This is a genomic window from Bradyrhizobium sp. SZCCHNS2022, assembly GCF_032377575.1.
Lineage (GTDB): Bacteria > Pseudomonadota > Alphaproteobacteria > Rhizobiales > Xanthobacteraceae > Bradyrhizobium > Bradyrhizobium aeschynomenes.
Map to the genome: position 1 here is coordinate 3,165,001 of NZ_JAUHHZ010000001.1, position 56,350 is coordinate 3,221,350.

General features: G+C 65.7%; 50 protein-coding genes, 2 tRNA genes and 1 rRNA gene (1 of these 53 cut by a window edge). 12 read left to right on the top strand and 41 right to left on the bottom strand.

Annotated features, from left to right (window positions below):
* Positions 1 to 209 precede the first annotated feature (209 nt).
* The 15 genes from QXZ94_RS14065 to QXZ94_RS14140 all read right to left on the bottom strand — a co-directional run bounded on the left by QXZ94_RS14065 (position 210) and on the right by QXZ94_RS14140 (position 15,212).
* Positions 210 to 285: transfer RNA gene (locus QXZ94_RS14065), tRNA-Ala, on the bottom strand.
* A gap of 181 nt (positions 286 to 466) precedes the next feature.
* Positions 467 to 543: transfer RNA gene (locus QXZ94_RS14070), tRNA-Ile, on the bottom strand.
* A 244-nt stretch (positions 544 to 787) separates the two neighbouring features.
* Positions 788 to 2,276, bottom strand: a 16S ribosomal RNA gene (locus tag QXZ94_RS14075).
* 597 nt (positions 2,277 to 2,873) lie between these two features.
* Positions 2,874 to 4,613 carry a nitrilase-related carbon-nitrogen hydrolase gene (locus QXZ94_RS14080; protein WP_315720904.1) on the bottom strand — a complete coding sequence of 580 codons (1,740 nt, stop codon included), beginning with the start codon at positions 4,611 to 4,613 and terminating at the stop codon, positions 2,874 to 2,876.
* A gap of 11 nt (positions 4,614 to 4,624) precedes the next feature.
* On the bottom strand, positions 4,625 to 5,614 hold the full coding sequence (locus tag QXZ94_RS14085) for an acetamidase/formamidase family protein (RefSeq protein WP_315720905.1): 990 nt from the start codon (positions 5,612 to 5,614) through the stop codon (positions 4,625 to 4,627).
* Positions 5,615 to 5,646: 32 nt separating this feature from the next.
* A complete protein-coding gene (locus QXZ94_RS14090) occupies positions 5,647 to 6,363 on the bottom strand; it encodes an ABC transporter ATP-binding protein (RefSeq protein WP_315720906.1) in 717 nt (238 codons plus the stop codon).
* Positions 6,356 to 7,072 (bottom strand): ABC transporter ATP-binding protein, encoded by a 717-nt coding sequence (locus QXZ94_RS14095; protein WP_315720907.1) that lies wholly within the window; start codon positions 7,070 to 7,072, stop codon positions 6,356 to 6,358. The genes QXZ94_RS14090 and QXZ94_RS14095 overlap by 8 nt, the downstream gene beginning before the upstream one ends.
* On the bottom strand, positions 7,072 to 8,136 hold the full coding sequence (locus tag QXZ94_RS14100) for a branched-chain amino acid ABC transporter permease (protein ID WP_315720908.1): 1,065 nt from the start codon (positions 8,134 to 8,136) through the stop codon (positions 7,072 to 7,074). Before QXZ94_RS14100 ends, QXZ94_RS14095 begins: the two co-directional genes overlap by 1 nt.
* An 11-nt stretch (positions 8,137 to 8,147) precedes the next feature.
* Positions 8,148 to 9,020, bottom strand: a complete 873-nt coding sequence (locus QXZ94_RS14105) for an ABC transporter permease subunit (RefSeq protein ID WP_315720909.1) — start codon at positions 9,018 to 9,020, stop codon at positions 8,148 to 8,150.
* A gap of 92 nt (positions 9,021 to 9,112) precedes the next feature.
* A complete protein-coding gene (locus QXZ94_RS14110; RefSeq protein ID WP_315720910.1) occupies positions 9,113 to 10,351 on the bottom strand; it encodes an urea ABC transporter substrate-binding protein in 1,239 nt (412 codons plus the stop codon).
* Between the two features lie 9 nt (positions 10,352 to 10,360).
* Entirely contained in the window at positions 10,361 to 11,026 is a 666-nt protein-coding gene (locus tag QXZ94_RS14115; protein WP_315720911.1) for an ANTAR domain-containing response regulator, read from the bottom strand.
* Positions 11,023 to 12,183, bottom strand: a complete 1,161-nt coding sequence (locus QXZ94_RS14120; protein WP_315720912.1) for a transporter substrate-binding domain-containing protein — start codon at positions 12,181 to 12,183, stop codon at positions 11,023 to 11,025. Before QXZ94_RS14120 ends, QXZ94_RS14115 begins: the two co-directional genes overlap by 4 nt.
* A 293-nt stretch (positions 12,184 to 12,476) precedes the next feature.
* Positions 12,477 to 13,157, bottom strand: a complete 681-nt coding sequence (locus tag QXZ94_RS34415; RefSeq protein WP_409998749.1) for a hypothetical protein — start codon at positions 13,155 to 13,157, stop codon at positions 12,477 to 12,479.
* Positions 13,158 to 13,195: 38 nt separating this feature from the next.
* Positions 13,196 to 13,405 (bottom strand): PRC-barrel domain containing protein, encoded by a 210-nt coding sequence (locus QXZ94_RS14135; RefSeq protein ID WP_315720913.1) that lies wholly within the window; start codon positions 13,403 to 13,405, stop codon positions 13,196 to 13,198.
* Between the two features lie 142 nt (positions 13,406 to 13,547).
* Positions 13,548 to 15,212 (bottom strand): tannase/feruloyl esterase family alpha/beta hydrolase, encoded by a 1,665-nt coding sequence (locus QXZ94_RS14140; protein WP_315720914.1) that lies wholly within the window; start codon positions 15,210 to 15,212, stop codon positions 13,548 to 13,550.
* 171 nt (positions 15,213 to 15,383) lie between these two features.
* Here QXZ94_RS14140 and QXZ94_RS14145 point away from each other — a divergent pair, with 171 nt between their 5' ends.
* Positions 15,384 to 16,742 carry an LLM class flavin-dependent oxidoreductase gene (locus QXZ94_RS14145; RefSeq protein ID WP_315720915.1) on the top strand — a complete coding sequence of 453 codons (1,359 nt, stop codon included), beginning with the start codon at positions 15,384 to 15,386 and terminating at the stop codon, positions 16,740 to 16,742.
* Between the two features lie 16 nt (positions 16,743 to 16,758).
* Here QXZ94_RS14145 and QXZ94_RS14150 read toward each other — a convergent pair whose 3' ends face one another.
* Positions 16,759 to 17,406, bottom strand: coding sequence for an aspartate/glutamate racemase family protein (locus tag QXZ94_RS14150; RefSeq protein ID WP_315726264.1), 648 nt, complete (start codon positions 17,404 to 17,406; stop codon positions 16,759 to 16,761).
* 183 nt (positions 17,407 to 17,589) lie between these two features.
* Positions 17,590 to 18,258: an O-methyltransferase gene (locus tag QXZ94_RS14155; RefSeq protein ID WP_315720916.1), complete on the bottom strand. Its 669-nt coding sequence runs from the start codon at positions 18,256 to 18,258 to the stop codon at positions 17,590 to 17,592.
* Positions 18,259 to 18,350: 92 nt separating this feature from the next.
* On the opposite strand from QXZ94_RS14155, the gene QXZ94_RS14160 reads away from it, so the two are divergent.
* The 7 genes from QXZ94_RS14160 (at position 18,351) to QXZ94_RS14190 (ending at position 25,475) form a co-directional block, all read left to right on the top strand.
* The gene (locus QXZ94_RS14160; RefSeq protein WP_315720917.1) at positions 18,351 to 19,007 is read left to right on the top strand and encodes a TetR family transcriptional regulator; all 657 of its coding nucleotides are present in this window, start codon (positions 18,351 to 18,353) and stop codon (positions 19,005 to 19,007) included.
* 1,060 nt (positions 19,008 to 20,067) lie between these two features.
* Positions 20,068 to 21,000, top strand: coding sequence for an aliphatic sulfonate ABC transporter substrate-binding protein (locus QXZ94_RS14165; protein WP_315726266.1), 933 nt, complete (start codon positions 20,068 to 20,070; stop codon positions 20,998 to 21,000).
* 82 nt (positions 21,001 to 21,082) lie between these two features.
* Complete coding sequence (locus QXZ94_RS14170; RefSeq protein ID WP_315720918.1) at positions 21,083 to 21,700, top strand: nitroreductase family protein; 618 nt, start codon at positions 21,083 to 21,085, stop codon at positions 21,698 to 21,700.
* A 346-nt stretch (positions 21,701 to 22,046) separates the two neighbouring features.
* A complete protein-coding gene (locus QXZ94_RS14175; RefSeq protein WP_315720919.1) occupies positions 22,047 to 23,342 on the top strand; it encodes an O-acetylhomoserine aminocarboxypropyltransferase in 1,296 nt (431 codons plus the stop codon).
* A gap of 3 nt (positions 23,343 to 23,345) precedes the next feature.
* Positions 23,346 to 24,128, top strand: coding sequence for an alpha/beta hydrolase (locus tag QXZ94_RS14180; protein ID WP_315720920.1), 783 nt, complete (start codon positions 23,346 to 23,348; stop codon positions 24,126 to 24,128).
* Between the two features lie 260 nt (positions 24,129 to 24,388).
* A complete protein-coding gene (locus QXZ94_RS14185) occupies positions 24,389 to 24,793 on the top strand; it encodes a BA14K family protein (protein ID WP_315720921.1) in 405 nt (134 codons plus the stop codon).
* A 139-nt stretch (positions 24,794 to 24,932) separates the two neighbouring features.
* A complete protein-coding gene (locus QXZ94_RS14190) occupies positions 24,933 to 25,475 on the top strand; it encodes a hypothetical protein (protein ID WP_315720922.1) in 543 nt (180 codons plus the stop codon).
* A 50-nt stretch (positions 25,476 to 25,525) separates the two neighbouring features.
* Here QXZ94_RS14190 and cyoB read toward each other — a convergent pair whose 3' ends face one another.
* The 13 genes from cyoB to QXZ94_RS14255 all read right to left on the bottom strand — a co-directional run bounded on the left by cyoB (position 25,526) and on the right by QXZ94_RS14255 (position 39,656).
* The gene (gene cyoB / locus QXZ94_RS14195; RefSeq protein ID WP_315720923.1) at positions 25,526 to 27,526 is read right to left on the bottom strand and encodes a cytochrome o ubiquinol oxidase subunit I; all 2,001 of its coding nucleotides are present in this window, start codon (positions 27,524 to 27,526) and stop codon (positions 25,526 to 25,528) included.
* 12 nt (positions 27,527 to 27,538) lie between these two features.
* A complete protein-coding gene (locus QXZ94_RS14200; RefSeq protein ID WP_315720924.1) occupies positions 27,539 to 29,308 on the bottom strand; it encodes an SDR family oxidoreductase in 1,770 nt (589 codons plus the stop codon).
* 165 nt (positions 29,309 to 29,473) lie between these two features.
* Positions 29,474 to 30,382 carry a flagellin gene (locus QXZ94_RS14205; protein ID WP_315720925.1) on the bottom strand — a complete coding sequence of 303 codons (909 nt, stop codon included), beginning with the start codon at positions 30,380 to 30,382 and terminating at the stop codon, positions 29,474 to 29,476.
* A gap of 15 nt (positions 30,383 to 30,397) precedes the next feature.
* Positions 30,398 to 32,155, bottom strand: coding sequence for a flagellar hook-associated protein FlgK (flgK, locus tag QXZ94_RS14210; RefSeq protein ID WP_315720926.1), 1,758 nt, complete (start codon positions 32,153 to 32,155; stop codon positions 30,398 to 30,400).
* A gap of 24 nt (positions 32,156 to 32,179) precedes the next feature.
* Positions 32,180 to 32,632, bottom strand: a complete 453-nt coding sequence (locus QXZ94_RS14215; RefSeq protein ID WP_315720927.1) for a flagellar protein FlgN — start codon at positions 32,630 to 32,632, stop codon at positions 32,180 to 32,182.
* Positions 32,633 to 32,648: 16 nt separating this feature from the next.
* Positions 32,649 to 32,918 (bottom strand): hypothetical protein, encoded by a 270-nt coding sequence (locus QXZ94_RS14220; protein WP_315720928.1) that lies wholly within the window; start codon positions 32,916 to 32,918, stop codon positions 32,649 to 32,651.
* Between the two features lie 2 nt (positions 32,919 to 32,920).
* Positions 32,921 to 34,159, bottom strand: coding sequence for a flagellar hook protein FlgE (gene flgE / locus QXZ94_RS14225; RefSeq protein WP_315720929.1), 1,239 nt, complete (start codon positions 34,157 to 34,159; stop codon positions 32,921 to 32,923).
* 22 nt (positions 34,160 to 34,181) lie between these two features.
* Positions 34,182 to 34,844 (bottom strand): flagellar hook assembly protein FlgD, encoded by a 663-nt coding sequence (locus QXZ94_RS14230; protein WP_315720930.1) that lies wholly within the window; start codon positions 34,842 to 34,844, stop codon positions 34,182 to 34,184.
* Positions 34,845 to 35,279: 435 nt separating this feature from the next.
* Positions 35,280 to 35,552: a hypothetical protein gene (locus tag QXZ94_RS14235; protein WP_315726268.1), complete on the bottom strand. Its 273-nt coding sequence runs from the start codon at positions 35,550 to 35,552 to the stop codon at positions 35,280 to 35,282.
* Between the two features lie 234 nt (positions 35,553 to 35,786).
* On the bottom strand, positions 35,787 to 36,212 hold the full coding sequence (locus QXZ94_RS14240) for a flagellar export chaperone FliS (protein WP_315720931.1): 426 nt from the start codon (positions 36,210 to 36,212) through the stop codon (positions 35,787 to 35,789).
* Positions 36,212 to 37,927 (bottom strand): flagellar filament capping protein FliD, encoded by a 1,716-nt coding sequence (gene fliD, locus QXZ94_RS14245; RefSeq protein WP_172114874.1) that lies wholly within the window; start codon positions 37,925 to 37,927, stop codon positions 36,212 to 36,214. Before fliD ends, QXZ94_RS14240 begins: the two co-directional genes overlap by 1 nt.
* A gap of 61 nt (positions 37,928 to 37,988) precedes the next feature.
* Complete coding sequence (locus QXZ94_RS14250; RefSeq protein ID WP_172114872.1) at positions 37,989 to 38,813, bottom strand: flagellin; 825 nt, start codon at positions 38,811 to 38,813, stop codon at positions 37,989 to 37,991.
* Positions 38,814 to 38,951: 138 nt separating this feature from the next.
* The gene (locus QXZ94_RS14255; protein ID WP_315720932.1) at positions 38,952 to 39,656 is read right to left on the bottom strand and encodes an RNA polymerase sigma factor; all 705 of its coding nucleotides are present in this window, start codon (positions 39,654 to 39,656) and stop codon (positions 38,952 to 38,954) included.
* Between the two features lie 900 nt (positions 39,657 to 40,556).
* Between QXZ94_RS14255 and QXZ94_RS14260 the strand changes: the two genes are divergently transcribed.
* Positions 40,557 to 41,891 (top strand): hypothetical protein, encoded by a 1,335-nt coding sequence (locus tag QXZ94_RS14260; RefSeq protein WP_315720933.1) that lies wholly within the window; start codon positions 40,557 to 40,559, stop codon positions 41,889 to 41,891.
* Positions 41,892 to 41,913: 22 nt separating this feature from the next.
* The gene (locus tag QXZ94_RS14265) at positions 41,914 to 42,639 is read left to right on the top strand and encodes a formyltransferase family protein (protein ID WP_315726270.1); all 726 of its coding nucleotides are present in this window, start codon (positions 41,914 to 41,916) and stop codon (positions 42,637 to 42,639) included.
* Between the two features lie 6 nt (positions 42,640 to 42,645).
* Here QXZ94_RS14265 and bluB read toward each other — a convergent pair whose 3' ends face one another.
* Entirely contained in the window at positions 42,646 to 43,302 is a 657-nt protein-coding gene (gene bluB, locus QXZ94_RS14270; RefSeq protein WP_315720934.1) for a 5,6-dimethylbenzimidazole synthase, read from the bottom strand.
* A complete protein-coding gene (locus QXZ94_RS14275; protein ID WP_315720935.1) occupies positions 43,299 to 44,639 on the bottom strand; it encodes a cobyrinate a,c-diamide synthase in 1,341 nt (446 codons plus the stop codon). Before QXZ94_RS14275 ends, bluB begins: the two co-directional genes overlap by 4 nt.
* Before the next feature lie 47 nt (positions 44,640 to 44,686).
* On the opposite strand from QXZ94_RS14275, the gene QXZ94_RS14280 reads away from it, so the two are divergent.
* Positions 44,687 to 45,817: a cobalt-precorrin-5B (C(1))-methyltransferase gene (locus tag QXZ94_RS14280; RefSeq protein ID WP_409998750.1), complete on the top strand. Its 1,131-nt coding sequence runs from the start codon at positions 44,687 to 44,689 to the stop codon at positions 45,815 to 45,817.
* On the opposite strand, the gene cobM is transcribed toward QXZ94_RS14280, so the two are convergent.
* From cobM to cbiE, 3 genes are read right to left on the bottom strand one after another with little or no spacing between them, the layout of a single operon-like run.
* Complete coding sequence (cobM, locus tag QXZ94_RS14285; RefSeq protein WP_315720937.1) at positions 45,787 to 46,548, bottom strand: precorrin-4 C(11)-methyltransferase; 762 nt, start codon at positions 46,546 to 46,548, stop codon at positions 45,787 to 45,789. The two genes, QXZ94_RS14280 and cobM, sit on opposite strands and share 31 nt — an antisense overlap.
* The gene (locus QXZ94_RS14290; protein WP_315720938.1) at positions 46,545 to 46,943 is read right to left on the bottom strand and encodes a cobalamin biosynthesis protein; all 399 of its coding nucleotides are present in this window, start codon (positions 46,941 to 46,943) and stop codon (positions 46,545 to 46,547) included. Before QXZ94_RS14290 ends, cobM begins: the two co-directional genes overlap by 4 nt.
* On the bottom strand, positions 46,940 to 48,175 hold the full coding sequence (gene cbiE / locus QXZ94_RS14295) for a precorrin-6y C5,15-methyltransferase (decarboxylating) subunit CbiE (RefSeq protein ID WP_315720939.1): 1,236 nt from the start codon (positions 48,173 to 48,175) through the stop codon (positions 46,940 to 46,942). The genes QXZ94_RS14290 and cbiE overlap by 4 nt, the downstream gene beginning before the upstream one ends.
* 14 nt (positions 48,176 to 48,189) lie before the next feature.
* Between cbiE and QXZ94_RS14300 the strand changes: the two genes are divergently transcribed.
* Complete coding sequence (locus tag QXZ94_RS14300; RefSeq protein WP_315720940.1) at positions 48,190 to 48,963, top strand: cobalt-precorrin-6A reductase; 774 nt, start codon at positions 48,190 to 48,192, stop codon at positions 48,961 to 48,963.
* Here the strand turns inward: QXZ94_RS14300 and cobJ are convergent.
* The 6 genes in view from cobJ to cobW are tightly spaced (at most 9 nt apart) and all read right to left on the bottom strand, a layout consistent with a single transcriptional unit that may run on beyond the window.
* Positions 48,927 to 49,694 (bottom strand): precorrin-3B C(17)-methyltransferase, encoded by a 768-nt coding sequence (gene cobJ, locus QXZ94_RS14305; protein WP_315720941.1) that lies wholly within the window; start codon positions 49,692 to 49,694, stop codon positions 48,927 to 48,929. The genes QXZ94_RS14300 and cobJ overlap by 37 nt on opposite strands.
* Entirely contained in the window at positions 49,691 to 50,449 is a 759-nt protein-coding gene (locus QXZ94_RS14310) for a precorrin-2 C(20)-methyltransferase (protein ID WP_315720942.1), read from the bottom strand. The genes cobJ and QXZ94_RS14310 overlap by 4 nt, the downstream gene beginning before the upstream one ends.
* Positions 50,446 to 51,078 (bottom strand): precorrin-8X methylmutase, encoded by a 633-nt coding sequence (locus QXZ94_RS14315; protein WP_315720943.1) that lies wholly within the window; start codon positions 51,076 to 51,078, stop codon positions 50,446 to 50,448. Before QXZ94_RS14315 ends, QXZ94_RS14310 begins: the two co-directional genes overlap by 4 nt.
* On the bottom strand, positions 51,071 to 52,354 hold the full coding sequence (cobG, locus tag QXZ94_RS14320; protein WP_315720944.1) for a precorrin-3B synthase: 1,284 nt from the start codon (positions 52,352 to 52,354) through the stop codon (positions 51,071 to 51,073). The genes QXZ94_RS14315 and cobG overlap by 8 nt, the downstream gene beginning before the upstream one ends.
* Entirely contained in the window at positions 52,351 to 55,773 is a 3,423-nt protein-coding gene (gene cobN, locus QXZ94_RS14325; protein WP_315720945.1) for a cobaltochelatase subunit CobN, read from the bottom strand. The genes cobG and cobN overlap by 4 nt, the downstream gene beginning before the upstream one ends.
* Before the next feature lie 9 nt (positions 55,774 to 55,782).
* Positions 55,783 to 56,350: the 3' portion of a cobalamin biosynthesis protein CobW gene (gene cobW / locus QXZ94_RS14330; RefSeq protein WP_315720946.1), read on the bottom strand. Its footprint extends 470 nt past the window's final position; the window shows 568 of its 1,038 coding nt (coding positions 471-1,038); its start codon lies beyond the right edge, outside the window; the stop codon is at positions 55,783 to 55,785.

Below are 56,350 nucleotides of genomic sequence, written 5' to 3' on the forward strand. Positions count from 1 at the left end.
TGTCAGATAACCCGCAGTTGCCTGTATTCCCGGTGAGGACCAGACAATGCGAAATGTTGTCTCGCGGACGAATTGAACACGCTAGGGGCAGCAGCCCGTCTTCGCCAAGTGGCTTCGCCGGGCACCACGCTCCGCCCTTCGGCTCCTGCGTGGATGATCCAACTCGTTCAACCCTTGGCCGCGCCACGCGTAGCCCGAAGGGCGAAGCGTGGTGGAGCCTGTCGGGATCGAACCGACGACCTCATGCTTGCAAAGCACGCGCTCTCCCAGCTGAGCTAAGGCCCCCTACTCGGAAAGACGAAAGCTTGCGCTAGATCGTCGAGACGATTGGCTAGCCGCTCAAGTCCGCCTACGCCCTATCGGGCTTCGGCGCGACAGCCTTCGCGCATCTCCGACCTCATTCAGTCGAAATGCCCGGGCTCGATCGGCTGGCTTGCCGAGCCGAAGCGCCGTCAGGCGCGAAGGCTGGTGGGCCTGGGAAGACTTGAACTTCCGACCTCACGCTTATCAAGCGCGCGCTCTAACCAACTGAGCTACAAGCCCTAACGCTTGAGAGGCTCGGATCAAGTCAACCACCCGGCGCCTCACAGCGCCATGATGATGCACAGCGCCAAGCCCCAGGCAGCGTGTTCGTCCGCGAAGAAAGAGAAACGAAGACGGCGAAATCCCGCCAATGGAACTCAACCCGATCTGGCGATCGTGTTGGTCCCTGATGTTTCTAAAACAGCTCGATAGTACGCGATCCGAAGATCGTGATCCGAAGACCAGACTGAAGAGCCATCCTTAGAAAGGAGGTGATCCAGCCGCAGGTTCCCCTACGGCTACCTTGTTACGACTTCACCCCAGTCGCTGACCCTACCGTGGTCGGCTGCCTCCATTGCTGGTTAGCGCACCGCCTTCAGGTAAAGCCAACTCCCATGGTGTGACGGGCGGTGTGTACAAGGCCCGGGAACGTATTCACCGTGGCGTGCTGATCCACGATTACTAGCGATTCCAACTTCATGGGCTCGAGTTGCAGAGCCCAATCCGAACTGAGACGGCTTTTTGAGATTTGCGAAGGGTTGCCCCTTAGCTTCCCACTGTCACCGCCATTGTAGCACGTGTGTAGCCCAGCCCGTAAGGGCCATGAGGACTTGACGTCATCCCCACCTTCCTCGCGGCTTATCACCGGCAGTCTCCTTAGAGTGCTCAACTAAATGGTAGCAACTAAGGACGGGGGTTGCGCTCGTTGCGGGACTTAACCCAACATCTCACGACACGAGCTGACGACAGCCATGCAGCACCTGTGTTTCGGGCTCCGAAGAGAAGGTCACGTCTCTGCGACCGGTCCCAAACATGTCAAGGGCTGGTAAGGTTCTGCGCGTTGCGTCGAATTAAACCACATGCTCCACCGCTTGTGCGGGCCCCCGTCAATTCCTTTGAGTTTTAATCTTGCGACCGTACTCCCCAGGCGGAATGCTTAAAGCGTTAGCTGCGCCACTAGTGAGTAAACCCACTAACGGCTGGCATTCATCGTTTACGGCGTGGACTACCAGGGTATCTAATCCTGTTTGCTCCCCACGCTTTCGTGCCTCAGCGTCAGTATCGGGCCAGTGAGCCGCCTTCGCCACTGGTGTTCTTGCGAATATCTACGAATTTCACCTCTACACTCGCAGTTCCACTCACCTCTCCCGAACTCAAGATCTTCAGTATCAAAGGCAGTTCTGGAGTTGAGCTCCAGGATTTCACCCCTGACTTAAAGACCCGCCTACGCACCCTTTACGCCCAGTGATTCCGAGCAACGCTAGCCCCCTTCGTATTACCGCGGCTGCTGGCACGAAGTTAGCCGGGGCTTATTCTTGCGGTACCGTCATTATCTTCCCGCACAAAAGAGCTTTACAACCCTAGGGCCTTCATCACTCACGCGGCATGGCTGGATCAGGGTTGCCCCCATTGTCCAATATTCCCCACTGCTGCCTCCCGTAGGAGTTTGGGCCGTGTCTCAGTCCCAATGTGGCTGATCATCCTCTCAGACCAGCTACTGATCGTCGCCTTGGTGGGCCATTACCCCACCAACTAGCTAATCAGACGCGGGCCGATCTTTCGGCGATAAATCTTTCCCCGTAAGGGCTTATCCGGTATTAGCACAAGTTTCCCTGTGTTGTTCCGAACCAAAAGGTACGTTCCCACGCGTTACTCACCCGTCTGCCGCTGACGTATTGCTACGCCCGCTCGACTTGCATGTGTTAAGCCTGCCGCCAGCGTTCGCTCTGAGCCAGGATCAAACTCTCAAGTTGAACTTGAAGCTTTGAACCGGCTGATCACAACGTTTGACGAGGTCCCACCAATCGATCTCCACGCTTCACAGCGCGAAAACCATGGTGTTACCTTTGAAACATTGTCCGCCGAAGTCTTCTCGTCCGATCTCGAAATCAAGCCGAAGCTCAACCCCGAGACCCGCAAGGACTCCGCCGTCCACGTTTCTCTTTCTTCATCTTCACTTGTCAAACAGCCCGCACTTGTTAGTTCGCGAACTCAGTCGCTCCGAACTAATTAGTGCACCTTCTTCGGTCTCTTTCGCCGTCGAAGTCTCCGTTGCCGGGGCGCTTCAAATAGCTGATTTTTCGAGACCGTCAAGAGCTTTTCTGAAGAAAAACTCAAGAGCCAGTCGGAAGAAGAAACATCAAGGAAAACAACGTTGGTCCCGGAAGTTCGGGGGCCTCAGTCATCGGTGATGTCCGGCTGGCGTGGTGGTGAGATAGTGCGATGCCGCATCCCGTGCAAGAACTTTTTGCGACGGCTGTGAAGAAATGTGGACAGCGTCGTCGCACCTCGCTCTGCGCGCCGTCACATCCCGCATCCGTTCCATTTTGGAACGGATGGCGCGCGCAAGCTCAGAAATTGCTCGCCTTCGATTGCGCCAGCGCACGATAGGAGTGCGGCATGCGCATGCAGACGAGATCTTTCCGCCGGACGACGTTGGTTGGATAGACGCTGTCGAGATTGCTGGTGTCGATCTCGAGCGTCGCAATCCCCTCCCCGCGCTCGACCATCGCCTCGCGGCGCGGAAACGCAAACGTATCCGGACCGAACACGCCGCTGAGCCCGCGATACTCATTCGCGGCGTCGCACACATTCGCGAATGCGAAGTACGCGTTGTTCTCGCCACCGCGAACACGGAAGTGATGCCAATGATGCGCGTCGGCCCCGGTCGGGATCGGCGCCGGCTGCATCACCTCGGTCCCTGCATGCGCCGCACTGAAGGTCCCCTTCACCGCCGAAGGACACACGATCAGGTCGCAGCCGCGCAAGGCGAGCACCCGGCCCGCCTCCGGAAACGCCGCGTCATGACCGATCAGGATGCCGATCCGCCCCATCGGCGTGTCGACGACCGCCCATTCGTCTCCGGCCGTGGCCCAGCTGCGCTCGGCCGTGGTCAGGTGGGTCTTGCGGTAGGTGGTGATTTTACCGTCGGGTGTGACCAGGACGGCTGAATTATAGATGGCGTTCCCGTCTCGTTCTGCAAGACCGCAGACCACGGTTAGTCCCTGGCCAGCCGCGATCTCGCTGAGTGCGGCCGTGATGCGGCCTGGGATCGGCTCAGCCGTTTCGGCCGGATTGGTCAGCCCCGTTGCCGCAAGTTCCGGGAAAACAACGAGCTCGGCGCCCTCCCCCTTCGCCATAGCCGCGAGCTCGGCGATGCGGGCCAAATTGGCCGCGACATCCGACGTCGGCGTGAACTGCGCCGCGCTGATCCGGGAGCGCTTGCCCACCGGCCATGGCTGGTGACCGTAGAGCCCGAAGAAGTCCCGCGGGTTCCAGCTGTAGGTATTGGTGAGCAGCTCAGGATACAGCTCCGGCCGGCGCTGCGCGAACACCGGCTCGCCGAGCACACGACGCGCCCGTGCCCATGCGAGATCGATTTCGGCGAGAGCCACGCCGTCGCCCTTGTCGATCACAGCCGGCAGGCTGCCATCGGGCGCGATGACGCAGCTGCCGCCGGAGAACTGCACGGTGCGCTCCAGCCCCCAGCGGTTGCTCTCGATGACGTAGCAGGAATTCTCGAAGGCGCGGCTGATCCAGTACGGCGCCGGCGTGCGCTCGGCGAGCCAGTTCGAGATATGGCAGATGATGTCGGCGCCACCGAGCGCCATCAGCCGCGCCGTCTCGACGAAATGGATGTCCATGCAGATCAGCAGCGCGATGCGGCCGATCGGCGTCTCGAACACCTGGTTGTGCAGGTCACCCGCGGCCGCCCATTTCGGCTCGGAGATGTAGGGATGCGTCTTGCGGTGCCGGCCGATCACGCCGTCGGGACCGATCAGCACCGCGCTGTTGTAGTAGATGTCGTCGTCATCGACCTCGGGCATGCCGATGACGATGTAGCAATCGTGCCGTCTCGCCAGCGCCGCGAAGCGGTGCGTGGTCGAGCCCGGCACCTTCTCTACATAGGGCGTCACCTCTGCGCGGTCGTACCAGCAATAGCCTGTCGTCCCCATCTCCGGCGTCACGATCAGCTTCGCACCCGACGATGCCGCCTGCTCGCACAGGGCGAGCAGGCCTTCGATGTTGCGCTCCTTCTCAGCCAGAACCGGCTCGAACTGGACGGTGGCGACCTTGTACGTCATCGGCATCGTCGGCAACCTCAGACCAGAAAATGCTTCTTGATGGAGGCGCCGAGCGTGTATTTCGGATCGACCATGTTGCCGAGCCGGACGCGCCCGGCCTGCGTCAGCAGCATGTAGGCGTCGATCTCCTCGAAGCCGTAATCGGCCGCCATCCAGCGGCACAGCTCGCGATAGGCGATGCGCGCCGCATCCTCCATCGGCCGCGCCGAGCCGATCGTCATGATGAAGTCCTTGGTCTCCAGCCGCGGCCAGGCGATGCTCCAGTTCTTGATCAGGTCGACCTGCACCGTCGTCACGGTCGGATGCTCGATCGCGACGCCACACAATTCGCCGTCGCCCTGCGCGGCGTGGCAGTCGCCGAGATAGAGCAGCGCCCCCCGGGTATTCACCGGCAGATAGATGATCGCGCCGGTGCCGACATCCGGCAGGTCCATGTTGCCGCCGTAGTAGTCGGGCACGAGCGAGGAGATCGCCTCGATCTCCGGCGAGGTGCCGATGGTGCCGATAAACGGCTCATAGGGTAGCGTGATCTTGTCGTTCCACACCGTGCCCTTCTCCGCCGTGATCTCCAGCTTCTTGACCCGCTCCGGCAGCGCCGGATTGAGCAACGCGGTATTCCCCGTCCCGACCAGCCCGCCGAACTCCGGCATGATCACGGTGGTGCCGCGCGGCTGCGGCCCGCGCGGGACGATGCTCTCGATGTAGACCGCCAGCGTATCGCCCTTCTCGGCGCCGTTGACGTAGATCGGGCCGTTCTGCGGGTTGAGGAACGGGAAGTTCAGGATCTTCGACGGGCTGTCGGTCTCATGCTTGATCGCGCCCTCGAACGCATCATGCGTCTCGGCCGAGACGACAGCGCCGGGATCGATCGTCAGCACCGGCTCGACATAGGGACCGTAGACGTAGTGATACTTGCCCTGATCCTTCTCGGTGATGACATGGTGTGCGCCGCGCGCGCCCTTGGCGACGCCCTTGCGGGCCATGATCGATTCCGACTGCCAGGCCATGCTCGTTCTCCTTGTGCTCGTTTCGAGTTTCTTCAGACTGCGAGGTGGCGGCGCATCTCGGCGGCGTCGTCGAGCGCCTCGCGCGCGAGGCTTGCCGTGATGCGGCCCTTGTCCATGACGTAGGCGCGCTGCGCCATGGCCCGGATCATGTCGAGATTCTGCTCGACCAGAATGATGGTGACGCCGGTCCGGCGGTTGAGCTCGACCATGTTGCGGGCGATGTCCTGGACGATGTTCGGCTGGATGCCTTCCGAAGGCTCGTCGAGCAGGATCAGATTGGGATCCGCGATCAGCACGCGGCCGATCGCGAGCTGCTGCTGCTGGCCGCCGGACATCGTGCCGGCGCGCTGGCTCCAGCGCTCCCGCAAAATCGGGAACGCGCCGATCACGCGCTGCTTCCCCTCCTCCGGAATGCCGCCGCCCTTGATCGCCGCGCCGACCGCGATGTTCTCGCCGACCGTCAGCCGCGGAAACACGTCACGGCCCTGCGGCACATAGCCCATGCCGAGCCGCGCCCGCTTGTGCGCCGACAAATGCTCGACGGCCTCGCCGCGATAGACGATCGAGCCGGACATCGCCGGCACCAGCCCGATCAGGCTCTTCATCAGGGTCGACTTGCCGACGCCGTTGCGGCCGATCACCGCGACGATCTCGCCTTCGCGAACCTCGATCTCCAGGCCCTGCAGCACCGGCTTGCCACCATAGCCGGCGCGAAGCCCGACGGTGGTGAGGATGACTTCCTTACGCATGGGCCTGCCCCAGATAGATCGCCGCGACCCGCTCATCGGCGACGATCTCGTCGATCGAGCCTTGCGCGAACACCTGGCCGAGATGCAGCACGGTGACGCGCTGCGCGACCTGGCGCACGAACGCCATGTCGTGCTCGATGGCGAGCACGGTCATGCCGGCCGCGTTCAGCCGCCGCACCATCTCGCCGGTCATGTGCGTCTCCTCCGGCGACATGCCGGCGGTCGGCTCGTCGAGCAGCAGCAGCCGCGGCTTCAGCGAGATCGCCATTCCGATCTCCAGCCACTGCTTCTGGCCGTGGCTGAGATTGCCGGCGAGCTGCGCTTGCTCGGATTCGAGGTTGAGGAAGGCGAGCAGGCGATTAATCTCTTTGTCGAGCGCGGCGCCATGCAGCCGGCTCTGCAGCGCGATCTCCAGGTTCTGCCGCACCGACAGGCCCTTGAAAACGCCGGGCACCTGGAACTTGACCGAGAGACCGCGGCGGATGCGGGCGAAGGATTTCAGCGCAGTGATGTCTTCGCCGGCAAAATAGATGTGGCCGCTGCCGGGATGATGCTCGCCGAGGATCAGCCGGAACAAGGTGCTCTTGCCGGCGCCGTTCGGCCCGATCAGGCAGTGGATCTCGCCCTGCTCCAGCACGAGGTTGACGGAATTCGTGACGTGCAGACCGCCGAAATGCTTGTTGACGTCGCGCAATTGCAAGAGCGCCATCACGCGGCCTCCGACTTGCGCCGGGTCACCAGCTTCGTGATCCAGTTGATGACGCCGAGCACGAGGCCATTCGGCGCGATCAGCACGGTGAGCACCAGCAGCACGCCCATGAACACCAGCGCATATTGGCTGCCGTAGATCGTCAGCGCCTGGAATCCGGACAGCACCACCAGCGTTCCGATCACGGTCGCCGTGAGATCGCTGCGGCCACCGACGGCGACCCAGATCAGCGGCAGCGACGCCGCCGTCATGCCCATGCTGGAGGGCGTGATGTACTGCCCCCACACGGTGTAGAGCACGCCGGAGAGGCCGGCGAGCGCCGCGCCGATGACGAAGGTGATCAGCTGATACTTGCGAATGTCGTAGCCGAGCATCTCCGCCCGCTCGGGATTTTCGCGGATCGCGACGATGACGTTGCCGAACGACGAATTCATCAGGATGCGCAAGCCGAGATAGACCAGCACGAGCATGCCGAGCACGACGTAGTACAGCCCGACATCGGCGAACAGCACGATCGGGCCGCCGAACCACGGGATGGTCAACGGCGGCATCGCGCTCATGCCGTTGAAGCCGTTCAGCCGGGCGGCGCCGATGCGCCATTCGGGGCCGGCGGTCTGCGCCATGAAGCGTTCGAGCATCAAGGTCACGGCCAAGGTGACGATGCCGAGGAAGACCCCGGCGATCCGGCCGAAGAACATGAAATAGCCGAGCAGCGCGGCCACCAGCGCCGCCATGCCGATCGCCAGCAGCAACGCGATCCAGGTGAAGCCGTAGGACGCGCCGAAATTGATGGTGAGGATGCCGTAGCCATAGCCGGCGATGCCGAAGAACGCAGTCTGGCCGAACGACAGCGAGCCGCCATAGCCCCAGATCAGGCTGAGGCTGAGCGCGATGAACACCCAGACGAAGAAGTAGACGGTGTTGCCGACGGTGTAGCCGTCGCTGAACAGAGGGTACGCCAGCGCGCCGGCGAGCACGAGCGCGAACAGCGCCCAGAAGGCAGGCCCGCGGCCGAGCGTCTGCGGTCCTTCGAGACGGCGGAACAAGGACAAGAAACCGGTCATGACGGCGCTCCTCAGGTCCGCTCGCGCAGCACGAAGCCGGAGATGCCCTTCGGCAGCACCCGGACAACGATGATGACGGCGATCAGGAGGCCGATCTGGCCGAACAGCTGGCCCTGCCACGACGTCATGCCGGATTTCACGATGGCGAGAATGCCGCCGGCCGGCGCGGTGCCGAGGAACACGTCGGCGCCGCCGATCACCACCGTGACGAAGGCCTCCATGATGAAGGTCGCCCCCATGGTCGGCACCAGCGTCATGGTCGGCGCGTAGAGCCCGCCGGCGAGGCCCGCGAGCCCTGCCCCGCACGCAAAGGTCAGGCTGTAGATCAGCCTGGTGTCGACACCGAGCGCGGCCGCCATATGCGGCACCTGGATGGTGGCGCGCGCGAGCACGCCGAACCGGGTCCAGTTGAACAAGGCATAGAGCGCGCCGAGCACCGCGAGCGCGGCGACGAACAGCACGATGCGGTAGATCGAATAGGAATAGGCACCGACCTGAAAACTACCGAACGGCGTGCCGACGCCGGCCATGGTCGATCCGACCAGGATCAAGGTGCCCTGCGTCGCGATCAGGCTGAGGCCCCAGGTGGCAACGATGGTGTCGAGCGGCCGCTCATACAGATGCCGGATCACCAGGAGCTCGACGAGCACGCCGACGAAGGCCGAGGCCAAGGTGCCGCAGAGAATGCCGAGCGGCAGCGGCAGGCCGGCATGCACCGTCGCCGCGGTGACATAGGCGCCACACATGATGAATTCGCCATGGGCGAGATTGATCACACCCATCATGCCGAAGATGACCGCGAGCCCGCAGGCCGAGAGCACCAGGAAGGCGAACGCGTCGCCGAACTGGTAGAGCGCAGAGAATGCCAGGGTTGCGATGTCCATGTCTTCGATCGATGTGGGGTTCGGATGCGTGAGGGGATGAAGCAACGGGCCGCTCCGGCGTGAGGGGACGCCGGAGCGGCCGCGGCCGCCGATCAGGGCTTCGGCGGCGGATTCGACGGCGTGTACTGCGCCATCGGATCCTTCTTGGTCAGGTCGCAGCCGGCGTCGCCCAGCCAGTACGGCTTGATGTCCTCCCAGACCTTCGGGAACGAGATCGAGTGGTCAGCGCCGACCTTGGCGAGGTAGATCGTGTGCGACATGTGCTGGCTCTTGGGGTCGATGCAGACCTTGCCTTCCGGCGCGTCCATGCAGACGTCGCCCATCGCGATCACCTTGCGGATCTCGTCGCGGTTGGTCGACTTCGCCCGCTCCACCATCTGCTTGTAGAGATAGAGCGCGAGATAGGAGTTCTCGGCCTCCTGGTTCACATAGGGCTCGTTCGGGAATTTGGCCTTGAACTTGGCCAGGAATTCCTTGCTTTTCGGCGTATCGATTTCCTCGATGTAGTTGGTGGTGACGTACATGTCCTTCAGGCTCGGCGGCTTGAAGCGCTTGTGCTCGTAGCCCTGGCCGACGTTGACGGACGAGGCCATCGGCAGACTGACGTTGGCGGACGCCGCCTGCTCGTAGTACGAGGCCTGCGCGGTGCCGACCAGCAGGGTCACGACGAAGTCGGGCTTGGCCTTCTGGATGTTCTGGATGCTCTGCGAGAACTGCGACACGCCGAGCGGGATGAACTCCTCGCCAGCCATCTCGCCGCCGTTCTCCTTGACGATCTTGCGCACCCACTCGGCCGAGATCTGGCCGAAATTGTAGTCGGCGGCCAAGGTGTAGACCTTCTTGCCGTAGGTCTGCATCATGTACGGGATCAGCGTCGAGAACTGCTGCTCCGGCACCGCGCCCGTCACCACCATGTGGCCGTCACAGACGCCGCCTTCATACTGGTTGTTGTAGAAGGCGAAGCCGTTGAACTGGTCGACGATCGGGCGATAAGCCTCGCGCGAGGCCGAGGAGAAGCCGGCGAACACGACGTCGACCTTGTCCCGCTGCAGCACGCGGCGCATGAACTCCTGATAGCGCGTGTTGTCCGACTGGGTGTCGTAGGTCACGAGCTCCAGCGGGCGGCCCATGATGCCGCCGGCCTTGTTGATCTCCTCGGCCGCGAGCTGGATGGCGTGGACCTTGCCGATGGTGGCGGCGGCGAAGTCCCCGGACTGGTCTTCCAGCACGCCGAGCTTGATCGGCGCTTCGGCGGCATATGCGCCTGCCGCGAAGACAAGCGTCCCCGTGAGGGCTGCGGCACGCAGCCCCCGCATTCCAGATCTGGTCATGTGATGCTCCTACATCGCTTGCTTGTTGCCGCCTTGCAGCGTGGTGCTGCTCGGGCGTTTCGGCGTATCGGGCGGCATCGCCCGTCTCCTCAGGAACTCCTCGCAATAGAGCTCCAGACTTTGCCGCGCCCGCATGCTGTCGCGGCGAAGCGCGGAATAGGCATCGTCGTCGTTGAGACCGGTCTCCTGCATCAGGGACACGACGGCGCGGATCACGGCCCGGCGGCCGCGGCGGCGGCTCTCCAGGTCCTGCAGCTTCTCGTACATGTCGGTGCGCAGCAGGAACTGGTTGATGCCGAGGAACAGCGCGGTGTAGACGGCGCCGCCATGCACGGGCTTGCGCAGGAACGAGGTGGCGCCGAGATTGACCAGCGCCTTGAGCCGGCTCGGCGCCTCGACGCCGACGAGACCGATCACCGGCACCGGCGGCAGCTTCGAGGCCGGACTGACCTCGAGCGCAACCGCGCCTTCGAGGTCGCCGTCGATGAACAGGATGTCGCGCTCGGGCAGGAGCGCAGACGCATCGAGCTGTGCGCGGCCGTCGACGATGTCAGGGTATTCGCAGGCGACGCCGAGCTTGGCGAGCGTCGTCTCCAGGGTGGTCTCCCACCCTGCCCGCCGGGTGATCACCAGCGCGCGGCCACCTTTGAAATTCTGCAGCAATCGGAAGGTCATGACTTCACCATTCGGAGCAGTGGTGGACGCATGGAGGTCGCGAAGCGTGGCGACGACTGCACGAGATAGGGATCGGGCGCGATCGGCTGCCGCGCTTCGAGCAGCAGCTCGAACTGGCCATCGGCGGAGGAGCGTGCGATGCGCGGCGTCAGCCAGGCATGGAAGGTCTGCGGATCGATCCGCACCTCGCCCTGCGGCGCCAGCAGGCGCTGATTGGCGACGGCGCAGCGCACCAGGCGCGACTCGTCGCTGCCGGCCTGCGCCAAGGTCGCGGCGAGCAGCTTGACGGCGATGTAGGAGGCTTCGGCGTCGGCAGAGACCACCGGACCATCGGGAAACGCCGCCGTGTAGGCGTGCAGAAAGGCTGAATTCTCCGGCGAGCTCAGGGAGGAGAAGTAGACGCTCGACGACAGATGGCCGTCGACGGCTTCAGTGCCGATCTCCTTGAGCTCAGGCTCGGACAGCGTGCAGCTCGCGACCGGAATCTCCTTGGCCTGATCGATGCCCGCCGCTCGGCAGGCCGCGCGGAAAGCGCGGAAGAACGCGTAGGCGCTGGTGCCGATCAGATTGTTGAAGACGACGTCCGGACGCTGCTCCAGGATTGCGGCGATGACCTGATCGAACTCGGTATCGCCGACCGTGAGATAACGTTCCGCCAGCACCGTGCCGCCGCGCGCGGTCAGCGCCTCGCGGAAGATCCGGTTGTTCTCCCACGCCCAGATGTAGTTCGAGCCGACGCAGAAGGCGCGCGTGCCGACGCGCGAGGCAAGATACTCGACCAGCGGCAGCACGTGCTGGTTCGGCGCCGCGCCGGTGTAAACGACGTTGTCGGAACTCTCGAAGCCTTCGTAGTGCGAGGGATACCAGAGCAGCCCGTCGAACTTCTCGAAGCAGGGAATCACCTCCTTGCGGCTCGATGAGGTGTAGCAGCCGACCACCTGGCGGATACCGGAGCTCAACAGCTCCCGCGCCAGCGCGCGATATTGGGCGAGATCGCCGGACGGGTTCACCACCACCGGCTCCAGCGTGATCGGGCCGTCGGCGGCATTGACCTCGGCGAGCGCGAGCTGCGCGCCGTTGAGCATCGAGCGCGCGACGACGCTGTACGAGCCGGTCGTCGAGAACATCACCCCGATGCGAAACGTCGTCCGTGTCATCCCGCGTCCTAAAACAAAAAAGCGCCCGTCGGCTGTCAAGCCGAGGGCGCCCTCGCCACCAACCAAACACGCTTCGATCAGCGCGGTGTTGGAAATGGTTTGATCGTGCTCGCGTCCAATGGGCTGCTGTGCCCAACGCGTGGACATTACGGTCGCTTAGGACGTCTATCCTGTCAAGCGCGTTGTTGCAGCGATGGCTGCACCAATTCGTGCCCGCTTGCAGTAAAAAGATGCAGCTGCGACGATGTTGCCTGTGACATCCGGCGTCGCCCTGCGCGGCTGATCGTCGGGGGTCAGCGCGATCGCGTCGGGGTGCTGCGTGCTGGAGCGGTGAGGAAGCGGTCGAGCTCGACGATCGCCTCGGCCTCGCGGGCGCGGCGCAGCTGCCTGGCCTGCTCGATTCCGGGCGGCAGCCGTTTCGCCATATCGCGCGCCTCGCGCGCCGCCTGTTGCAACCGCTCGGCCAACGTCATCGTCTGCTTGACACGCCGGCGCCGCTTCTTCTGAACTTCTATTTCCATGCGAGATTGGATCCGGTTTCGTCGATACGCATCAACAACCTTAAATGAGGTCCTGAACCGCGCATCAACATAGGTGAATCGGCGTCGAACCACGTCGTCAGCGCTCGCAGGGCGCGAGCGAATGGCGGCGCCGGGCGAGCTGATGCTAGTCGCTGCGACGGCTCCATCACGTATCATTTGATATTCATTGCGCAGGTTTAACAGCCGCCCCATCAGGAACCAATCAACGGGCTGTCCGGTTCGATTCAAGCCATGAAAGGGGGTCCCATGAAGAACAAGCAATTTGCCGCGCTCCCCTTTCGTATCGAGGCCGCACAGCTCAGCATTCTGCTCATCACTACGCGGCGCCAAGCTGCGCCGCCTGATCGAGAGCTTCGCCAGCCGGCACGCCGAACGGCGCTGAGCGCCGCGATGATGCATGTGACCATGCGACACGCCCTCGATCCTCTGCATGTCTGAGGGATCCAAGGACGCCGGACCGGCGTCGCCGCTCAGCGCTGCGCGAACTTGATGGTCGACACCGGCCACCGCCCGTCATGGCCGCTGATCGTGATGCGCAGGCCGTGCAGCTCGTCGAGATAGACCTGCTCCACGGTTCCCGCCTTGCCGTCGCTCAACGCCACGCACTTCCCGATCAGCTCCGTCTGGGCATGCTCGAGCTCGTACAAGATGGTGAAGGCTCGCGTCTTGACGGCAACCATGAGGGAACGGTGTGAGGGCTGATGGGAGCCGCTACGCTGCGGAGGCAGGCCGGCGCTGGCCGGTAGATCGGCACGTCCTCATCCCGCGTCAACCGCCCATCAAGCGATCGTGCACGCCGCACCCACGGCGCACACGCGCCGTTCAACGACACTCGAAATTCGCCGCCTCCTCGAGGCTGCCGCTGCCCTTGTAGGTGGAGACCTTCGGGAACGCACAGAGATCGCGCGTGCGGCCCGGCCATGGTACGTCCGGCGCACGCCGCGCCGTCGCGCGGATCGCCTCCGGTGCGGCCGCCTTGCCTTCCACCCATTGATCGAGCGCGCTCAGCAGATCGAACTGGTCGGTTGCTGGTCCGCCGCCGCAATGGTTCATGCCGGGAACCAGGAACAGCCGCGCGAAGCCGTCGGCGTCGGCGTATTTCGCCTTGAGCTGGTCGACATAGTCGATCGTATCGAGCGCCGAGAAGATCGGATCGGCGACGCCGTGATAGAACAGCATCTTGCCGCCCTTGGACTTGAAGGCATCGAGATCGGTCAAGGTCGCCGCCTCATATTCCATGCCGGCGTCGAAGCCATCCGCGCCCTTCATCACCTTCGGCGTGTCGCGGTCGAGATCGAAATTGCGCACCCAGGCGACGAGATCGTCGGGCGTTTGCGGCGGGCTCATGAAGTCATAGGCCACGCCGCCCGGAATGAGCGTGAGATTGCGCGCGTTCGGCGGGCTGGCCTTGGGCGTCCCGAGCTTCCAGGCCCGCCAGCCGGGCGCGGCCAGGCCGGGATCGTAGGGCCAGCGCGCATAGATCAATCCGCCCATGGCATTGCGGCTGCCATCGAACATCAGCTTGACGGCCTTCAGCTTGGGCGGCGACAGGCATTGCGCGTTCTGCCCGTCCTTGCAGGCCAGCACCGCCGCATCGAAGCGGCAGGCCATGACGTCCTGCACCATGCCGTCCTTGGCGCCATCGGCGCCATCGCACGCCGCGGTCACACCGTCGGCGACCAGCTTCAGATCGTCATCCGTCAGCGCGCTGCCGACATCGGCCTTGCCGTCGGGGCCGGGCGGCGCAATCGCCAGCAGCGCCTGCTCCTGCGCGATCACGTCGATGCCGGCCAGCGGCACGCGGTAGGCGGGCGCGCCGGCGACGACGCCGTCGAACAGCTCGGGAAAGCGCTGTGTCACCGCCATCGCCTGCCGTCCGCCATTGGAGCAGCCGGCGAAATAGGAGCGGCGCGGCGCGTTGCCGTAGAGCTTCTCGCTCGCCGCCTTGGCTGCAGCCGCGACCGGCGGGATCGAGCTATAGCCCTTGTCGCGCCGCGCCTGCGGATCGAGGCCGAACAGATACGGCCCGAGCGGACCGGGCTCCTCGAGATGGCCGGCGTCCGTCGAGGCCGCGACATAGCCGTTGGAGAGCGCGTTCGGCGGCGTGGTGCCGGTCAACAGGCCGAGCGCCGGTCGCAGCACGCCATCGACGCCGCCACCGCCCTGGAAGACGAACTTGCCATTCCACGTCGCGGGCAATCGCAGCTCGTAGCCAACCGCATAAGGCTTGCCGTCGATGCCGGTGCGCTCGTTGATCTTGCCGCGGATCAGGCAGTGATCCGGTGCAGGGGCTGTCGCGCCGGCCGGAGCCGGCGGCGCCAGTTGCACGCCGCCGGCCGCGACGAACTCCGCCGTGACGATGCGGCCGCTGCCGGGAAAGCCCTGCGCGAGCGCGGCGCAGCTCGCCTTGAACTCGTCCGCGCGGGCGGTTGCCACGGCTGACGTGGTCAGTAGAAGCGCAGCCAGCGCCGACATCCGGATCATCATCACCTTCGTCCTCCCACCATGCAGGCACGCGCCGTCATTTGCTTTGCAGCGCTTGATCGTGTCAGACCATAGCCAAGCCTGCGCGGCCCGCAAGCGGCCGTGCGCGCAGGCATGATTGAAAACCACCGTCGAACCGTGCCATTTCTCGACCCGACAAGATCGAGGGACATCATGGCTGCGGACATCCGGTTGAATGCGTTTGCGATGAACTGCGTCGGCCACCAGTCGCCCGGCCTGTGGCGGCATCCGCGCGACCGCTCCTCCGACTATAACCGCTTGCCCTATTGGCTCGACCTCGCAAAGACCCTGGAACGCGGCCGCTTCGATGGGCTGTTCCTCGCCGACGTGCTCGGCGTCTACGACGTCTATGGCGGCAATCCGGACGCCGCGCTGCGTCACGCCATCCAGGTGCCGGTGAACGATCCGATGATGCTGATCTCGGCCATGGCCGCCGTCACCGAGCATCTCGGCTTCGGCGTCACCTGCACGCTGTCCTATGAACCGCCCTATCCGTTCGCGCGGCGCATGTCGACGCTCGATCATCTGACCGAGGGCCGCATCGGCTGGAACATCGTCACCGGCTATCTCGACAGCGCCGCGCGCGGCATGGGCAAGCAGCGACAGACCGGCCACGATGATCGCTACGACGTCGCCGACGAGTACATGGAGGTCGTCTACAAGCTCTGGGAAGGCAGCTGGGAGGACGACGCCGTGAAGCGCGATCGCGCCAGCGGCATCTTCACCGATCCGGCGAAAGTCCACCGCGTCAGCCATCAAGGCGAGAACTACCAGATCGACGCGATCCATCTCTGCGAGCCGTCGCCGCAGCGGACGCCGGTGCTGTACCAGGCCGGCACCTCGCCGCGCGGCCGCGTGTTCGCCGGCCGGCATGCCGAATGCGTGTTCATGTCCGGCCCGTCGGCCAAGATCATCGCGCCGCGCGTCGCCGCGATCCGGCAAGCCGCGGTCGAGGCCGGCCGCGCGGCCGGCGATATCGTCATCTTCAGCATCGCCACCGTCGTGCTCGGCGAGACCGATGCGGAGGCCGAGGCGAAGTTCGCCGACTATCGTCGCTACATCGACCACGAGGCCTCGCTGACGCTGATGTCGGGCTGGACCGGTGTCGACTTCTCGACCTACGAGCTCGACCAGCAGGTCCGCCACGTCCTCAACGATGCCGGCCGCAGCGCGATGGACAATGTCACGCGCGCCGATCCCGACCGCATCTGGACCGTGCGCGAGGTTGCCGAGCATGTCGGCATCGGCGGCATCGGGCCGGTGTTCGTCGGCTCGCCGGGGAAAGTGGCGGATCTCATCGAGAGCTGGGTCGAGCAGACCGGCGTCGACGGCCTCAACCTCGCCTTTGCGCTGTCGCCGGAGAGCTTTGCCGACGTCGCCGACATGCTGGTGCCGGAGCTGACGAAGCGCGGCCGCTACAAGCAGGCCTACCAGCCCGGCACCTTGCGCGAGAAGATGTTCGGCCGCGCGCGGCTCGCGGCACCGCATCCGGCGGCGGGCTACCGGCCGTAAGCGCGGCGCGCGCCACTCAGGTCGACAGCCGCTGCAGCAGCTGGGCAACCGCCGCGGCGATCGGCTTGATGATCGGCACGGAAAATTGCGGCTGCAACTGATCGGCGGCCTGGGCCAGCGGCCCGCCGCCGATGATCACGGCGCCAGCGCCGTCCGAGATGCAGGCCCGCGTCGCCTCGGCCAGCGCCGCAGCAAGCCGCGTCGGATCGGCCGCGAGCGCCGCTGGGTCGCCTTGCGTCAGGCGCGTTCCGGTGAATTGCGCCGACAGCTCGAGCCTGTCGGCAAGATCAGCGATGCTGGCGACCAGCGAAGGCGTCACCGTCGCGACGCCGAAACGCCGCCCACCCTGCGCGGCCGCCTGCATCGACGCCTCGCCGATCCCGATCACCGGCTGAGTGCACAGGCTGCGAAGCTCGGCTGCGCCGGGATCGCCGAACGCGGCGACAATGATGCCGTCGCAAGCCTCGCCATGCGCGCGTCCGATCTCGACCACCTCCGCCGCGGACGCCGCCAGCGCCGCGGGATCGACGATCATGGCGGGCGCCCACGCTGCGGTCGCGCCGACCACCTCGGCACGGCCGGCACAGCAGGCCGCCGCAATCGACACCATCATTGCGGTGGTCGCAGCCGAGCTGTTCGGATTGATCAGGAGAATGCGAGGCATGCAGGCTGGGTCGCGCATGATGACGGGACTCTCCTCCTGACCAATCGCTGCCCGTCCGTCAACTCCCGGGCTTCGAACGGGCGTGCCGATCGGCGAGACCGAGGCCCGGTCCCGTAGCCCGCATGAGCCGCCGCGGCCACATACGCCGGCGCTGAACCCGCATGTCGCTAGCGCTCATGCGGGCTACGGGCGTGCGATCCGCATCGACAGTTCGACCTCGTCGCCGAACGGCACCGAGAGATAGCCGTTCGCAGGCGAGCGGACATGAGCAAGGTACTCCGGACAATAATCGGCATTGTCGGCCACGATGAACGCGCCCGCACGCAACCTGTTTTCGAGCAGCGCGAGGATGTCGCCATACAGCGGCTTGGCGCCGTCGAGCAGCACCAGGTCGATCGTCTCCGGCAGATCGCCGCGCAGCGTCTGCAACGCGTCGCCCTGACGGATCTCGACCAGATCGGCGAGGCCGCCCTCGGAAAGATTGGCGCGGGCCCGCGCGACCTTCGACGCTTCGAACTCGGTGGTGATCAGCCGGCCGCCGCCATTGTCGCGCAGCGCCGCGGCCATGAATAGCGTCGAGATCCCGAACGAGGTGCCGAACTCGACGATCGATTTCGCGCCGCAGCTCCGCGCCAGCATGTAGAGCAGCGTGCCCGTGTCGCGCGACACCGGCAGTGGAAAATCCTTCAGCTGCGCGTAGAGCTCGACATGGCCGGATTTGCTGCGCATCAGCTGCTCGCCCCGCTCGGCCATGCCGGCAAAGATCGGGCTCGTCTCCGGGCGTAGCCGCGCGGCTTCAGCAAGCAGGCGATCCAGCAGCAGCGCCACGGGCTGGGTGGTGAGGGTGACCATGATCGTTCTCCGTTCCCCGAGATGTGTCGTTTGCGTCCAGGTCAAAATACGACTAATCATTCGCATTCGCTAATCGCATTCCGGACCGCGCCATGGCTCCCGCTCGAAAAGCCCAGATTTTCGCGAGAAAACAGCCACAACAAGCGCGCTCGACCGACCTCGTCGCGGCCATCCTGCAGGCGGCTGTTCAGGTTTTGACGACGGAAGGCGCGCAGCGTTTCACCACCGCCCGCGTCGCCGAGAAAGCGGGCGTCAGCATCGGCTCGCTGTATCAATACTTCCCGAACAAGGCCGCGATCCTGTTCCGGCTACAGAGCGACGAGTGGCAACAGACGACGGCACTGCTGCACGGCATCCTGGATGACAAGAGCCGCTCGCCGCTCACACGGCTGCGCGCGCTGGTCCACGCCTTCCTGCAATCGGAATGCGAAGAGGCCGCGGTCCGCGGCGCGCTCGACGACGCCGCCCCGCTCTATCGCGATGCTCCGGAATCGAAAGCTGCCCAAGCGAGCGGCCGCCGCGCCATGCAGGCCTTCATGCGCGAGGCGCTGCCCGACGCAAGTGACCCCGAGCGCGCGCGAGCCGCCGACCTGATCAAGACGACGCTGGGCCAGGTCGGCAAGCACTTCTCGGAGACCCCACGCAGCCGCGCCGAGATCACGGCCTATGCCGACGCAATGGCCGACATGTTCTGCGCGTATCTGGAGAGGGCTGGCGCGCGGCCGAAGAAGGCGCGGTCGAAAAGCTAGGCGGGCCGGCGTTGCGGCAACGCACTCTCCGCCCTCGTCATTCGAGAGTCGATCTGCGCCCTCCCAATGCCGCAGCGAAGCCGGTCCCAGTTCATGCGCCCTCGCCCCTTGTGGGAGAGGGCATGTGTGGCCCATCCGCGCATGCGGTTGGGTGAGGGGTATGTCTCGGCGAGCCGAACTCTTGGAGGCATACCCCTCACCCAACCGAGCTTGCCGCACGTTCCTAGATGCCCTCTCCCACAAGGGGCGAGGGCACTGCATTGCGCAGCGGTGGGGAGGCGACGGCATGACAGGCATTCCCACAGCCGCATGCGCCAACACGTGAAATTCACCCGCGATCTCAAGCTGATTTGCCCTGTCCAGTCCCGCAGCGAAAAATATTTTTGTTTCTTTTTTACCGAAGTCATGATCATATCTGCGCATCCCGCCCGATCGAGGGGCGCTTTCGCGAACGTCACGAAACGTTGGGTGGGATGCGGTGGCCGGTTCTCGTCGCAGCGTGCATGATGCGCGCGGACGAACGAGGGGAGCCGGACGGCGAAGTCGCGTGGTCCTGATACTCCGACGCTAGTATCACGCGCTGATGCGCAAGCATCATGCGCAACGGTGGCCAGAAAGCCCGGCGCACCGGGGAGATCGCGTATAAGCCGTAAGCCCATCGCGCAGGGAAGGCCGGATGTCCGGCTGATCCTGTGGTGACCGCCGCGTGCTTTCCTTTTTGCACGCGGGCCATGGGTGTCAGTCGACGCCCGGCCTTCCCTGCGCCCTCTCTCGAAAAGAGGGACGAACGGCAGACAAATCTCGGACGCTCAGGCGCCGCGAGCACATCGACGGCTGGCTCGTTGACAGCCGGCAAGGAACAAAGTTCTCGCGACCCCATCGAATGAAGAACTTCCCTCTCCATCTGAACCGATCTGCAAAATTGCGCCGGGCAGTCGATCCTGCGAATGATCCTTCTGACACATGCATTCAATCCCCCGTCAGGAGATTTCCGATGGCATCATCGATCAGCGGCCCGCGCCGCGCGCGGCCCTTCCATCTCCTCCGTCGCGGCGTCCTGATGCTGGGCATCGGCGTGCTGGGCGCACTCGCCACATCGCGCACTGAGGCGGCCGAGACCTTGCGCATCGGCTATCAAAAATCCTCCACCCTGATGGCACTGCTCAAGACGAATGGCGAGCTCGAGAAGGCGCTGTCGCCGCTCGACATCAAAGTGTCCTGGCACGAATTCTCCAGCGGACTGCCGCTGCTCGAGGCCATCAATATCGGAAGCATCGATCTGGGCGCCGATGTCGCCGACACCGTGCCGGTGTTCGCGCAGGCTGCGGGCGCGAAGCTGGCCTATGTCGCCGAGGAAGCCGCCTCGCCGTCGGCGCAGGCGATCCTCGTGGCCACGGCATCGCCGATCAAGACCCTCGCCGACCTCAAGGGCAGGAAGATTGCGGTGACCAAAGGCGCCGGCAGTCACTATCTGCTGCTGTCGGCGCTTGCCAAGACGGGACTCTCGTTCAAGGACATCACCCCCGCTTATCTGCCGCCGGCCGACGGCCGCACCGCCTTTGTCAGCAACAATGTCGATGCCTGGGTGGCGTGGGATCCGTTCCTGAGCAGCACCATCCGCCAGTCGGGCGCCCGGGTGCTTGCCGACGGCGCCGGTGGGCTCGCCAGCTACAAGCGCTATTATCTCGCATCGGCCGATTACGCCGCCAAGCATGGCGACGCGCTCAACGTCATCTATGGCAAGCTCGTCGAAACCGGCAGATGGGTGAAAGCCGATCCGGCCGCGGCGGCGAGCCAGCTCGCGGCGCTCTGGGGCATCGATGCGGCCACGGTCGAGGAGGCGAACAGCCACCGCTCCTACCGGGTCGGCGCGGTCACCGCAGCCGGCCTCGCCGAGCAGCAGAAGATCGCCGACGCTTTTCTCGCCGAACGTGTGCTGCCAGCAAAGCTGGACACATCTGCGTTGGCGATCTGGACACCGAGGGCGCCGTGAGACAGACAGGAACCGAGGATTGTGCTCCGCAGCGAAGCCGAGCACGAGGCCCGACGACGTGCCTGAACGAAGGAGCTGCCTTGTGACGACCCACCTTCCCCCGCCGACCGACCGCACCACCGAGCACCCGGCGCATCGCATCTTCGTCGACCGCTGGTCGCCGCGCGGCTTCACCGACGAGGCGCTGCCGGAGACGGAGTTGCTGACCTTTGTCGAGGCGGCGCGCTGGGCGCCCTCCTCCTACAATTCACAGCCCTGGCGTTTCCTCTACGCGTTGCGCGGCTCCGCCGAATTCGACACCTTCCTGGCCCCGCTGATCGAGTTCAACCGCGGCTGGGCGCAGCATGCGGCGGCGATCGTCTATGTGCTGTCGAAGAAGACCTTCGTTCCGGCCGGCAAGACCGAGCCGGCGCCGACGCGCACGCATTCCTTTGACGCCGGCGCCGCCTGGGCCAATTTCGCCAACCAGGCCGCGTTGTCCGGCTGGGCCACGCACGGCATGAGCGGCTTCGACGTCGCCGCCGCGCAGACGGCGCTCGGCGTACCCGAAGGCTTCGCCGTCGAGATCGCGATCGCGGTCGGCCGCAAGGGCGACGGCGGGAAGCTGCCGGCGATGCTGAAGGAGCGCGAGAAGCCGAGCCCGCGGCTGGCCATCGCCGAGATCGCCGCGTCCGGCCTGTTCCCGAAGCGTTTTGGCTGAGGATCGTCGCCCTGCGGGCGCCGTTCTTGCGGCGTTTCGAACCATGAGGCTCGGAGACCAAGGTCCGGGCCTCGCCCTTCGAGACGCCCGCCTGTGGGCGGGCTCCTCAGGGTGAGGGGTGAATGCAGTGAACGGAGAGAGGATTGGCGTGTACGTGGTCCGGTGTGCAGCGTCGCCCTCAGCGCTCAACCCTCATGGTGAGGAGCGCCGCGCCGTAAGCAGCCCGTTGCGAAACGAGGCGATCTCGGGCGCGGCGCGTCTCGAACCATGAGGCCACCGGTCGCTGACGCCCGCTGAAATCTGTGGCAGAAAGCAGAACCCGCAGTCTGACGAGAGCATAGCCCGCATGCCACCGCCGAAACCGCCCGCTTTCGAAACCCTGAGCCTGCATGCCGGCCAGCACCCGGATCCCGCGACCGGCGCCCGCGCGGTGCCGATCTACCAGACCACGTCCTACGTGTTCGACGACACCGAGCACGCCGCTGCCCTGTTCAATCTCGAGCGCGCCGGCCACATCTACACCCGCATCTCCAATCCGACCACGGCCGTGCTCGAGGAACGATTGGCGGCGCTCGAAGGCGGCGTCGGCGCTGTCTGCACCGCGAGCGGCCAGGCTGCCCTGCATCTGGCGATCGCCACGCTTCTGAATGCCGGCGACCACATCGTCGCCTCCTCCTCGCTCTATGGCGGCACCATCAACCTGCTCGCACATACGCTGCCGCGCTTCGGCATCACCACCAGCTTCGTCAAGCCCAGGGATCACGACGGCTTCCGCGCCGCCATCAAGCCGAATACCCGGCTGCTGATTGGCGAGACGCTCGGCAATCCCGGCCTGGAAGTGCTCGACATCCCCAAGGTGGCAGCGATCGCGCACGACGCCGGCGTGCCGCTTTTGATCGACAACACCTTCGCGACGCCCTATCTCAGCCAGCCGATCGCGCAAGGCGCCGACATCGTGATGCACTCGGCGACGAAGTGGCTGGGCGGCCACGGCATCGCGATCGGCGGCGCGATCATCGATGGCGGGCGCTTCGATTGGCGCGGCTCCGGTAAATTCCCGCAGCTCACCGAGCCGTATGCCGGCTATCACGGCATCGTCTTCGACGAGCAGTTCGGCCCGGCCGCCTTCATCATGCGCGCGCGCACCGAAGGCCTGCGCGATTTCGGCGCCTGCCTGTCGCCGACCAACGCATTCCATCTGCTGCAGGGCGTCGAGACCCTGCATTTGCGCATGGAGCGCCATGTCGCCAACACGCGCGCGGTGCTGGACGTGCTCACGGCCAACAAGGCCGTCGACTGGGTGTTGCATCCCTCACTCGAATCGCATCCAGACCACGCGCTGGCGGGCAAGCTCCTGCCGCGTGGCGCCGGCTCGATCGTGTCGTTCGGCATCAAGGGCGGACGCCCGGCGGGGCGCAAGTTCATCGAGAGCCTGAAGCTCATCAGCCATCTCGCCAATGTCGGCGACGCCAAGACGCTGGTGATCCACCCGGCCTCGACCACGCATCAGCAGATGGACGCAGCCCAGCTCGCAGCCGCCGGGATCGGCGAGGAGCTGATCCGGCTCTCGGTCGGCATCGAGGCGGTGTCCGACATCATCGACGATCTCGCACAGGCGCTGCGCGCCTCCCAGAAGGTGTGAGCCATGCAGCTGAGCATCAATGATCGCGAGGTCTTCGCCGCCACCGGCGGCCGCGACTTCGATCCGTCCCTTCCCGCCGTCGTTCTCGTGCATGGCGCGGGCTTCGATCATTCGGTCTGGGCGCTGCACAGCCGCTGGTTCGCGCATCACGGCTTTACGGTGCTGGCGCCCGACCTGCCGGGTCATGGCCGTTCCGCCGGACCGGCGCTGCCGACCATCGCCGACATGGCCGATTGGGTGGTTGCGCTCTTGCAGGCCGTGAACGCGAAGCCGGCGCATCTGATCGGCCATTCGATGGGCTCGCTGATCGCGCTCGACGCGGCGTCCCGTCATCCCGACCGGGTCTCGGCGCTCAGCCTGATCGGCACCGCGGCGACGATGACGGTCGGGCCGGATCTCCTCAAGGCGGCGGAAGCGAACGATCACGCCGCGATCGACATGGTCTCGATCTGGGGACTCGGTTTTGCCGCCGAGCTCGGCGGCAGTCGCGCACCGGGCCTGTGGATGCATGGCGGAGCGCAGGCGACGTTGGAGCGCTGCGCACCGGGCGTGCTGTTCAATGATCTCTCCGCCTGCAACGACTATCAGGATGCGCTGGCGTCCGCGGCCAAGATCACGGTGCCGACCCGTCTGATCCTCGGCGAGAAGGACATGATGACGCCCGTCAAGGCCGGCAAGACGCTGGCCGCCGCGATCGCGTCGGCGCGCACGATCGTGCTGCCGGGCGCGGGACATACGATGATGGCGGAATGCCCGGATGCGCTGCTCGACGCACTGATCGATTAGTTCGCTTGGCCAGGGTGCATCGAGCCCGCCCGGCATGCGCAATGAAACCACGCCGCCGTCGAACGGCGTCGCACCGCGGCGCTGATGCAGGCGAGCTGATGCTCGAGACCAACCGCAGCGGCCCTGGAGGACAGGGCCGCTGCGACAACATGGCGCCACTGCGACGTTGTGCCCTCGATCGGGCGGCACCGTGACGCGGGCCGGGCAGTTGTGGCGAAACGTTGCTCCTCCTATGTGGTCGACGGAAAGGAGCAACGCCGATGGAACTGCGAAACCGTCTACCGGCCGCCATTCTCGGAGCCGTCGTGCTGTCGCTTGCGCCCCCCGTAGCTGCGGCTCCCTTGCTGCCGACCCATCCGGCCCCGTCATCGGCATGGCATCCGAGTGAACCCCAGCGGATCGCGTACCGCCACTGGCGTGGCGGCCACGACTGGCACCCCGGCCTCGGCCGTCGTCACGGCTATCAATACGGCTACCGGCCCCATCACGAGAGCAAGGGCCCGGCCGTTCTCGGGAGCCTCGCAGCCGGCAGCGCAATCGCCGACAGTCGTGCGCAGGCGAGCGCGTCGGAGATTTCCTGCTCGCTGCGTCACCGGTCCTATGACGCGCGCTCCGGCACCTATCGCGGCAAGGATGGCCGTCGCCATCCCTGTGGCCGTCGCTGAAGTTCCGCGCGATGCCGGAGGTCTGGCATCGCGCGTTCCTACGACGAATGTGGCGCGACAATCCGTCCTCCGCGAAAACTGCAACCAAGCCTCGGTCGTTTAGTTTGAGCAAGACCCAGACACTCCGGGAGAAATCAGAATGATGACCTTCAAGGCCGCCGCGACCCTGGCCATCGCCGGCGCGATCTCTTTGTCCACGCTGCAATCGGCCTCCGCAGCGCCGCTGATGTCGCTGTCGGCGGCGGCGAAGCCGACCGAGACCTCGAACGTCGTCCAGGTCGGCTATCGTGGCTGGCATCACGGTGGCTGGGGTGGCGGTGCGGCGATCGGAGCCGGCCTCCTGGCCGGTGCCGTGATCGGGTCGGCGATTGCCGCACCAAGCTACTACGGCGGCTATGCGCCCTATGGCTATGGCGGCTATCGCTATGCGAGCTACCCGTACGGCTATGGCGGGTATTACCCGGCCCACACCTATCGTCCCTATTACGGTGGTTATGGCTACGGCTACGCGCCGCGCCCGGTCTATCGCAGCTACGGCTACTATCACCACCCCCGTCCGTGGCGGCACAGCTACGGCTACTACCGCGGTCCCGGCTTTGGACATCATGGCTGGCACGGCGGGCGCCATTTCGGCCACCGCCACGGCCATGGCGGCGTGATCGGCGTGCATCACCGCTGGTGATGCGATGGTGACGTCGGTGCGGGCGGCTCCCCGCTCGCACCGATCGCCCGTCAGGCTCCGCCCGTCGCCTGCGAGAGTCCGTGCCTCGCTTCGATGATGCTCCGATCGATCCGCGCCACCTCCGAAGCCGGGATCACGTATTCGTCGTGATCGCGCCAGGCAAACACGACGAATGTCGCGAACGCCCCCATTGCGCCGAGCGCGACCATCCACCAGATGTGCCAGATCAGCGCAAATCCCGTGATGGTGGCGAAGAACGCGCACACGAACCCCGTGGGGGAATTCCTTGGCAGCTCGATATCCTGATAGTCTTTTGTCCGGTTGTGGAGCTGCTGGTCCTTGGCGTTTTCCTTGATCCGCCAATACGCATCCTGCCCCGTCACATTCGGCAGCACGGCAAAGTTGAATACCGGCGGTGGCGACGACGTCGCCCACTCCAGAGAGCGACCGTCCCAGGGATCGCCCGTGGTGTCGCGAAGCTGCTCGCGGTCGCGGATGCTGAAGACGAGTTGGAGGATCTGCAGAATGACGCCAATCGCAAGCAGCGCCGTGCCGAACGTCGCCGCGGCCAGCCAGGGACGCCACTCGGCGACGTCATAGTGCTGCATGCGCCGGGTCATGCCGAGCAGACCGACCACGTAGAGCGGCATGAAGGTGACGTAAAATCCGACCAGGGTGAACCAGAACGCCGCTTTACCCCAGCTCTCGTACAGACGGAATCCAAAGGCCTTTGGAAACCAGTAGGTGATGCCCGCGAACACGCCGAACAGCACCCCGCCGATGATCACGTTGTGGAAGTGGGCGACCAGGAACAGGCTGTTGTGCAGCAGGAAGTCCGCCGGCGGCACCGCGACCAGAACGCCCGTCAGCCCGCCGATCATGAAGGTGATCATGAACCCGACCGACCATAGCAACGGCGTCGTGAACCGCACCCGCCCGCCATACATCGTGAACAGCCAATTGTAGATCTTCACGCCCGTCGGCACCGCGATGATCATGCTGGCGATGCCGAAGATGGCGTTCACGTCGGGGCCTGCGCCCATCGTGAAGAAATGGTGCAGCCAGACCATGAAGGAGACGACGCAGATCGCCATCGTTGCCAGCACCATCGAGCGATAGCCGAACAGCGACTTGCTCGAAAATGTCGCAACCACCTCGGAGTAGATGCCGAAAGCCGGCAGAACCAGGATGTAGACCTCGGGGTGCCCCCAGGCCCAGATCAGGTTCATGAACATCATCATGTTGCCGCCGGCCTCGTTGGTGAAGAAATGGAAACCGAAATAGCGATCGAGCATCAGCATCGTCAGCGTCGCGGTCAAAATCGGGAAGGCCGCAACGATCAGCAGATTCGACGCCAGCGTGGTCCAGCAGAACATCGGCATGCGCAGATAGCTCATCCCCCTGGTTCGCAGCTTGAGCACGGTGGTGACGAGATTGATGCCGCTGACGAGAGTTCCCACTCCGGAGATCTCGAGCGCCCAGATGTAATAGTCGACGCCGACACCCGGCGAATAAGTGAGCTCGGACAGCGGTGGAAACGGCAGCCAGCCGGTGCGGGCGAACTCGCCGACGACGAGCGAGACGTTGACCAGCAGCGCGCCGCTCGCGGTCAGCCAGAAGCCGACCGAGTTCAGCGTTGGAAACGCGACGTCGCGCACGCCGAGCTGCAAGGGCACCACAAGGTTCATCAATCCGATCACGAACGGCATCGCCACGAAGAAGATCATGATCGTGCCGTGAGCCGAGAAGATCTGGTTGTAGTGCTCCGGCGGAAGATAGCCGTTGGAATGGAACGCCACCGCCTGCTGCGTCCGCATCATGATCGCATCGGTGCCGCCACGCAGCAGCATCACGAAGGCGAGCAGGATGTACATGACGCCGATGCGCTTGTGATCGACGCTCGTGATCCACTCACGCCAGAGATATGGAAAATGTCCTTTCGCGAGCACCCAGCCGAGAACGCCGAGGATCGCGACCAGCACAAGCCCTGCGGCCACGAGTGGAATGGGCTGGCCAAGCGGAATGGCCGACCAATCGAGCTTGCCGAGCATGGCGCCTCCAGGTCAACGCGGGCTGCGACGATGAGAGGACCGCGCGGGCCGGCCTGCACGCGCGATGAGAAGCAACGCGATGCCCCCGAGTCCGATGGCCAGCCCCATCTTGCTGAGCTGCCCGGCAGGCGGAAGCTGCTTGCGCCGAAGCCAATCGCCGCTCACCGCAGTCCCCGCCGGAATCGGCGCAAGCACGGCACCAGTGGTGCGCGGCGCGCCCTTTGCGCGTGCAAGCAGGAAGCGGAACGCCGTGCTCATGAGGCGCTCCGTCGGGCGGCGTGCCAGCGCGTAGGAGATCTGGCCAAGCCGCGCCGGCCATCCGACGGCAACCTCGTCGCGCGGCGCACGAATGAGCTGCACGAACGTCTCGGCGACGTCCTCGGGACGATACAACAGCGGACCGGGATCCAGGTTGCGGCCGGACATGTTGGCGCCGTGAACGAAACCCGGCGTGTCGACCATGGCCGGGAACACGCTGCAGACATGAATGTGCTCGTGAGCAGCAAGCTCCTGCCGCAGGCTGGCCGAAAAGCCGCGCAGGCCGAACTTGCTGGCTGTATAGGCGGCCGCGAACGGAGTCGGCGCCCAGCCGCCCAACGAAATGTTGTTGATCAGGGTCCCTCGCCGCTGTCGCAGAAGGATCGGCAGCACGGCATAGGCGCCGTTCATCGTGCCGAGCAGATTGACCTCGATCGTCTTGCGGTGAAGCGCGATGTCCGCGTCCTGATAGGCGCCGAACACACCGGTGCCGGCGTTGTTGATCCAGACGTCGATGCCGCCGAATGTCTGCACCGCCTGCTCGGCCAGGCGCTGGACCGCTTCCGCGTCCGTGACGTCCGTCGCGACGGCGATGGCGCGCCCGCCGAGCGTCTCGCACTCAACGGCAACGGCCTTCAGCACCTCTTCACGCCGGGCTGCCAGCACAAGGCTGGCGCCTTCCCGGGCCAAAGCCAGCGCGGCCGCCCGGCCGATGCCGCTCGAGGCGCCGGTGATGACGATGCGGGTTCCCCGCAGGTCGCGCATCAGCCGCCGCGCCTCCGGCGACGAATCGAGAAGCCAGCCGAGCGACCGACGCAATTGCTGCGTACCGCCGCTCTCGAACCACCGGCCATGGGCAAACACCACCCGCTCGGGCGCCAGCGCGACCAATCGCGCGGCGGCGAGCCGGACGGCACGGCCTCCGAGACGAAGCAGCAGCCGCAGATGGGCCGGCGCCTTGCCGTCCGGCGCCGTGATTCCCAGCATGTGAGCCGCTGTGCGCGGCAGAATCCCCAGCCCCTCGGGCGCCAGGTTCTGAACCAGATCGGCCAGGATGAGCGTACGGCTTGGTCGATGGAACAGCTCGACCTCGGTGAACATCGGGGCGGAGATCAGAACCAGCTGAAGATCCGGGGACCACTCGTCCGGCGTGACATCGGCCAGCTCGCGGTCGATGCGCAGGCGGTTGCGCCGGATCTGGCGGCGGTCGGCAAGGCCTGGCGCTGCATACAGGCGCGCGTTCGGCAGAGCCGCCTGCCAATCCGGCAGGAACATCCAATGCGCCACGTTGGGCGCGACCAGATATTTGATCGGCCCGAGCTGCTCCAGCTCGTCGCGCAGCGCGTGAGAGAAGCGCGTCGGGGAGTGCAGCAGCAGGTCGCCGCTCGACAGGCGGATCACGGTCATGCGAACCGGCATCGGAAGGCCGGCGGCGCTGATGCGGCCGGCATCGGCGATCCAGAGGTTGTCCGCGACCGGCCGCAGGCCATGGCCGATCGTTCGTGGCTGAGTTGCTTGATCCATGAGAGGTCCGCCGACGAGTTGCCCGTCAACAAACCTCTTGGAGGCGGTATGGTTGCAATCGCCCCGCGCCAAGGCTCCCGGATCGCGCGCCCGCCTAGAATCCGGCCGGCGTCGTCCCGCTGTAACCCGTTCCGCGCCCTGCCCTGCGGCCCCCCACCTGCCGGTTCACCGGAGATAGCTTGCCAGATTGAGACTTTGGATCTTGGAGATCGCGGTATAGGACGCCGTGAGCTGCGCTTGATAGGTCGACAACTGCGCGGTCACCGCGGCGACGTCGACGCTGGTGAGATCGGTCGCCAGGCTCTCGGCGTAGCTCTTGAAGTCGGTCTGCTGCGACTTTGCGGTCTCGATGCGGGAAGCGGCGTCGGACAGCTTCGCCTGGACGGTGGCCACATCGTCCACGGCCTGATCTGCAAGCGTCAGCGCCGAGGTGATATCGCTACCGGACAGGGTCGAGCTGTTCGCGACGAATTTCAGCACCCGCATGACCTCCTCGAAGGCGGAATTGTCCGCTGTCACACCATAGGTGACCGACTGACCGTCGGAGACCCGCACGGTGGCAAGCTCGCTGTCACCCTGGTAGTAGCCGGTGTCGACGGTGGTCAGCGAGCCGGTTCCAGAAGCGAAGGTCGAGGTGTCGACGGCGGCCGTCGACGTTCGAGCCCCGCCGAACAGATATTGCCCGTCATACTGGGTGTTCAGAATACCCGCCATCTGCTCCAACAATTGTTGCGCCGAGCTGATAGCGGACGTTGTTCCCGTGCTGCTGCCGGAGCTCGCGGCGCTCAAGGCGGTACGCAACTGGCTGACGATATCGGACACCTGACCGACCGCGGAATACATGACCTGCACCTTGCTGTCGGCCAGCGTCGCGGCATCGATGTAGGATTGCGCCCGCGTGACCGACACCTGCAAATTGACCACATGCTGGGTGTCCGCGCCGTAGTCGGCCAGGTATCCCGACTTCAGCCCCGACGCTTCCTGCACCTGCAGCCTGGCCATCGTCGCCTGCGTCCGCAGTGCGCTGGCGATCATCTGGTCGGAGTTCGCGAAGGTCGCAACCCGCATCGTCATGATGAATGCTCCGAACTAGGTCGACTGCACGGCGCTGAGCAGCGACGAGAACATGCTGTTGATGACGGAGATCAGCTGCGAGGCGGCCGCGTATTTGTTCTGCAGCGAGCTCAGCCGGGCCGTCTCCTCATCGATATTGACGCCCGACTGCGACGACAGCGAGCTGGCATAGCTCGACTGGGCGGTGGATTTCGCCGTGTAGGCGCTCGCCGCCTGCGAGGCCTTGCTGGCCACGTTGGCAACGATCGATGCCGCGTAATCGGCAAAGGAGCCGGTGGTCGCGCTCAAGCCTCCGGCGGACGAGAAGCTGGTCGAGCCGGTCAGCTTGTCGTAGAGCCCATCGATGACCGTCGCCGAGCCTGCCGTGAGCACCTGGCTGCCGGCCGCCAATGTCGCCGAGCTGTCGAGCGTCCCGGTCGGCAGGCCGGCAGCACCGCTGAGAATGCTGCTGTTCACGGCGAAATCGGCAGCACCCGAGCCCGTGACGAGATCGCTCATGCCGAAATAATCGGAAAAGCCGCTGCCGCCGATCGCGCTCGTCATGTCGTTGATCGAGATGCCGTTGGCCGACGACGTCGCGCTGATCGACAGATGACCGCTTCCATCGATCGAGGCCGATACGCCGGAAATGCCGTTGAGCGCCGTGACCAGATCGCCCACGGTCGCGTAGGACGACAGATCGAGATCCTGGTAGGAGACGAGGCTGCCGCTCTGATCGGCCACGGCGATCCGGACCGTACCCGACCCCGACAGCGCCGTCGTGCTGCTGACGCTCGCCGATCCCGTCAGGCTGATTGGCGGCGGCACCGCCGATGCGCCGTTGGTGATCGAATTGAGCGCCGATTTCAACTGCGAGGCGAGCTGATCGAGCTGCGTCTGCACAGCCGGGAGGGTCTCGTCGCGCAGCGTGATCAGCGAGCCGATCTCACCCGAGGTGATCTGGGACGTGACGTCGACGCCGTCGACCAAGATGCCGCTGAAGCCGCCGGATGCATAGCTGGACGAAGCCGAGACATTGGCCGACGCGGTATAGCTCAGCGTATGGGCCGAGCTGTCGACAAGCGCGCGTCCGGACGAGGTGTAGACCTGAAGATCCCCGTTCGACGCCGTGTAGTAGCTGACGTTCATGTAGGACGACAGATCCTGCAGCGCAGTGTTGCGCTCGTCTTCGAGATCGGCGGTCGACTGGCCGGACGCAGCCATCTTGCGGATCTCGACGTTGAGATCCGCGATCTGCTGGAGATCGTCGTTGACGCTCTGGATCGACGAGGCAATGTCCTTGTCGGCATCGGCCCGCAACGCCTGCACGCCGCTGGACGTGCTGCGCAGCTGACTCGCAAAGTCGTCGAGCGCACTGACGACGGCCGATTGCAGCGAGACGCTGCTCGGTGAGCTCGCCAGCGACGACAGGGCCGATTCCAGCGACGCCAGCGAGTTTGCCAGCGACGTGCCCGTGGTCGACGTGCCGGAGGACGAGGCGCTGCCAAACAGCTGCTGCAACTGCGTCAGGTAGTTGTTCGTGGTGTCGGCCGCGCCGAGGTCCGAATTGGCGCCGATCAGGGACTTCAGCAGCAGCTTGTCGACATTGCTCGAGATGCCCGTGATCGACACCCCGGTTCCAACGCCCGCCGTGACGTTGGCGATCTGGTTCGCAGACTTCTGTGTGTAGCCCTTGGTGTCGGCGTTCGAAATGTTCGACGACGCCACGCTGATCTGCAGCTCGGTCGTCGAGATGCCACTGAACGCGACCAAACGTGCTATATCGAGCGACATCGCCCTACTCCCGCTGGATGGCCATCACGCCCTGACATTGGTCCCGCATGAGGTCGCAGGCGCAGCGCGGCGGCCGCTGGCGCCATATGGCGAGGCATTTGCGATCTGCTCGCGGATCGCCTGCATCACCGCCTCGATCCTGCGATTGCTCGCCTCGATCGCAGCCCGCAGCCGCACCAGGTTTTCGTCCATTGCGCTGCGCAGATCGAGAATGTGCTCCATGAGCTGCTCGCGCAGGACGCGATCCCGCACATCAAGGCTCGCCGTCTGCCTGGCGCAGTCGGCCACCCGTTGCTCGAACAGCCCGGCGAGCCGGTTCTTGTCGTCGAGCTGCTTGGAGCGTGAGGCCGGCAGGCCCTTGGCGAGCTCTGCATTCTCCTCCGACACCACCGCGATCAGCTCGTCGATCAGCGCGATCAAGGTCCTCACCTCACTCTCGCTTGCCGGCCGTCGGTCGGGTTGGATTGCCTGTTTCATCCTGTCGCTCCCAATCCTAGTTTTCACGCGGTGGCCGGCGGCTCGTCTGCGCGACCCGCGCATAGGTGTTCAATGCCGTCACGCGGACCGCGGCGACCCGGAACTCCTCCTCGAGCAGCGCGCATTCGCGCAGGAGCTTCCGGCGGACCGTCTCGATGTCGTCCATCAGCGCCAGCAGCCGCGCGCGATCATCCCTGCCGGCGCCTGCGGCGCGCAGCCTCAGCCGCCGCAGCTTCTTCAGCAGGATCTCGCCCTCGCCGAGCCGCTCCTTTATCAGATCGGCCATGCTCACCTCATCGACGAGATCAGGGTGTCGTACATCTTGTTGACGGCCGAGATCACCTGCGAGGCCGCAGAATACGCCTGTTGTGCCGAGATCATGTTGCTGAACTGGCCGGTCGTATCCGTCGTGCTCGACTCGAGCTCGCTGCCGTAGATGGTGCCCGCACCATTCTCGCCCGACGCCTGCAGGGTCGCGTTGCCCGACGTCGCCGTGGCGGTGTACATGCCGCTGGAGTGCGCCACGAGCCCGTTCGGATCGGAGAAGGTGGCCACCGCGAGCTTATAGATGGGAACGGTCTGGCCGTTGGAATAAGTCGCCTCGACCAGACCGTCCTTGCCGACCGCGATGCTGCTCAGCGTGCCGAAGGAGATGCCGTCCGAGTTGGCACTGAAATTCGAAACGCTCGGGGTCGTGCTTCCGGACGCCAGCTGGGTCAGACCATCGGTGCCGCCGCCGGTGGTTCCGAAGCTGAGCGTGATCGAGCTGGCAGCGGCACCGTTGTTCCAGGTGATGCCGAGATTGGTCGAGGAGACGGTGCTGAGCGATCCGTCCGAATTGAAATCGATCGTATAGGTGCCGCTGGTCACGGTGCCGTCCGAGGCGGTGGCGGGGGCGATATCGGCGGTCCACTCGTTCGCCGTCGCCGACTTGGTCCAGTTGACATTGAGCGTGTGCGCCTGCCCCAGCGAGTCGTATACCGTCATCGAGCTGCTGAAGGTGTCACCGCTCGCTGCATCCGCCGGCAGGTTGGCGGCGAGCGACGTCTTGGTGGTGGCCCCGCCATTCGTCAGCGCCACCTTGGTGTTGACCGGCTCGAGGCCGTTGCCGACCACGTTGCCGCTGGCGTCGGTGCGCCAGCCTTCCAGATAATAGCCGTTATTCTGGAGATAGCCGGCATTGTCGGTCGAGAAGGCGCCGTTGCGCGTGTAGAACGTCTCGCCGCCGGCCGAGGTCGAGTTGGTGGCAACGAAGAATCCTGCCCCCTGGATCGCGACGTCGGTCGCGTTGGTCGTGGCAGCCAGCAGCCCCTGCTGGGTGATGTTGGAGCGGCCGGAAACCGACACACCGCCAGACGAATAGGCCTTGGAGCTGCTCGACGCCGTCACCAGCTGCTCGAACAGGCCGGACGTGGTCTTGTATCCGGTCGTATCGGCGTTTGAGATGTTGTCGCTGATCATGGCGAGCGACGAGCTCTGCGCATTGAGCGCCGAGATCGCCGATGAAAGGGCTCCAGAAAGACTCATGATTCTACTCCGAATGGTGCGGTCAGGAGGTGACGCCGATGATGTTGCTGGCACTGACCGGTACGCCGCCGACGGTGAGCGACGGCGTGCTGGTCGAGGTGTCGATGCCGGTCACCGTCCCCGTGATGGTCGTGTAGTTGAGGACCGAGTTGCCGGCCGAGTCGGTGGCAGTAACGGAGATCGTGTACTGGCCGCCGTCACTGAGCTGATTGCCGCTGGAATCGGTGCCATCCCAGCTGAAGGAGTTGCTTCCCTTGTTGCCGGTCCCTGTGCCGGTCCAGACCGTGCTTCCGGAGGAGTCCTTGATCGAAACCGAGACAGTCGAGGCGGCCGAAGAGAGCGAGTAGCCAAAGGTCGCGGAGCCGTTGGAGAGGACGGCGGTGTCGCTCTTGGCTTCGACAGTGTGGCCGATGTAGTTGACCGAGTTCAGCGTCACCAGGCTCGAGAACGAGCTGGCCAGCGAATTCATGCTTGTGTTGATCGACTGCTGCTGGGTGAAGTTGGCATAGGACGTCATCTGATTGATGAAGTCGGTCACGCTGGTCGCGTTGAGCGGATCTTGGTTCTGTAGTTCGCTCACCAGCAGCTGAAGGAAATCGCTCGAACTCAGCGTCGTTCGCGAGTCGCTGGACGATGAAGTCGATGAGGTGGTCGTGGTCGACGAGCTCGTCGCGGAAACGGTCATGGCAGAACTCCGGCTCTCGCCGTGACAAACGGCGGGACACAGCGCCTCCGATGGCGGTGAAGGCGTCTGCTGATCAAACGGCCGGAGCGCCGAATTCAGGCGCACAATTAGTTGGATGAATTAGTTGATATGGCGGCAGAATTTGCCGCCGCGCCATTGGGCAGAGGCGGCAAAAATCGCCTGGTGCGGCGCATCGTGGTGATAGGCAGCGCGGCTCATCCGAGCGATCGCCTGGAAGCGACGGAATCGGGAATGTCGGACCGCCCGGCTGCTCTGGAGCGCCCAGCTGGCTGCGCGGCCACCGCATGAACGACGTCGCGTCGCCGCGATCATCGCGTCGAGCGCAACGCGCCGGATGCGGCAGACCTGAGCAAGTTCGATCAGTGAGAGGATGACGCGGGCGCGGCGATCAGGACAACGTGCCCGGCAGGCGGCTCAACCGGCCTGATGAGCGTCCGCAGAGACAGCCGTAGCCTCCTCCGGCGTTTCCCGGTTGGCCGCTGCCACGATACGGGCGGCAAGACCGGCGGGCGCGCGAACCGGGGGTGACGACAACGCCTCGCGGACAAGGCGGGCCTCGGAGATCAATTGGCCGGCTTCGGGCGAGGACGCGAGCAACTCGGCCGCCGCCTGACGCCGCTCGGCGGGCCATCGGGAGATGTCCTCTCCCAGGCGGTCGATCAGATCCTCGAATTCCCTGACGTCCATCGTCCGCTCGGTCCAGCGTTCCTCCGTCCCTCTTAAAGCATTCACCCGGCGAACGAAATTGATATTGGCCAATTGTGACGAACGACCGCAAGCAGGCCGGTCAAAACCCGTAAGTTCCGGGAGGCGTATGCATGAAAGGCTGCACCGAATACCGCAGCCTGGAGACAATGCCGGCTGTTTCCGTTCGGTTTCGCGAGATTTCTGCCGCGCAACAGTTACGTGATTCGGCAGCTGCTACCGGCGGCTGGCCGAATTACCCGACATGCGCGCCCCGCGTGCAGCGGCGTCGACGGCGTCCCACGAATCGCGAAGCTCCAGCAGACCGGCCGTGATCCGCTGGAAGTTCTCGCGCATGTGAGGGCGACCATAGGCGCGCAAGGCGGCGAGGATCAGAGCGTTGTAGGTCGCGAACAGCTGGTCGGCGACCGCCCCGCCGCGATTGGGATCGAGATGCAGACTCAACCCGCGCAGGATCGCAATCGCGCGGGTCAGGTGCCCGTGCCCCTCCTCGAAGCGGCGCGCTTCCTGCGCCTGCAGCGACTTCTGGAGACAGCTCACGGCTCCGTTAAGGAGCATGACGACGGCCCGCAGCGGAGGCACCGCCACGGCGGCGCCGCGATAAGCCTGACTTGCAAATTGGGCCATTGAACTCTGGGTCATCAGTTACTGGAACTCGCGTTGAGGAGAGCTTTGAGGTAGGTCAGCATGTTGTTGGCGCTCTCGATGGCGGCCTGGTATTTCGCATATTGCGCCGTGAGCTGGGTCTGAAACGTCGCCGCCGCACTCTTGATGTCGTTGACCTTCGCCTGCAGCGTCTCGTCGCGGGACGTCAGATTGTCGATCAGCGTCTGCAAGGATCCGGTGCTGGATGAGGCGGTCTTCGCGAGCTGGTAGATCTGGGTGGCAAGCCCCTGTGTCGACGTGACCGTGATCGATTGCGAGGTCGAGCCGGTGTAGGTGAAGGCCATGCCGGCGTAGATCGTCCCGGAGTTGCCAACGATGGTGTTGCCGCTGATCGTGAACAACGAGCTGTCGCCGCCGACCGACGCGGCCGACAGATTGCCGGACGAATCCACCGTGAGATCGAGGGTAAAGGATTGCGGCGAGGTTCCGGTATTGACCACGCTGAGCTGGCTCGACGATGTCTTCGTCTGAGCCGACAGCAGCGTCGTCACGCCGCTGAGATTGGTGCTGAGGATCGTCGACAGCGTGCCGGTGTCGAGCTCGAGCTCGTTCTTCTCGTTGAACGACAGGCCAAGGTCAGCCATCGTCAGGCCGCCGACCGAGGATCCAAGCACGGATTGCAGCGTGTTCATGATGTCGCGCATCGTGCCGTCGCCGAACAGAACCGAGCTGGACGAGGCCGTCCCATCCGAGTTGGTCGTCTGCTGCGCCAGAACGGCATCACGGAATGCGTTGTAGTCGGTGACGAAGGTCTGGAGTGCAGACGAGATCTGGCTCGTGTCCGTGCCGATGGTGATGTTCAGCGTGGCACCCGACGGGGTCGCCTGCAGAAGGTCGAAGGTGACGCCGCTCAGAACATCGGTGATGTCGTTGGTGTTCCGGGTCAGGCTGATCCCATCCAGCGTGAACTCCGCCGCCTGCGCAGTCTGGAGCACATTGGCGAAGGCACCCGAGCTGTCGGTCACTCCGAGCTGGTTGAGGATGTCGTCGCCGGACGAGCTGGAATAGGTGATGTCGGCTGCGTCCTGCGTGCCGGTCAGCACGAGCTGGTAGGAATTGCTGGAGACCTGAACGATCGATGCCTCGACATTCGTGGTGGAGGTCTGCGCATTGATGGCGTCGACCATGTCCTGCAAGGACATGCCGCTCGTGATCGTGATGTCGGCCGTGCTGCCGCCGGACAGGCCGAGCGAGAATGTGCCGGAATAGCCGAGCGCCGTGGTTTGGCTGGACTGCGCCGTTCCCGTCACCTTGTGGGCGGTGGCGATCTGGCTGATGGTCAGCGTGTGGCTGCCGGTCGCCGCGCCGTTGCTCACCGACATCGATAGAGCGGATGAGGCGCTGACGTCGCCGGTGGTGCTGATCGTGGCCGCCCGCGTCGCAAAGGCGTTGGTTGCGAGCGAGTTCACCATCGACGTCGCCAGTGACGACAGTCCCGATGAGAGCGTCTTCAGCGCCGTCTGCAGCGTCTCATAGGCGGTGATCTTGGCCTCGTTGGCCGTGATCTTGGTGGAGATCTGGGTCGCCTGGGTGAGCTTGGCATTCACCGCGGACTCGATCAGAGCGGTCCAGTCGATGGTGCTCGTGGTGCTCGTTCCCGATGTCGTGAGCGAACTGCTCGAGCTCGTCGATGATGAGGATGACGACGTCGTCGTGCTGCTCGTGCTCGAGGTGGCGCTGCTCACGGTCATTCGTCGACATCCTTTGAACGAGGCGCCGGACCGGCATGACGCCGGTCCGGCAGATCGCGGCTCAGCCCAGCAGCTTCAAGAGGTACTGCGGGATCTGGTTCGCGGCGGCTTCCGCCGACACGGCGGCCTGGGTCTTCACCTGGGCCGACGACAGCTTCGCCTGCTCGGATGCGATGTCCACGTCCTTGATCGCCGAATTGGCGGCCTGCAGGTTCTGCGTCTGCGTCGAGATGGAATCGGCGGAGAAGTTGAAGCGCGACTCCTGCGCGCCGATGTCGGCGCGGGCCTTCGATACGGTGTCGATCGCCGTGTCCAGGGCCGTCAGAGCAGCGGTCGCTCCGGTCTGCGTGCTGACGTCGAGGGCGGAGACGCCGAGCGTGCTGGCGGTGAGGTCCGACAGCTTGATGTCGATGGTGTCGGTGGCGGACGAGCCGACCAGCACCGAGACGCCGGCCGAGAAGGTGCTGGTGCCGTCGAGCAGGCTCTGGCCGCTGTAGCGCGTTCCGGTCGCGATCGAGGTGATTTCGCTGATGAGCTGCGAGAATTCCGACTGGATGTAGGTGCGGCTGGTCCCGACCGTGGTGCCCGACGCAGACTCCGAAGCCAGCGACTTCATGCGCGCCAGAATGTCGCTGATGTTGGAGGCGCCGCCATCCGCGGTCTGCAGGATCGACGTGGCCTGCGATGCGTTCGTCGCGGCCTGCTGGAGCGTGGTGATGTCCGAGGAGATGCGGGTGGAGATCGCAAGGCCCGCAGCGTCGTCGGATGCGGACGTGATGCGGGAGCCGCTCGACAGCTTCGAGAGCGAGCTCGTCTCCTGCGCGGAGTTGATGTTCAGATAACGGACGGCCGAGTTGGCGGCGACGTTGGTCGAAATTGCGGGCACGGTGAGGACTCCTGGGTGATCGGCAAGACACGCCGCATCGTGGAAGGACTGACGGTGCGGATCGGCTCCGTCTGACCGATCAAACGGAAGCGCCTGCGGGAATCAGGCGGGAATTCTCTTGCGCCGGGAATTTTATGGTTAGCAATCCGTAAAGGCGCCGCGGATGTCGCGCTCATGACGGCGCAGCATCTCGCGCAGTTGCTGCCGTCCGCGCTTCAACAGCGACTCCACTGCGGCCACCGTCGTATCCATCACCTCGGCGATCTCGCCGTTGCTCATGTTCTCATGATAGGAGAAGATCACGGCGATCCGCTGCTGCTCGGGCAGACGCTGCATTGCAGCTTCGAGAATGCTGCTCATCTCGGCACGCTCGATCACGCTTGCCGCATCGGGCTGGCCGTCCGCCACTTCGGGAACGACATCGACATTCTCGGTGCGTGGCTTGCGGCGGAGGTCGATGCAGCGGTTGCTGACGACGCGATACAGCCAGGTCGAGAATTTCGCGCGGCCATGCTGCCAGCGTCCGCGATGGGTCCACACCTTCAACATCGTGTCCTGCACGACATCCTCGGCATCGGCGGCATTGCCGACGATCCGCAAGGCAATGGCGTAGGCGCGGTCGATGTGACGCTCGACGAGAAGACGGAACGCAGCTTCGTCGCCGATCGCAAGGCGATCCAGCAACTCCTTGTCCTCGTCGAACACCGCGGCCTCGCCGGCCGGCGCGCAATCCGGCACGGTGCTGGCCGACTCGCTCCATGGCACCGCCGCACCATCCACAGGTGCCGGCTCCTTCGAAGACATGCCATCGGCCGGGGCCCAGACGTCCAGCGCGTAGCTCATATCCGACTCTCCAACCCGCAATGCCGAAAGCGCAGCTCGCAGACGGCTTCCGATCGTTGAACGCTGCGACCGGAGCAAACAGGCGGAGTATTTTCGTTATTTTTCAAACTCTTAGCTGGAATATTTTGCCGGGAGCCGGGCAAAATCTGCCGCATGAGACTGACGCGATGGAGGATCATGGACGACGTGAAGCCGCAGGTCGGCATGGCTGGGATTCATTCCGGAAGACGAATTCAGCAGAAAACGCAGCTGCGACGCTTACTAACACGATCGATGACGCATCCTGCGGGTTCACAAGGCACGTCATTGCGTGGGACTCGAAACTCCCGCAGCGCTCGTCACACCCCGGCAAATTTTTCCGAATCACATCGACGAAATTATCGCATTTTTCGACTCTGTCAGTTGTCACGATGCAGATTCTGACTCTCACGACGATTATTTGCAGCTTTGTGCGCCTGATCTCGCAGGCTCATACGTTGTAGTTGCAGGCAGCAGCGAAATTAAAAGCGCTCGACGTGATGCGTCGCGCGACGAATTTTGCGCGCGCATTGCTGAATGTTTCGGAATGGTATCGCAACGATTCAGCAAGCGATCCTGTCGCGGCGCCGTGCAAGGACGATGGCCTGCGCTGCACATTGCTTTTCAGCCTTTTAGACAGGCGGTTTGGTCGTCGAACGAGGTCATGAATCATAGGGCATGATCAATCCATGCTCGGGCTGAACGCAGCATCTTGCTGTCCGCCGCAATGTCGATCAGGTTCTCTGCAACATTCGGAAACGAAACGCGCGCGCTCCGTGTCGCACTAATAGATCACACCTTCCGCTTTCAGCGCCGACGACCTTGCGATCGGTGCGCCTGATTGGCTGCCGTGATCCGTTCTACTGTGCAGGAGGACCCGGCATGTCGCGACCAGACCCGAACCCCATTGATCATGATCCGGTGCAAGCCCTGCGGAGGCACGGCGTCAGGCTCGGCAACGAACAGGGACGCCGCCTGCAATGGCTGTCGCGAACGTTCGGCCCTCTCGTTCCCTGGAGCAACCTCCCGTCGCCGCGCGACGGACGCACCGTCGTCGTCATCGACCCGCCGACGGGGGCGGGCGCCGAGTTGCTCTGCCGCACGCTGACAATTCGTGACGCCGTCGCGATCCCGTTCGGCGAAAATGCCGCATTCGATTTCCTGAAATCGAAGTTGACGGAATTCGGTACGGTGGGGACGTCGGCGGACGGTCCGCACGAATTATGGTGGGGCGGACGCGACTGGCGGCAGCCTCAAGCTGCGCGCGCAGCGGATGTGATGCGCATCGTCTCCTGCCATCCCAAGAGCGTCGGCGACTTGCACGTCTATCATCTCCGGAGGTCGCTGGAACGTCTGGGGCTGCCGTTCGAGATCGAGCCGGTCGAGACGCGTCAGCGCGATGTCATCAGCGCGGCGGAGAAGGCGGATTTCATTCTGCGCATGAGGCGGCGGCATGGTGCTCCGCTGCTCTTCGTGGACGCAGGCGTGATGCTGCAATCCGTCCCGTCGCTGCCGCTCCACGCCGGTTGCGACTTCGCCGTTCACAAGTGGAACGGCTGGGAGATGTCGGCGCGCACGCTCTACTTCGGACGGTCGCAGGCCGCCGAACAGCTGCTGACGATCTGGCGTGAGATCGCGTCGTCCCACCCGGATGTGTGGGACGGCTATCTCATCGATCAGGCCTGGAGCCTGGCTGCGTCGCAGATGCCGCTCGATACGGTCTGGCTGCCGCGCTCGTACCACGCGCTCGCCGGCGAGGCTGGAGCGAGAGACGCGGCGATCGTTCATGATCTGAGACCGACCACCGCCGATCTCGGTCCGGATCCGGAGTTTGCCGAGATGGTTCGATCGGCGCGGCGGGCAGGCCGCGCCGGTGCTCGCGATCCCCTGCTCATCGTTCAATCGGACCAGGCCTGCGAACGAGCCATCACCGTGATCCTGCACGACGTCGAAGGCAGCAATGCGCGTGAGACGGCGGCGAGCATTCAGGCGCTGACCAGCGCATTCACCAACGACAATGGCGGCTTCTCCCGTCTCGAGCTTTCACTCTGCTCCTGGCAACGGGACGTGCGGGTCGCCAGGGAGGCCGCGTTTCTCGCCGACAACAGGGTACTCGAGGTCGTGCCCGGGCAGCAGCTACCTCCCGACATGTTCCGCTCACTCACTGCTGGAGACGCCACGCGCCAACCGATCGGCATCGATGGCCGTGGACACTGAGCTCAACAAGGAATCCCCAACCATGCTCGACACGATCATCCTCCTGACCGGCAGCCGCGATCAGCAGCTTGCCCTCACCGAGCTTCTCAAGGCGCACAATCCGGCGCTCGCGTTCCGTTGCGCCGTCACCTTGCAGGACCTGCAGGCGATCGAGCATGACGTGCTCGCCACGGCCCGCCTGCTGGCCTTCACCACCGGCGTGATCGTTCCTGTCGACATCCTTCAGGCGCTCGGCCATGGCGCCTACAATTTTCATCCGGCGCCGCCGGACTATCCGGGCTGGGCGCCCGCTCATTTTGCGATGTACGACGGCGCGACGCGTTTCGGCGCCACGGCCCATGTGATGGAGGCCCGCGTCGACTGCGGGGCGATCATCGGCGTCGAGACGTTCGACATCCCGAACGGCGTGAATGTCCGAGGGCTGGAGCAGATGACGTTCGTGCGGCTGGCCTATCTGTTCTGGCGCATGTCGCGTGATCTCGCCTGCCACTCCGGTCCGCTCCCGGTTCTTCCCATCGAGTGGAGCGGAATCCGGAGCACCCGAAAGATGTATGCCGAGATGTGCAACATGCCCGCCGACATCGGCCCGGCCGAGATGCAGCGCCGCATCCACGCGTTCCACGACGATTTCCGCGGCATTCCGCTCACGGTCACGCTGCACGGCACGCGGTTTCAGCTGACGCCCGCAGCACCGGCGGCCGCTCAGCCTGTCATCCTGGACGCGCCTGCGCTCGCGATGGCGTCTTGATCTGACCTAGCGCTTCAGCGGCTCGGTCGCCATTCGATCGAGCCGCGTTTCCCAGCCGTGACGCTCCAGCTCGGGATCGTCATGCTCCTCTTCCGGCCATCCCACGCAGAGATAGGCGATCAGCGTCCAGTCGGGCGGCAGCTCGAGTTCCCGACAGACCTCGGCAGGATCGACGATCGACACCCAGCCGACGCCGAGACCTTCGGCACGCGCCGCCAGCCAGAACGTTTGGATCGCCGCGACGACGGAGTAGCGCAGCGTTTCCGGCATCGTCGCGCGGCCGAGTCGATGACCGGTCGCGGCGCCTTCGTCGGCGCAGACGGCGAGGTGCACCGGCGCCCGCGCCAGCCCCTCGAGCTTCAGGCTCGCATAGAGCGCGCGCCGCTCGCCATCATAGCCCGCAAGCGCGGCCTGGTTGGCGCGCCGGAAATTCTCGATGATTGCGGCACGCCGGCCGGCGCTCTCGACCAGCACGAAACGCCAGGGCTGACAGAAGCCGACCGACGGCGCATGGGATGCGAGGGACAGCAGCTGTGTGATCAGCTCAGGACTTACGGCATCGCTGCGGAAGCGGCGGACGTCGCGGCGCCAACGCACGAGCTCGGCAAAGCGAGCCTTGAACGCAGCATCGAATTGCGGCGGCTCTCGCTTCGTAGCGCTCATGCGGCCTCCCCGCTCAGGACGTGCAGGAACGATCCCGTCACGGTCGTCCGCCTCGCACCACGCTCGGCGATCGCGCGGCCGGCGGCATCGCGACAGTCGATCAGGGGATCATCAGCTTCGCTCAGGATTGTCGCGTAGTGGAATTCGTGGCCGTAAACGCAGGCGCCCTTCCGGCCGAGGCTGCAGTCTGCCAACAGGGTTGCGCGGCGATAGCCGAGATGCAGGCGTCGCCTGGCGAAGGAGGTCTCGAGCGACAGCAGTCCGGCCATCGCATGCCGCGTGCCCCCAGCATCCTCCAGACCCGCTCCCAGCGTCATGTAGCCACCGCATTCGCCGTGAATGGCCACGCCACGCGCAGCCATCGCGCGCAGGCTGCCGAGGAACGACGACGCCGAAGCCAATCGTCCTGCATGGAGTTCGGGATAGCCGCCCGGCAGCCAGACTGCGTCCGCTGCCGGATCTGGCGCCTCATCGTTCAACGGCGAGAACGGCACGATCTCCGCGCCCTCAGCACGCCATTGCCGCAGCAGATGCGGATAGCTGAACGAGAACGCGGCATCGGATGCGAGGGCGATGCGCTGCCCCGGCGGCCTGATGCCGAAGCCGGACGTCGGCGCAGGACGGCCGCTCGCACGCATGGGCCGGGCGCATGCCAGCACCGCATCCAGCTCGACCGATGGGGAGATGGACGCCGCAAGACGATCGAGATGCGCCTCGATCGCCGTGATCTCCTGCGCCTGGACGAGTCCGAGATGCCGCTCCGGCAATGACAATTGCTGATCGCGCGGCAGCGCGCCCAGCACCTTGATGCCGACCGTTGCGAAAGCCGGCTCAATCAATGCGCGGTGCCGCTCGCTCGCGACCTGGTTCAGGATCACCCCGGCAACGGTGACATCGTCGCGAAAGCGCGCGCAACCCAGCGCAACGGCCGCAGCCGTCTCGGTCTGGCCACTGACATCGAGAACGAGCACCACCGGCCAGCCGAGCAAAGCCGCGAGATCCGCAGCCGAGCCGCACCCCGAACGGCCGGGCTGCGGCGCGCCATCGAACAGGCCCATGACGCCCTCGACGACGGCAAGATCGGCGTCGGCAGCGACACCGCCGACGAGCTCCATCAATTGCGGCACGGACATCGCCCAGCCGTCGAGATTGTAGCTCGTCCGTTGTGCCGCAACCGTGTGAAATGCGAGATCGATGTAGTCGGGGCCACATTTGAACGGCTGCACATGCGTGCCACGCCGGACCAGCGCCCGCAGCAGTCCGAGCGTGACGGTGGTCTTGCCGGCGCCGGAACGCGGCGCTGCAATGATGATCCCCCGAGGCACCGTCGTGGTCATGGCCCGCGCACCGCTGTGTCCCAGGAAAATGTGCTATGCGAGGAGCCATGACGGGAACCGCTGGCACTCCGCGCCGACCGCTGAAACGTGGCTGGACCACCGGCAGCTGCGCCACGGCAGCCGCACGCGCGGCCTATGAGCTGCTGATCACCGGCAGCTGTCCGGCCACGGTCGAGATCGCCCTGCCCGGCGGCCGCCGCGTCAGCTTCGCCGTCGCGATGCACGAGACCAGCACGGCGAGCGCGACCGCTGCCGTGGTGAAGGACGCCGGCGACGATCCCGATGTCACACACGGCGCGCTGATCAAGGCAACGGTGCAGCGCGGTGCCGAGAAGACCGGCGTGACGTTCCGCGCGGGCGCGGGTGTCGGCACCGTGACGCGGCCGGGATTGCCGCTGCCGCCGGGTGAGCCCGCGATCAATCCCGTGCCGCGCCAGATGATCACGGCCGCGATCGACGAAGCCGCCACAGCGCTCCGCGCGAACGGCGATGTCGTCGTGGAGATCTCCATTCCCGGCGGTGAGGAACTGGCCAGGAAGACACTGAACCCGCGGCTCGGCATCATCGGCGGCCTGTCGATTCTCGGCACCACCGGAATCGTGGTGCCTTTCAGCTGCGCCGCCTGGATCCACTCGATCTATCGCGGCATCGACGTCGCACGCGCGGCCGGCCTGCCGCACATCGCCGGCGCGACGGGAAGCACCTCGGAGAAGGCCGTGCAGCAGCTCTACGGCCTGCCGGAGGCTGGACTGATCGACATGGGAGACTTCGCAGGCGGCATGCTGAAATATCTGCGCCGGCATCCGGTGCCGCGCATCACCGTGGCCGGCGGCTTCGCCAAGATGACCAAGCTCGGCCAGGGCCTGCTCGACCTGCATTCGCGCGCCGGCGAGGTCGATCTCGGCTGGCTCGCGGACACGCTGCGCAATGCGGAGGCGCCGGACGCGCTGGTCGCACTTGCGCGTGGCGCCAACACCGCGCTGCAGGTGCTGCAGGAGGCCGAGCGGATCGGATTCCCGGCGGGCGAGATCGTCGCGCAGGCCGCCTGGCAGACGGCACGCCGCGCCCTCGGCGCCAATGACATCGCGCTCGATGTCGCCGTGTTCGACCGCAACGGCCGGCTGGTCGGGCAGAGCAGCGGACCGGCTCATTCGCCCCTCCCGCGGAAGCGCCGCTGATAGTCGGCGTCGTACAGCGCGCTGTTGCGAAAATCTTCCGAGCCGAGCGCGCGGCCGACCAGGATCAACGCGGTGCGCTCCATGGCCGCGCTTGCGACCTGGCCGACGATCGACGCCAGCGTGCCGGTCACGATACGCTGCTCCGGCCAGCTTGCGCGATAGACGATCGCGACGGGGCAATCCTCGCCGTAATGCGGACGCAGCTCGTCGACGACCTTGTCGAGCACATGGATCGACAGATGGATGGCGAGCGTCGCGCGCGATTGCGCGAACAGCGACAGCTGCTCCGTCTCCGGCATTGCGGAAGCGCGGCCGGACGTGCGTGTCAGCACGACCGATTGTGCGAGACCCGGAAGCGTGAGCTCACGCTCCAACGCGGCCGCGGCCGCCGAGAACGACGGCACCCCCGGCGTGACCGTGTAGGGAATCTTCAACGCATCGAGCCGCCGCAACTGCTCGCCTAGCGCGCTCCAGATCGAGAGATCGCCGGAGTGCAGCCGCGCCACGTCCTCGCCAGCGGCCGTGGCCTGAGCCATCTCGGCGATGATCTCGTCGAGCGCCAGCGGCGCGGTGTCGATGATGCGGGCGCCTGGCGGGCAATGTGCGAGGAGCGCTGCCGGAACCAGCGAGCCGGCATAGAGACAGACGGGACAGCACGCGATCAGGTCGCGACCGCGCACGGTGATCAGATCGGGTGCGCCGGGCCCGGCGCCGATGAAATGCACCGTCATGTCGCCGGCTCCACCGGGCCGTCGCCTTGCGCAATTGCGCAGGTCGCGCAGGCGTTGGCCAGCCTCGGCAGAATGAGGCGCGCATTGCGGCCGGCCGCCGCCAGCGCTGCGGTCTCGGCCACGGACGGAACACCCTTGAGGCGCTGCACGAGATCGCTTCGGGTAACGGCGAGATCCGCGACAGCCGCGAGGTCTGCGATGCCGATGCCCCGCAGCGGCCGCCGCAGCCGCATCGCGGCTTCGATCACGCCGGACTCGTCCATCTTGTCCGCCGCAGTCGCGACCACGGCAATATCGCCGGCGGCCAGACCCGCAGCGGCCAAGGCCTGCGCGACGACCGCGTCGACATCGTCGGAGCTGGCGTTGCGACGGCAACCGATCCCGAGCGCGATCATGGCTTGGTGACTCGCCATTGCGTCACGGGCATCGCCTGCCGCCAGCCATGCATGCGGCCGACCGGCTCTATTCGCGACACCGCGACGCGGACGAGCTCACCGCCATGCTTGCCGAATAGATCCGACAGCCGGCCCTCGCCTTCGAGCGAGATGACGTTGGCGACGAGGCGGCCGCCAGATTTCAACTTCGACCAGACCGCCTCGAACAGGCCCGGCTCCGAAATGCCGCCGCCGATGAACACCGCGTCTGGAGGCTCGATATCGGCGAGCACCGCCGGCGCGCGCCCGATGACGACCTTCAGATCGGGAGCACCGAGCGCAAGCGCGTTGCGCATGGCGCGGTCGGCGCGATCCTGCCGCGCCTCGATGCCGATCGCGCGCAGCGCGCCGTGACGCAGCAGCCATTCGATCGCGACGGAGCCCGACCCCAAACCGACGTCCCAGAGCAATTCGCCTGGTCGCGGCGCGAGCGCGGCCAACGTGACGGCACGAACGTCGCGCTTGGTGAGCTGACCATCATGCTCGAACAGATCGTCGGCAAGGCCCGACGTCAGCGGGATCACCGGCGCGTCAGGTCCGGCTTCGACCTCGATGGCAAGCGTGGTCAGCGGATGGATGTCAGATAGATCGAACTCATCCGCCGTCACGCCGCGCACCCGCTCCTGCGGTCCTCCGATCGCCTCCAGAACCGTCAGGCGCGAGCGCCCCATGCGCCGGGACGTCAGCAATGCAGCAAGCTTTCCAGCGGTCGATCCGTCCCAGGCCAGCGCCAGGATGCGAGCCCCCGGCGCGAGATGGCGGATGATGCCCTCGAGGGCGCGGCCATGCAGCGTGACCTGGGCCACATCCTGGAGCGGCCAGCCGAGCCGCGCCGCTGCAAGGCTGAACGCCGAGGGCTGCGGGACGCAGAGCATCTCAGTTGCATCGAAGCGCTGCATCAGCTGCTTGCCGACGCCGTAGTTGAAGGGATCGCCGCTCGCCAGCACGGCGACCGGCGTTCCCCGGCGCGCCGCGATCTGCCCGAACGCCAGTTGCAGCGGGCTCGGCCAAGCCAGCCGCTCGCCTCTCACAAGCGAGGCCGCGAGATCCAGATGACGCACGCCGCCGACCACCAATTCCGCCTGCGCGATGAGACGCCGCGCGTGCTCCGAAAGCCCGTCCACACCGTCCTCGCCGATGCCGACGATGGACAGCCAGCGCGCCGCGTTGCAAGTTGCGCCCGGATTCACCATGGACCCTGCCCCGCATGCGCATCCTCATTCTCGGCGGGACGACCGAGGCCTCGGAGCTGGCGCGGCTGCTGGCCGACGACAGCCGGTTCGAGGCGACGCTCTCGCTCGCCGGCCGCACCATCTCGCCCAAGCCGCAGCCGCTGCCGACGCGCATCGGCGGCTTCGGTGGCATTGCCGGACTGCAAGCGTGGTTGCGCGATCGTGCCGTCGACGCGGTGATCGATGCGACCCATCCCTATGCCGACCAGATCTCCCGGCATGCGGTCGCGGCCTGCCATGCGCTCTCGCTGCCGCTGGCATCGATCCTGCGCCCGGCGTGGCAGCGCCGCCAAGGCGATCGCTGGATCGAGGTCGAGAGTGCGGACGCCGCCGCTGGCGCACTCGGGACCGCTACTGCGCGCGTATTCCTCAGCCTGGGCCGGCTGGAGCTGGCGGCCTTCGCCGTAGCTCCGCAACACCACTACGTCGCCCGCACGATCGATCCGCCCGGTGACATTCCGCTGCCGCCTGACATCCGCTTCGTCTACGATCGCGGACCGTTCGACGATGCGAAAGAGCATGACTTTCTCACGCGTGAACGTATTGCCTTCGTCGTCTCGAAGAACTCCGGCGGAGCCGCGACCTATCCGAAGATCGCGGCGGCGCGGCGGCTCGATCTCCCCGTGGTGATGATCGCGCGGCCCGACAAGCCGCATGGCGTGGCGCTGGATAGCGCAGGCGCCGCCCTGCTCTGGCTGGAGACCGCGCTTGCTCATGCGCCGCCCTCGACTTCGCGCCGCAGCGTGTAGACGAACGGCGCCTTGCCCTCGCGCGCGATCAGGCGCGTTGCGGTCGATCCGATCAGGACCAGCGTGCGCATGTCGGCGTTGTCGGGATCGACGTCGCCCAGCGTCGTGATGATCTGCCTGACGTCGCCGCTGCCCGCGGCGCGCACCATTACGACCACGGTCGACGGCGGCTTGATCTGCCGCAGTAACGCAAAGGCGTCGCCGAGCTGATGCGGCCGCGCCTTGGAGAGCGGGTTGTACAGCGCGATGACGAAGTCGGCTGCAGCCGCAGCCTCCAGCCGGCGCCTGATGGTGGTCCAGCTCTTGAGATTGTCGGACAGCGAGATCGCGCAGAAATCGCCGCCCAGCGGCGCCCCGACCTCCGCTGCAGCAGCCAGCATCGCGGTGACGCCGGGCTCGACGCGGATGTCCAGATCCCGCCACGTCGACGGGCCAGCCTCGATGGCCTCGAACACGGCAGCGGCCATCGCGAACACGCCGGGATCGCCGCCTGAGACCACGGCGACCTGCTTCCCGGTGCTGGCAAGCGCCAGCGCGTGACGGGCGCGGTCGAGCTCGACGCGATTGTCGCTGGCGTGGCGGGTCTGTCCTGCGCGAAGCGTGGTCACCCTGTCGAGATAAGGTCCGTATCCGATCAGATCGGTTGCGTTGGCGATCGCCGCCGACGCCGCCGGCGTGATCAGCTCGGGACGCCCCGGGCCGACACCGACGATGGTCAGCATGCCCGTCATAGCCGTCGCCCCTGTCCGGGGATCAGGATCATCGAGAAATACGGGCCGCGATCCAGCACGACTTCGGCCAGCGGCGCGACGCGCTGCGCCTCCATCGTGCCGCGCTCGACGTAGATGGCGCGATCGAGCAGCCCGGCCTGAGTGATGGCGCGCTTCACCTTGGCAAGATTGCGGCCGACCTTCATGATCACGGCCGCCTCGCAGCGGGTCAGCCGGTCATGCAGAATGTCCTCTGCCAGGGTGCCCGGTAGCACCGAGAGCACATCGTCGCCCCAGGTGATCGGAGCATTGGCCTTGGTCCAGCATCCGGACATACCTGTCACGCCGGGAACCACCTCGACCGGGTGATCCCGCTCGAGCCGTCGCCACATGTGCATGAAGGAGCCGTAGAAGAAGGGATCGCCTTCTGACAACAGGCCGACCGATCGGCCCGCGGCAAGATGGGCCGCGATGCTGTCGGCTGCGCGATGATAGAAGTCGCCGATCTGCGCCTGATAGGACGGATCGGCGACAGGCACCTCCTCGGTGACGGGATATTCCAGCCGTAGCTCATGGCGGCCGGGCTCCATCAATGGTGCCACGATTCGCCGGGCATTGCCCTCGATGCCGCGCTTGGCAAAGAACGCCACGACATCGACGGATCGGACGAGGCCGGCCGCGCGCAGCGTGAGATAGCGCACGTCGCCCGGGCCGACGCCGATGCCGTAGAGCGTGCCCGGATGTGCCGAGCCCGCGATGGTGTCGAGCAGGCTCATTCGACGTCACTCGCAACGGCATTGACGGCCGCAACGGCCATCGCGCTGCCACCCTTGCGGCCCTTCACGATGAGATACGGCACGCGGCCGTCGGCCGCGAGCGCCTCCTTGGATTCACGCGCCCCGACGAAGCCGACCGCCGTTCCGATCACGGCTGCCGGCCGCGGCGCGCCCTGATCGAGCATGTCGAGCAGATGAAACAGCGAGGTCGGCGCATTGCCGATCGCCACCAGCGCACCACCGAGATGCGGTCGCCACAGCTCCAACGCCGCCGCTGAGCGCGTCGTGCCGAGCTGCGCCGCCAAAGCCGGAACTTTCACGTCGTCGAGCGTGCAGACGATCTCATTCCTGGCGGGCAATCGCGCTCGCGTGATGCCTTGCGCCACCATCTTGGCATCGCACAGGATCGGTGCGCCGCGATCGAGCGCGGCCCGCGCTGCGGCGGCGAACTGATCGGACATCTCGATGTCGGAGGTGATCTCGACCATGCCGCAGGCGTGGATGATGCGCACCGCGATCTTCTCTTCGAGTCCATGGAAGCGCGAGAGGTCGGCCTCGGCGCGAATGGTCGCGAACGAGCGGCGATAGATCTCCGCACCGTCCTTGATGTAGTCGCGCAGCTCAGACATCGGCCTTCTCTCTTGCTTCGAACAGCCCAGCGCCGGCCACGTCGAGATCGGCCGGATCGAGGCTGCCGCACGGCTCGCTCTTCACCGTTCCGTCGCGGACGATGCGGTAACGTCGACCATCACCGATCAGCACGAGGTCGGCAGCAGCCGAGCGCGCGCAGCCCTTGGCACAGCCCGAGACATGCAAGGTGCCTGCAAAGCGCGCGCGAGCCATCGCGCCGGCCAGCAGGCGGGCGTGCGCGCGCACAGCCAGCGACGTCGACGGGCAGCCGCCGGCGCCGGAGCAGGCATCGATGCGCATCAGCGGATCGACGTCGTCGACGATCAGGCCCAGCCGAGCCGCTCCTGCAACGAGCGGCCCGGCATGGCTGCGGTCCGCAGCGACATAGAGCGTGCGCCAGGGTGACAGCCGCACCTCGGAGATCGCGTAGGTCTCCAGGAGTGCCGCGAGCCGCACCAGCACGTCGCTGTCGACACGGCCGAACGGAGCGCCGAAGCCGACGGCGCAGGCCTGCTCGGTCAAGGCGAAGGCGCCGCGCCGTTGCTGCGGCTCCGCGGCTGCCGAGACCATCGCGATCGCATCCAATGCATCGAGACCCAGTCCGGCACGCAGAGCAGCGATCGCCTCAGGCGGCAACGCAGCGGCACGGCGCGTGGGGCTGTGCTGCAACACACCGCGCGCGAGCCGCGTCGCGACGGATGCCGCATCGGCGACGGCGGCCGTGCCGAGCCAGACGACGCCGTCGCGACCGGCAATGCCGACGGCGACGCAAGCCTTCTGATGTTGGACACAGGCGACCAGACGAATGTCGGCTGCGAGATCCGCAAGCGTCAGCACGCCGCCACCGTCGAGTGCAAAGCCGAACTTGGCCGGCAGCGCAAGCAGCGATCGGTCGGCCGCGAGCAGCGTCTCCAACGTCGCGGCGATGGGACGCATGTCGAGGAACTCGGCCGGGTCGAGTCCCGCCAGCGGCGTGATCACGATGTTGCGGATCGCCTCCTGCTCGGCGCTGTCGTCGAGCAGCGCGAGCGAGGCCATCAGCTCCCACAACGGCGCCAGCCCCTCGGTGGCCACGCCCCGGATCTGAAGATTGGCGCGGCGGGTGAGATCGATCTGGCCGTTGCCGAAGCGCCGCGCGGCCTCGGCAAGGTCGCGCAAGGCTGCGACCTGCAATGCACCGCCATGTGGCCGGACGCGCACGATCAGCCCGTCGCCGCTCGGCATCGGCCGGCGTGCGCCGGGACACCAGCCCTTGATGTCGACCGCGGCCGTCACGACGCCCTCTCCGTTTGTGTCAGACGGCTGCGGGCAAGCGCAAGCTCGTCCGCGACGGCATTCCGGCGCGGCACCCACAGCTGCCGGCGCAGCGCATCCTCGAATCGCGACGTGATCGCCGCAACGGCCGCCGGATTGCGCGCGACCATGGCGTCCAACACTGCCTCGTCACGCAGCAGCGCCCCATGCGCCAGATCAAACAGGTGCTCGGCAACCGTGTCCGACGTGGCCGCAAAGGCATACAGCGCGTCGACGGCCTGCGCGATCTCGGCGACGCCGCGATGGCCATGGCCGAGCATTCCGGCGATCCAGCGCGGATTAGTGAGGCGGCCGCGCACCACGCGCGCGATCTCCTCGCTGAACGTGCGCGCGGTCGGCGCTTCGGGATGGCTGGTGTCGAGATGCAGCAAAGCGGGCGAAACGCCGAGGGACGCCGCGGCAGCCGCGAAGCCTCCGGCAAAGTCGGCGACCTCCTCGCCGTCGAGCAGATCGCGCTCGCGATCGTCCTGCGGATGCACCAGCGCATCGGCGCTGCGCACGCGCGCCCGAAACGTGTCGGAGGCCGCGACGCCGTCATGCGCTCCCCCGAAGCTGAAACCGGTGCTGTCGAGATAGGCTTCGCCGAGCTGCGACCGGCTCTCCCAGTTCATCCCCAGCGCCAGGTCGGCGGCAACAGCGCCGTAGCTGCCCGGCGCGCCGCCGAACACGCGCGCGAGACTCTCGCCGCGGCGCCGCGCCGCAGCCAGCGGATTGTCGGCATCGTCCTCGTCGAGCGACGCGACCTTCTGCACGGCGAGATCGAACAGAGCGATCTGCGCCTCGAACAGGTCGCGAAACAGCCCCGAGATCCGCAGCGTCGCATCGATGCGGGGACGGTCGAGCATCGCCAGCGGCAGCACGTCGACGCCCGTCACGCGGTTCGAATTGAGATCCCAGCGCGGCCGCACGCCGAGATAGGCGAGCGCTTGAGCGAGATCGTCACCACCCGTGCGCAGCGAAGCGGAGGCCCAGAGATCGAGCATCAGCGACCGCGGATAGTCGCCATGGTCCTGCAAATAGCGCCGGATCACCTCGTCGGCCGCGCGGACGCCGACCAGCGCGGCCGTGCGGGTCGGGATCGCGCGCGGATCGATCGCGGTGAGATTGCGCCCGGTGGGCAGCACGTCGAGGCGGCCGCGGCTCGGCGCGCCGGCAGGACCAGCGGCCACGCGGCGGCCTTCGAGCGCTGCGAGCAGCGCGCTGCCTTCGGCCGCAGCGCTCCCGGCGATGCGCGCCTCGACGGCCATGCGGTCGATCGTGCCACCCGCCAGCTCCGCCGCTGCCATGATCGAATCGGCAAGGAGACTGGTCGCTGCGACGTCGGGTGCCTGGCCGAACACGTGCAGACGGTCAAGCACAGCGAGCTCCTTGATGTCGCACAATTGCGCGTCGAGCTGCGCGATCGCCTCGCGGCCGCTCATCGTGCGCTCGAGGCCGCAATCGGCGGCGAGCCCGCTCTGCCACGCCCGGGCGATGATTTCGTCCTGCAGGAGCGTCAGGCGTCGTCTGTCGAGACCGTCGGCCTCGGCATATTCCTCGACCAGCCCCTCCAGCTCCAGCAACGGTCCATGCAGACCGGCCTGAGACAATGGCGGCGTCAGATGTCCGAGCGTCACGGCCGACAACCGCCGCTTGGCCTGCATCGCCTCGCCGGGATTGTTGACGATGAAGGGATAGATCATCGGCAGCGGACCGAGCACGGCTTCCGGCCAACAATTGCTCGACAGCGCCAGCGCCTTGCCCGGCAACCATTCCAGCGTGCCGTGCGCGCCGAGATGGATCAGCGCGTCGATCTTTTCGACCTCGCGCAAATGGGCATAGAGCGCAACATAGGCATGCCGCGGCGGCACGCTGGTGTCGTGGTAGCCGGACTTGCGATCGGCGCGGCTGCCGCGATCCGGTTGCAAGAGGATCGTGAGCTTGCCCGCGCGCAGCACCTGAAAGCGAAACGCGCCGTCGCGAAACGCCGGGTCGGCGTCCGCCTCGCCCCAATTGTCATGCAGGGCGCGCTGCAGGTCGGGCGGCAACAGCGCGAGAGCGCGCCGATGGTCCGCAAGCGGTACGACCAGCTCATCCGCCTCGTCACGCAGCAGCGCTTCAACCTGTCTCGACGCCGGAGGCTGACCGCCGATATCGTATCCGGCCTCTCCCAACAGCTGCGCGATGGCCGCTGCGCTCTCGCTGGTGTCGAGCCCGACGGCATAGCCGCGGCGTCCGCCACGGGCCGGATAGTCCGACAGCATCAGCGCGATGCGACGCTCGCGCGCCGGCAACGCGCGCAACCGTGCCCACCGCACAGCGAGCCGCGCCACGAAGGATATGCGATCCGCCTGCGGAACGTAACGCATGGCGGCGAATTGCAGCCGGTCATCCGCCGGCATCTCGCCCTTGAATGCGATCGGCCGCGCCAGCAAGCGACCGTCGAGCTCCGGCAGCACGACGTTCATCGCAAGATCCGTCGGCGACAATCCGCGCGCGGACGATGCCCAGCTCGCTTCCGTGCTCTGCGCCTGGATGATCTGCAGGATTGGCGCGTCTGCGACGTCCAGCACCGTCGAGCCGTCATCGCGCAGCGCCGAGAACGCGGTCGCATTCAGGAGAATCGCGGGACGCCGCGTCACGATCAATTGCCCGAGCGCGGCCGCGATGCTGGGATCCTTCAGGCTGGTGACCGCGACGGCCAATGCGGCGAGCCCGTCGCGCTCGATTCCCCGCATCAGCTCAGTGATCCCCGCCGTGTCGGCGGCCAGCAGGCTGGCGCGATAGAACACGATCAGCGCGACCGGCCGCGTATCATCGTGACGGAAGAGATCCTCGACGGCGACGGCGCCACGATCCGGTAGGAAGCCGACGATCGAGCCGATCGCGACCGGCTCGGCAAAATTGGTGCGACGGCCGAGCAGCGCGGCGAGGTAGCGTAGCGCCTCGCGCGCGTTGCCGACGCCGCCTTCATGCAGATAGCCATAGAGCCGCGACGTGGCCTCTTGCGGCAGCGTCGAGAGCGCGTCGAGCCGATCGTCGGCGCGATCATCGCCGGGGAGCGCCGCGAATGAGATGTTGCGGCTGCGGCACACCGCGGCGATGCGCTCCATCCCGTAGCGCCAATAGTCGAGCCCGCCGAGGCAGCGCACGACCACGGCGCGGGCGCCGAGCACGACACGGTCGATGTAGAGGTCGACCGACATCGGGTGCTTCAGCCGTTTCAGGCTGGCGAGGCGCAGGCTCGGCAGCTCGTCCGAGGAGGCCGTCCAGGCCTCCGCGAGCGCCGACAGGTCGCTGTCGGAGAACGACAGTACGACGATCTCGGCGGGCGACTGCGCGAGATCCACGGCCTGTTCGAGGTCGTCGAGATCAGCGCCCGATGTCGCCAGGAGATGCATGGCCCTCGCCTAGCCCGCGATCAGGCTTTGGATCGCTGCCGCATCGAGGCCGCGCTCGCCGATGATCACCAGCCGCCCCTGCCGCGATTCGCCGGATTGCCAGGGGCGCTCGAACTGATGCTGGATGCGATTGCCGACCGCCTGCACCAGAAGGCGCAGCGGCTTGCCTGCTACTTCGACGAATCCCTTCACCCGCAACACGTCATGCGCATCGACGGCAGCCGCGATGCGATCGACGAGTGCATCGGGAGAGGTCTGCGCCGGTACGTCCAGCACGAAACTTTCGAAATCGTCGTGATCATGCTCCGCCTCGTTGTCGTGGTGCGAGGGACGCGCGGCGAGATCGTCCTCGGCGGCGGCACCAAGCCCGAGCAGCACGGAGGCCGACAGCCTGCCATGCTCGGTCGCGATCACCTTGACGGCGCGCTGAATCTTCGACGCGATCTCGGCGGCGACGTCCTTGCGCTCGTCCTCGCTCATCAGGTCGCTCTTGTTCATCACGACGAGGTCGGCGCAGAGCAGCTGGTCCTCGTAGACCTCCTCGAGCGGGTTGTCGTGATCGAGCGAATCGTCCGCG

What these genes read in the sequence shown, in the direction of transcription:
- QXZ94_RS14080 (WP_315720904.1), bottom strand. Translation starts at nt 4,613, where the DNA reads ATGCCGATGACGTACAAGGTCGCCACCGTCCAGTTCGAGCCGGTTCTG.
- QXZ94_RS14085 (WP_315720905.1), bottom strand. Translation starts at nt 5,614, where the DNA reads ATGGCCTGGCAGTCGGAATCGATCATGGCCCGCAAGGGCGTCGCCAAG.
- QXZ94_RS14090 (WP_315720906.1), bottom strand. Translation starts at nt 6,363, where the DNA reads ATGCGTAAGGAAGTCATCCTCACCACCGTCGGGCTTCGCGCCGGCTAT.
- QXZ94_RS14095 (WP_315720907.1), bottom strand. Translation starts at nt 7,072, where the DNA reads ATGGCGCTCTTGCAATTGCGCGACGTCAACAAGCATTTCGGCGGTCTG.
- QXZ94_RS14100 (WP_315720908.1), bottom strand. Translation starts at nt 8,136, where the DNA reads ATGACCGGTTTCTTGTCCTTGTTCCGCCGTCTCGAAGGACCGCAGACG.
- QXZ94_RS14105 (WP_315720909.1), bottom strand. Translation starts at nt 9,020, where the DNA reads ATGGACATCGCAACCCTGGCATTCTCTGCGCTCTACCAGTTCGGCGAC.
- QXZ94_RS14110 (WP_315720910.1), bottom strand. Translation starts at nt 10,351, where the DNA reads ATGACCAGATCTGGAATGCGGGGGCTGCGTGCCGCAGCCCTCACGGGG.
- QXZ94_RS14115 (WP_315720911.1), bottom strand. Translation starts at nt 11,026, where the DNA reads ATGACCTTCCGATTGCTGCAGAATTTCAAAGGTGGCCGCGCGCTGGTG.
- QXZ94_RS14120 (WP_315720912.1), bottom strand. Translation starts at nt 12,183, where the DNA reads ATGACACGGACGACGTTTCGCATCGGGGTGATGTTCTCGACGACCGGC.
- QXZ94_RS34415 (WP_409998749.1), bottom strand. Translation starts at nt 13,157, where the DNA reads ATGCAGAGGATCGAGGGCGTGTCGCATGGTCACATGCATCATCGCGGC.
- QXZ94_RS14135 (WP_315720913.1), bottom strand. Translation starts at nt 13,405, where the DNA reads ATGGTTGCCGTCAAGACGCGAGCCTTCACCATCTTGTACGAGCTCGAG.
- QXZ94_RS14140 (WP_315720914.1), bottom strand. Translation starts at nt 15,212, where the DNA reads ATGATGATCCGGATGTCGGCGCTGGCTGCGCTTCTACTGACCACGTCA.
- QXZ94_RS14145 (WP_315720915.1), top strand. Translation starts at nt 15,384, where the DNA reads ATGGCTGCGGACATCCGGTTGAATGCGTTTGCGATGAACTGCGTCGGC.
- QXZ94_RS14150 (WP_315726264.1), bottom strand. Translation starts at nt 17,406, where the DNA reads ATGCCTCGCATTCTCCTGATCAATCCGAACAGCTCGGCTGCGACCACC.
- QXZ94_RS14155 (WP_315720916.1), bottom strand. Translation starts at nt 18,258, where the DNA reads ATGGTCACCCTCACCACCCAGCCCGTGGCGCTGCTGCTGGATCGCCTG.
- QXZ94_RS14160 (WP_315720917.1), top strand. Translation starts at nt 18,351, where the DNA reads ATGGCTCCCGCTCGAAAAGCCCAGATTTTCGCGAGAAAACAGCCACAA.
- QXZ94_RS14165 (WP_315726266.1), top strand. Translation starts at nt 20,068, where the DNA reads ATGCTGGGCATCGGCGTGCTGGGCGCACTCGCCACATCGCGCACTGAG.
- QXZ94_RS14175 (WP_315720919.1), top strand. Translation starts at nt 22,047, where the DNA reads ATGCCACCGCCGAAACCGCCCGCTTTCGAAACCCTGAGCCTGCATGCC.
- QXZ94_RS14180 (WP_315720920.1), top strand. Translation starts at nt 23,346, where the DNA reads ATGCAGCTGAGCATCAATGATCGCGAGGTCTTCGCCGCCACCGGCGGC.
- QXZ94_RS14185 (WP_315720921.1), top strand. Translation starts at nt 24,389, where the DNA reads ATGGAACTGCGAAACCGTCTACCGGCCGCCATTCTCGGAGCCGTCGTG.
- QXZ94_RS14190 (WP_315720922.1), top strand. Translation starts at nt 24,933, where the DNA reads ATGATGACCTTCAAGGCCGCCGCGACCCTGGCCATCGCCGGCGCGATC.
- cyoB (WP_315720923.1), bottom strand. Translation starts at nt 27,526, where the DNA reads ATGCTCGGCAAGCTCGATTGGTCGGCCATTCCGCTTGGCCAGCCCATT.
- QXZ94_RS14200 (WP_315720924.1), bottom strand. Translation starts at nt 29,308, where the DNA reads ATGGATCAAGCAACTCAGCCACGAACGATCGGCCATGGCCTGCGGCCG.
- QXZ94_RS14205 (WP_315720925.1), bottom strand. Translation starts at nt 30,382, where the DNA reads ATGACGATGCGGGTTGCGACCTTCGCGAACTCCGACCAGATGATCGCC.
- flgK (WP_315720926.1), bottom strand. Translation starts at nt 32,155, where the DNA reads ATGTCGCTCGATATAGCACGTTTGGTCGCGTTCAGTGGCATCTCGACG.
- QXZ94_RS14215 (WP_315720927.1), bottom strand. Translation starts at nt 32,632, where the DNA reads ATGAAACAGGCAATCCAACCCGACCGACGGCCGGCAAGCGAGAGTGAG.
- QXZ94_RS14220 (WP_315720928.1), bottom strand. Translation starts at nt 32,918, where the DNA reads ATGGCCGATCTGATAAAGGAGCGGCTCGGCGAGGGCGAGATCCTGCTG.
- flgE (WP_315720929.1), bottom strand. Translation starts at nt 34,159, where the DNA reads ATGAGTCTTTCTGGAGCCCTTTCATCGGCGATCTCGGCGCTCAATGCG.
- QXZ94_RS14230 (WP_315720930.1), bottom strand. Translation starts at nt 34,844, where the DNA reads ATGACCGTTTCCGCGACGAGCTCGTCGACCACGACCACCTCATCGACT.
- QXZ94_RS14235 (WP_315726268.1), bottom strand. Translation starts at nt 35,552, where the DNA reads ATGGACGTCAGGGAATTCGAGGATCTGATCGACCGCCTGGGAGAGGAC.
- QXZ94_RS14240 (WP_315720931.1), bottom strand. Translation starts at nt 36,212, where the DNA reads ATGACCCAGAGTTCAATGGCCCAATTTGCAAGTCAGGCTTATCGCGGC.
- fliD (WP_172114874.1), bottom strand. Translation starts at nt 37,927, where the DNA reads ATGACCGTGAGCAGCGCCACCTCGAGCACGAGCAGCACGACGACGTCG.
- QXZ94_RS14255 (WP_315720932.1), bottom strand. Translation starts at nt 39,656, where the DNA reads ATGAGCTACGCGCTGGACGTCTGGGCCCCGGCCGATGGCATGTCTTCG.
- QXZ94_RS14260 (WP_315720933.1), top strand. Translation starts at nt 40,557, where the DNA reads ATGTCGCGACCAGACCCGAACCCCATTGATCATGATCCGGTGCAAGCC.
- QXZ94_RS14265 (WP_315726270.1), top strand. Translation starts at nt 41,914, where the DNA reads ATGCTCGACACGATCATCCTCCTGACCGGCAGCCGCGATCAGCAGCTT.
- bluB (WP_315720934.1), bottom strand. Translation starts at nt 43,302, where the DNA reads ATGAGCGCTACGAAGCGAGAGCCGCCGCAATTCGATGCTGCGTTCAAG.
- QXZ94_RS14275 (WP_315720935.1), bottom strand. Translation starts at nt 44,639, where the DNA reads ATGACCACGACGGTGCCTCGGGGGATCATCATTGCAGCGCCGCGTTCC.
- QXZ94_RS14280 (WP_409998750.1), top strand. Translation starts at nt 44,687, where the DNA reads ATGACGGGAACCGCTGGCACTCCGCGCCGACCGCTGAAACGTGGCTGG.
- cobM (WP_315720937.1), bottom strand. Translation starts at nt 46,548, where the DNA reads ATGACGGTGCATTTCATCGGCGCCGGGCCCGGCGCACCCGATCTGATC.
- QXZ94_RS14290 (WP_315720938.1), bottom strand. Translation starts at nt 46,943, where the DNA reads ATGATCGCGCTCGGGATCGGTTGCCGTCGCAACGCCAGCTCCGACGAT.
- cbiE (WP_315720939.1), bottom strand. Translation starts at nt 48,175, where the DNA reads ATGGTGAATCCGGGCGCAACTTGCAACGCGGCGCGCTGGCTGTCCATC.
- QXZ94_RS14300 (WP_315720940.1), top strand. Translation starts at nt 48,190, where the DNA reads ATGCGCATCCTCATTCTCGGCGGGACGACCGAGGCCTCGGAGCTGGCG.
- cobJ (WP_315720941.1), bottom strand. Translation starts at nt 49,694, where the DNA reads ATGACGGGCATGCTGACCATCGTCGGTGTCGGCCCGGGGCGTCCCGAG.
- QXZ94_RS14310 (WP_315720942.1), bottom strand. Translation starts at nt 50,449, where the DNA reads ATGAGCCTGCTCGACACCATCGCGGGCTCGGCACATCCGGGCACGCTC.
- QXZ94_RS14315 (WP_315720943.1), bottom strand. Translation starts at nt 51,078, where the DNA reads ATGTCTGAGCTGCGCGACTACATCAAGGACGGTGCGGAGATCTATCGC.
- cobN (WP_315720945.1), bottom strand. Translation starts at nt 55,773, where the DNA reads ATGCATCTCCTGGCGACATCGGGCGCTGATCTCGACGACCTCGAACAG.